The sequence below is a fragment of the Zunongwangia atlantica 22II14-10F7 genome, from assembly GCF_002094855.1.
Taxonomy (GTDB): domain Bacteria; phylum Bacteroidota; class Bacteroidia; order Flavobacteriales; family Flavobacteriaceae; genus Zunongwangia; species Zunongwangia atlantica.
The window spans coordinates 173015-230685 of the sequence record NZ_ARYN01000007.1 but is presented as its reverse complement, the minus strand read 5'-3'; the positions used below and the strand labels follow the sequence as shown (position 1 = coordinate 230685).

Below are 57671 nucleotides of genomic sequence, written 5' to 3'. Positions count from 1 at the left end.
TATCGATTCTTATCTTTAAGTTGAATCATAAAAACACAGAATTATGGGAGGTCCTATTAAAGATAATCACAAATCGAGAAAAACAGAACAATCTAATCCCACGCAACCAAGTGGAAATAGAAACGAAACTACCAATAAAGTAGATATCGACGAGAAAACGATCAAAGATCAACAAAATAAAAAGTAAATAGATTTATGGGAAGAGGCGATAAAAAAACTAAACGAGGGAAAATAGCAATCGGAACCACCGGTAAACTACGACCTAAGCGTAAAAAGTTTAAAGTAAAGCCAACCACTCTTGCAGAGCAAGACAAAAAAGATTTACAATGATATTTATTTAGAACACCATAAAACCCTCAGATTTTCTGAGGGTTTTGTTTTTATTGCTATCTAAAAGAATTCCTTATACTGAAGCACTCGAAAATCCAACGTATTAAATTTGGGATTTTTAGCCTTCAATTCTTTATAAAGCTGCATACTTCCAACCGCCATATTCGCTGCTCCAGACGGTGCAATTAATGAAACGGTTTTTATTAATCGTCCATCCAAAACAAATTGATGAATTCTTGGCGGCTCGTTATTTACGATCTTCAGTTTTATATTTTCTTCGGAATCTTTTAAATGTCTTCTGAAAAAATATTCCGGTCCGTTTTTACTATTTCCACCGGTAAATAATAACGTATCGATCTTTGGATGCTTTCGTAGAATCTGAAGCATATTTCTAAGCTTCACCTTTTGCATTCCCAGATCTGAAGCATCGATTTTTTCCCTAAAACTACTTTCAACCACGTCACAAATACCTATTCCTCGTTTCTGAAGAAAACTCTTTCGCTGTAAAACGGCTGCTTCTGAATTATCGTAGATCAGTTCTAATTCAAAAATTCGGTCTAAAATTGGCCAAAGTAAACCATCCTGACTTCCGTAGCAAAAATCAACATCCCGCTCTTTTAGTCTACGCTGCGTAAAACGCGGTGGCGGCAACGTACCAACAATAAGTTTGGTAGCACCTTCAGGAATAAATAGCGGAAATGGATGTTTATGATGAAAAATATCGATATTGTTTAAATTCTGCCTTCTTTTTCTAAGTACTGTGTTGCCTGCTGAAGATCATCAAAAATCTTATCTGCAGCCTCTACATTTTCCTTTAAATTAGGATTCCCCTGAATTGCCAGACATTCTAATCCGGCTCCCTTTGCTGAAGCTACTCCGGTTCTGGTATCTTCAAAAACGATCATATTTTCCTTTGGCAGTTTGATCTTTTCGATCGCGGTAAGGTAACTTTCAGGATCTGGTTTGCTATTTTCCACATCGGTTCTGGTAATCTCAAATTCAAAATATTTTGCGATACCGGTTTTCTCCAAAAGAAACTCAACATTATTCCGTGGACTACCGGTAACCAAATAAATAGGAATTCCCTTTGCCTTGAAGAAATCTAAGGTTTCTATAGCGAACGGCATAAATTCAACTTCAGATTCTTTTACCAGTTTTTCAGCCATTCGCTCGCGCTTGTAGGTTAGCTCTTCTTCCGAAATTGGCAGATCAAATTGGACTACGATCGCCTTTGCATTAATTGGCGAAGGCGTACCTGCATAAGTTTTTATATAATAATCGTAGTCTAGCTGAGCGTCGTAATCTTTTAAAACTTCAACCCAGGAATTGTAATGATAATGCTCTGAATCTACTAATGTACCGTCGAAATCGAAAATTGCTGCTTTAATTTCAGCCATGCTTATTGGTTTTTTGGATTTTTCTACGAAATTACTTCCAAAGAAATAAAGCTAGTTTTAGCTAATATTAAGTTTTGGTTAGGTGTTTAAATTGAAATATTACACTAGAATTTCAGTTAAAATACTATTTAAAAAGTCAATTTTTGTCAAGCTAATCCTGTTCGTCCGGCAGGCGGGCTCGTTTCAGGTTCGCATAAAAGAGAAATAATCTGCATGATGAGATTCTGAAATAAATTCAGAATGACTTTTTATATAGTTTTATCGAATAAAAACTGGTTCGTTTTCTTTCTCGGTATGCTCTGCACTGAATTTATAGTCGTCGTAATCGAAGCCTTTAATATCTTCTAAAGATTTCGCTGAAGAATCGATAATATATCGCACCATAGAACCACGAGCTTTCTTTGCATAAAAACTGATAATCTTTAATTTTCCGTTTTTGTAATCTTTAAAAACAGGAGAAATTACCGGAACTTTTAAAGCTTTAGTATCCACTGCTTTAAAATATTCGTTGCTCGCAAGATTCACAAACAACTCATCTTCTTCTAATTCTGAATTCAAATAATCGGTCACTTTTTCTTTCCAAACCTCATAAAGCGTGTCCTTACTTTCGATCCCGATTTTAGTTCCCATCTCCAAACGATATGGCTGAATTAGATCGAGGGGTTTTAAAATTCCGTACAAACCAGAAAGAATTCTAAGTGTATTTTGAATATCATCCAACTTTTCTTCTGGAAGTGTATACGCATCTAAACCATTATAAACATCGCCATTAAACGCATACATTGCCGGGCGAGAATTCTTTTTGGTATGATCTTCTTCAAATTCCTGGTAACGGGTATAATTTAGATCAGCAAGCTTATCGCTAATACTCATTAATTCTGAAATCTCTTTTTTGGTCATTCTGGCCAATTTTCGATTCAGTTTTCCCGTGGTTTCTAAAAAAGCAGGTTGCGTTCCTCGAGTAGTAGGTAATTTTGATTCGTAATCCAGACTCTTCGCTGGTGAAACAACTATTTTCATTTTTCTTTTCTGTTTTTTCGTTTCTCCCTAAACTTGCCATCCAGAGAGGCTGCCTTGTTTCGGGACTCATTAAAAAATAATGAGATGCTGAATAAATTCCGATAATTATCGGCAGAGCTTGAACTCCTAAATTTAAACTTTCACGAAGATAAGACTTCGATTCCCGAAAATAAAAAAGACCTTCAATTACTTATTTATACAGCAATAAAAAGGTCTTATATTTTATCGAATTTCGCTAAACTACTCTAGCATTTCTTTCTGGTTCTTGGCATAGTTACGCCACTTCTCTATCGCGCCCACCATATCTTCTGGCAATTCTGAATTAAAGCTCATCCACTCCCCTGTTTTTGGATGTGTAAAGCCTAAAGTTTTTGCGTGAAGTGCCTGCCTTGGTAATACTTTAAAACAATTCTCTACAAATTGCTTGTATTTGGTAAAGGTTGTCCCTTTTAGAATCTTCTCGCCACCATAGCGTTCATCGTTAAAAAGGGTATGCCCAATATACTTCATGTGCACACGAATCTGGTGCGTTCTACCTGTTTCTAATTTACAAGCCACCAAAGTAACATAACCAAAACGCTCTAAAACTTTAAAATGAGTTACGGCGGGTTTCCCTTTTTCAGCATCATCACCTTCGTAAACGGTATTCTGGAGTCTGTTTTTTGGATGTCTTCCAATATTTCCTTCAACCGTTCCTTCATCTTCTTCAACATTTCCCCAAACCATGGCTACATACTCGCGCTCACTCGTTTTATCGAAAAACTGCTTCGATAAATGCGCCATAGCATGTTCGGTCTTAGCGATCACTAAAAGTCCGCTGGTATCTTTATCGATTCGATGCACCAAACCAGGACGATCACTGCTGTTATTTGGCAAGTTTTCGAAATGATACACCAGTGCATTAATCAAGGTTCCGCTATAATTTCCATGCCCTGGATGCACCACCATTCCTGCCGGTTTATTCACTACAAGAACAGTATCATCTTCATAAACGATATCCAACGGAATATTCTCTGGAGTAAGTAAAAACTCATACGGCGGATGCTCGAACATTACCTGCACCACATCACCGGCTTTTACTTTATAATTTTGTTTTACAGGAACATCATTAACATAAATATTCCCATCTTTTGCTGCCTTTTGAATTTTATTACGAGTTGCTTTCTCGATATAATTCATCAAATATTTATCTACTCGTAGGGGATTTTGGCCCTTTTCAGCAATAAATTTATGATGCTCGTAAAGCGTTTCGTCATTCTGGTCGTCCAGCTGCTCTTCAAGCTCGTTATTTTCTTCAGGATGCTCCTTCATTAAAAATCAAATTGATCGTCGTTCGTTTCCTCGGTCTCTAAACTATCCTCTTCTACAGGTTGACCATAGCTTCCAGAGCCATCTCCTAAAACAAGGTCGATCTTAGAGGTTTTCATTAATTCGTCTCCTGCTTCTATTAGTTCTCCGTTATGACGAAGCTCTAAAACGGCATCTTCAGCAATATCTGGCTTGTAAGTAATCTCACCAATCTCGAAACCCAGAGACTTTAAAGTCGGCTCGGCCTGTCTGCGCGTACGACGAATAAGATCTGGGATCACTATTTTACGATAACCAGATGGATTTAAAGTCAGATATATTTTTCTATTTTCTTTTACAAATTTCCCAGCTTTTGGGACTTGCTCTATTACAGAAAATCTTGGATAATCCGGATTAAAATTAGCCGAATCCAAAATCTCATATCTCAGATCCTTTTCCTTTAACATTGTTTCCACATCGCTTAAAGATAGCTCGGCCAGGTTAGGCACTTCTATACGATCTCCCTGGTTTGTAGTGTAATCTAGCCACTGCATAGTTGCATAGCCCAACACTACTACTAAAATAATTGCCAGCACCAGCTGAATTAAAAATGTTTTACTGAAAATGAATCTGAACAATCCCATATATTTACAAAATAAAAAGCAAAGATATAAAAACACCTTGGTTTTGGTGACACCCTTTTTTCGTGATATTTTTGTTTTAAACGCTACATAACCCGATATATTGAATATGAAGAAGAAAATTGCCATCGCAATGGGCGGTTTTTCAAGTGAATACCGCATTTCTATAAATAGTGGAAACATGGTTTACGAAAACCTGGATCTTGATAAATACGAGCCTTACCGCGTGCATATTTTACAAAATGAGTGGTTTGTAGTAGCTGCAGATGATACTCCGTATCCCATAAATAGAAGTGATTTCACGGTAAAAATTAATGGTGAAATCATCAAATTTGACTGTGTTTTTAATACCATTCACGGCACACCAGGTGAAAACGGATTATTGCAAGCCTATTTGGAATTGCTGAATATTCCGCAAACGGCAGCAGATCATTATCAATCGGCGTTAACTTTTAACAAGCGTGATCTTATTAGCGTTTTACAGCCCTACGGAATTAAAACCGCTAAAAACTATTTTCTAAATAAAGGTGATATTGTAGATACTGAAGCCATTATTGATAAAGTGGGACTTCCCTGTTTTGTAAAGGCGAATCGTGCCGGAAGTAGCTTTGGCATTACAAAGGTGAAGCAAAAAGACGAATTATATCGAGCGGCACAAAATGCATTTCAGGAAGATGATGAAGCAATTATCGAATCTTTCCTTGATGGCACTGAAGTTTCAGTGGGTGTAATTACTTATAATGGTGAATTACTTGCACTTCCGGTAACCGAAATTGTTTCAGAAAATGAATTCTTCGATTATGAAGCGAAATATCTGGGCAAATCTCAGGAGATCACTCCTGCAAGAATTTCAGAAGAAGACACAAAAAAGGTTCAGGAAATCGCTAAACTGATCTATCAGAAATTAAAGATGAAAGGTTTTACACGCTCTGAATTTATATTCCATAACGGCGAACCACATTTTATTGAAATGAACACCACACCGGGATTAAGCCAGGCCAGTATTTTACCTCAGCAGGCAGCGAAAGCAGGTATTAGCTTACAAGATTTATATGGTAGCGCAATAGAAGCGGCTTTAAGCTAAGATTGTTAAAAATTATAGCCGATTTTTAAATCGAATGTACCTGTGTAACCGTGATTGCTAGTTTCATCCAGATTTATGCCATAACCAATTGGCCCAATAGCAATTTCAAACCCAAAGTGTTGGCCAATATTCCGCTTAATTCCCCATTTCGGAATAAAATCCAGAGTATTGGCAGTACTATGATTACGATCATTCGAAATTACAAACAAATCTGAATGTAAAGTCGTTTCTAAACTTAAATAATTAGCGCCATTATTCCACGTATTCCTTTCTTTTCTTCCTCTCTTTTTAATATTATAATACCAACGAGGTTCAATTTTAATTAACGGAATCAAAGCATAGTTAACGCTATTCTCATAATGTGTTCCTCCCCATAATCCGGCATCAAATCCAATTTCTGTTCTTAGTGCAAACTGATCTGCTAATCTCGACTCATTATATCCCCAAATCCCTAAAACACCAGTTTGAATCCCAAATAAGGATTTTTCTACGGAAGCGTTTTGTGCTTTTAAAGCTGAACTTGAAAAAATAAAAATTACTAATACTGTGATGATTCTGTTCATTTTTTGATCGATGCGTTTCCGAAAAGACGAATATATAAAAATAACGCTTACCTCTATAATATCAATTGAAATTTTGTTTCCTTCTTTTTTTATAAGACCTTAGTATTGATAATCGATTTTCTATGAAAAGAGCAGTATTTCCGGGATCTTTTGATCCTATTACTTTAGGGCATGTAGATATTATTGAAAGAGGACTTCCTCTTTTTGATGAAATCGTTCTGGCAATTGGAACCAACAGCAGTAAAAAGTATATGTTTTCTTTAGAAAAACGACTTGAATTCCTTGAAAAAACCTTCCAAAACGAGTCTAAAATTAAGGTAACCACCTACAGCGGACTAACAGTTGATTTTTGCAAAGAAATTGACGCTAAATTCTTACTTCGCGGACTTAGAAACGGGATCGATTTGGAATTTGAAAAAGCTATTGGCCAAACCAACTACAAAATGGAAAATATCGAAACTGTTTTTCTAATCGCTTCTTCTGGCTTTGAACATATTTCTTCTACCATTGTAAGAGATGTGATGCAACACGGCGGAAAATATGAGTTTATGGTGCCGGATTCGGTGAGTAGTGAGTAGTGAGTAGTGAGTAGTGAGTAGTGAGTAGTGAGTAGTGAGTAGTGAGTAGTGAGTAGTGAGTAAGTTTCACTTTTAATTTTTCATATTGCATTGCAAAATGAAAAATTTTAAAAATGCCTTCTAAAAACCTACAATATCACTTCCCAAACATCTATTTTTTATTATCTCTATTCTAAAATCTAGTATCTAACAGCTCTAGCGATCTAAAATTTAATACTCCGTCACGTGTCCCCAGTTTTCTCCGGTTTTGATTCGGTGTAACTGCATTTCTGAAATCCCAAATTGTTTAGCGATCATTTTTAAACGTGTTCTTCTGTTAGGATCAAAGATCTTACGCTTAATAAACTTCACTTTAGTTTCAGTTAGTTTTGCGTGGCTAGGAAGCTTTCTTTTAATATTCTTATTATCAGGATTACTAAACTGATGGATCTCTTTTTCTCGCTTTGTGGCCCATTGCAAATTCTCTAAGCGATTATCGGTCTTATCGTAATTTAAATGAATTACGTAGCGTTGCCCCTCTTTTGGTTCCAAGAAATTTTCAGCTAAAATTTTATGAGTATATCGGCTGGACCAAACACCATTTTTAAGTTTTATACGAATCATTTCGTAACCATTGCCCAGTCGCTTTTCCTGAAGTTCTTCACCTTCTTCAGTAATTTTAATTACTCGGCCTAAATTGGAAATTTTATAGCGAATTTCATCTGAAACATTATCGCCAAACTCGACTTCTTTCCACTGTTCATTAAAATAACTTCGTATCATAGGGATTGTATTTACTTCAATTTAGAAAAAATAATTAACTGCTACGCCTGTAAAATAATTACGCGGATAGCCAGGATAATAATATCGTGGTGCGGCGCCACCAAAACCAACCGCATTTGGTAAAACACTGGCGGCATAATGTTCATCAAAAACATTATTTATTCCGCCGTAAATATTTAGCTGAAGATCCTTTATAATATCAAAAGCATACGCTGCTTTTAGATTTACCAGATCATAAGAATTTGTATACAGCGCATTTGCATCGTTTAGCGGAATTTCACCTACATTTCTATAAAGTGCATTGAAACTGAAACCAAAATCTGTACTAAAATCAAATCCTGCATTTAAAGTATGTTTTGGAACTCCTGGTAGTTCATTCCCCGAATAATCTACTTCTTCATTCACAAAACGATCGAACTCAAAAAAGTTGAAGGCAGCGTTTATAAACGGACTCACCTGCCAGTTTTCAGTAAGATCTAAGCTATATTTTCCGAAGAATTCAATTCCGTTATGATCGGTTTTACCCGCGTTGATTCCAACATATTGATCTTCAGCAACTCTTTGCGCCACCAATAAATTTCTCACCTGGATGCTGTACAAAGAAACTTCAGTATATAATCGATTATTTAACCAGTTTCCTTTAAAACCTATTTCGTAATTAAATCCTGTTTCAGCTTTTAGATCGGTGTTTATTTGCCCTTCCGGAGTCAAAGTTTCAGCAACGGTTGGTGTAGAAAACCCATGGCTTACAGATGCGTAAATATTCTTCCGTTTAGCAACTTCATAAGACAAACCCAATCTTGGAGAAAAAACGGCATCAAAAGTATAACTGCCGGTTTGATCGATATTATCTTCAGCATAAAAATCATCTAAACTATAAGCGGTTGTGTTAAAATTTAAGCCGGCTTCTAACAACAAACGTTCGCTCAAATCTATATTTAATTGCGCAAAGAAATTCGCATAATGGCGATCCTGCTCATTATTACTTAAGCGTTCTCCACGCACACTACCAAGATTATCGAAATCTTCGTATAAATTTTCAAAAGTTCCGGTTTCGTACCATTCATTATAATATTGCGCGCCAAAACTAAATTCTGAAGGCAATTCAAAAAGTTTTGTAGAAAGGCTAAAATTGGTTCTTGCTCCGGCAGATAATCGCTCTTCTTTTAAAATATCGAATGGTCTTGGCTCGTAGCCATTTCTAAAACTTAAGAATACACTGGTTTGATTGGTGAAATTTTCAGAAAAATGATGATTATAACTCACACCTAACAAACCACGATCATAACTTTCGTAACCTCTGGAAGCTCCCCAGGTGTATGCGGCACTTTCTGGATCGTTTAAAAAATCGTCCTCATTTATCGAACTTGGGATATAAGCTTTTAGTTTGACGAAATTGGCCAAAAACGACAGACTATTTTTTCCTGAAGTCAGCACTTTTGCATTCACAAGTCCAGATTTTCTATCGTAAGAACCATTCTCGCGCCAGCCGTCACTTTGCACATGATTATAGGTCGCAAAAACTGAAGAATTTGCTCCATTTATAGAAATTACATCAGATTTTTTCCAGGTATTGTAACTTCCTCCCTGCACTTTTACACCAACCCGACTTTCATTTGCTCCGGGATCTGCGGAATACAGGTTTATCGACCCACCAAGTCCGGCGCCGTAAATACTACTTGTTGGACCTTTTATCACCTCAACACGTTCTAAAGATTCCTGGCCGATATCATCTAAAGTGAGGGAGCCTTCTGCGGTTGCCAGCGGAATTCCGTCGAAATACGCCTGAATTCTATTCGTAGTATATTGCGCTCTACCTCCAATTCCGCGAATATTGATCTTATTGGTATTTAAAGCTCCCTGATTGACATAAACCCCGGGCACATAATTAAGGTTATCGACAAAATTTGTAGCATCTGTTCTTTCCAGATCGTTTTTGGAAAGCAAACTTACCGCTGCGGGTGTTTTTTGGAGTTCGGTTGGGATTAACGTACTTCTTAATTTTACTTCGGAAAGTGACTCGTTCGAGGGTGCCAGGTAAACTTTAAAATTAGTGTCATTTTTATCGAATCTTAGCTTTTGTGTTTCAAATCCTATGGCGCTGAATTTTAAAACTACCGGAAAGTCTATATTCTGAATATTAAAAAAACCATCTTTACCTGAAACAGCAACAACTTCTGAGGCTGCAATGATATTTACATTTGCGATCGCTTCAGAAGTTGTTTCATTTAAAATTTGTCCCTTCAGATTCTGACAAAAAGATTGTTGTGCGCAAATCACCAATATTAGCGCGATAATTATTTTCTTCAATTGTTCTTTTTTAAGAAACGAAATTACTTATTATTCCGCAGAAACTCTCCACACTACTCCGCCGTTATCATCGTTCACCAATAGATCTCCGTTTGGTAAAGTAGTAACTCCAACCGGGCGACCATAAACTTTGCTGCCATCTTCACTGGCAATAAAACCGGTTAAGAAATCTTCTGGTTGCTGTGGCTTTCCGTTGGCATCAAAAGGAATAAAAAGCACTTTATATCCTGCAAAATTTGAACGATTCCATGAACCATGTTGTCCTACAAAAGCTCCGTTTTTATATTTTTCAGGAAATTGATCTTTATCGTAGAAAGTGATTCCTAAAGATGCGGTATGTGATCCCACCGGAACATCTGGAATAATCGCTTTTTCCACCATATCATTATGCGGTTCTTTATGCCATCTTGGATCTTTAATATCTCCATAATATGAATAAGGCCAACCATACCAGCCACCTTGTTTAACGCTAGTTACATAATCTGGCACTAAATTATCACCAATTTTATCACGTTCGTTAACGGCAGCCCAAAGTTCTCCCGTTATTGGATTATAATCTACGCCAACTGGATTTCTTAAACCAGCCGCATAAACGATCTCATTACTACCATCTGGATCCATCATAAGCACATTTGCTCTGCGCTTTTCTTTTTCCATACCGTGTTCACCGGCGTTACTGGAAGATCCAACGGTAACCACCAATTTGTTTCCGTCTTTGCTTGCGATTAAATTACGCGTCCAGTGGTGGTTATAACCTCCGGCAGGTAATTCCTTAACCAATTCGCCTTCTCCTTCTAAGGAAGTCATTCCTTCTTTATAAGACCATCTTTTTATGGCATCCACATTAGCGACATAAAAATAACCATCTAAAATTAGCATTCCGTAAGGCTGATTTAGATCTTCAGCAAAAACAAAACGTTGTTCTGGCTTCCCATCCTTATTGGCATCTCTAAAAAGTGTAATTCTGTTTGCACTTTTCTTAGCATCATCACTTTCTACTACAAAAATATCTTTTCCGTTAGGTGATACATAAGATCTTCTAGGATGATCTAAATCTTCAGCAAATTTAGAAACTTTAAAACCTGCAGGTGCTGTTGGCATTTGTCCTTCTGGCCATGGCACGATCTCGCTTCGCTTCTCTACAGATTTTGTTGAAAATGGCGAAGGCAACTCTAGAGGTCCAACGGTAGTTTGAACAGTTATTGGTGGCTGTTTCGCTAATTTCTCTTTCATCTTTTTAGGTAAGTCCTCCTGCATTTGCGCAATTCCTGAAAAACCTATGAGTGTTGACAAACCAATACTTAATATTGTCTTCTTTTTCATTTCTTAGCTTTTTCCCGAAAATAATCTGAAATAAGACTTCAGAAAAATCATTACTAAGGATTAAGTATAGTTTAACAGCAAAATGCAAGAAGATAAAATGTTATGTGAAAAAACATAGTCTAAAACCTACAATTTTAAATCACGTATTCTCTTACAAGAATCTATTATTAGCACTCTAAATTAGCGGCTTTAGCATATTTTAAGTATGTTTACAACCTATATTTGTTGTTAGTTAGTATTTATGAAAAGAATTCTTTTCTTAGGCATTATAATTATAGCTTTTGGTTCCTGCGATTTTTCGAAATATCAGCTTCAGGACGATTATGATTTTACGACTCGTTTTGAAATTTCAAATGGAACTGAAACCGATACTTATCCCAACGTAATCAGTTTTTACGAAGATCTGGCTAAAGCTTACCCTTCTGTACAACTAAAAGCATTTGATACTACCGATAGCGGAGAACCTTTACATCTAGCCATCTTTAATCCAGATGCGCAGTTCGACATTGCAAAAATCAAAGAAAACAAGAGTATTTTATTGGTCTTAAACGGAATTCATCCCGGTGAAAGTGATGGTATCGATGCTACGATGATGATGTTTAGGGATATGGCGCAGGATTCGATCAAAGTTCCAGAAAATGTTGTGCTCGCAACTATTCCTGTTTACAATATTGGCGGTGCTTTAAATAGAAACTCATTTTCCAGAACCAATCAAAATGGGCCAAAAGCTTACGGATTTAGAGGAAACGCTCGTAACTACGATCTAAATCGTGATTTTGCGAAAGCAGATTCTAAAAATGCCCGTGCTTTTTATAAAATTTACCATTATTTGGATCCAGAAGTTTTTATAGATAATCACGTAAGCAACGGTGCAGATTATCAATATGTATTAACACATCTTTTTACTCAGCACAACAGGTTGGGAGGCGATATTGGTAAATATCTTGATGAAAAAATGATGCCGGCTTTAGAAGATTCCTTAAAAATAAAGAATCTTGATATTACACCTTATGTGAATGTTTTTAATGAAGTTCCTGAAAACGGATTTTCTCAATTTGTAGATTATCCTCGCTATTCTACGGGCTATACGACAATGTGGAATACTTTAGGAATGATGGTAGAAACACATATGCTGAAGCCTTACGATAAACGTGTTTGGGGAACTTACGAGCTTATGCGATCTATGGTTGCCATTACCGACAATCAATCTGAAAAAATAAAAGGCTTAAGAGCTGCTGAAAATAAAAAATATCTTACCAAACGCTGGTATCCTGTACACTATAAACCAGATATGGAAGATCCAAGTATCCGCGAATTTAAAGCATATGAGGGCAAAATGATACCGAGTGAGGTTACCGGTGGCGAACGTTTAAAGTACGACCGCAGCAAAGCTTTTACAAAAGACATCGAATATTTCAACAATTTTGTTGCTGAAGACCGTATCGATATTCCTAGAGCTTACGTTATTCCGCAAGGTTGGTGGAATGTAATTGATCTTTTAAAGTTGAATAACATTAAGATGAAAGCTTTTGAAAAAGATACCACAATGTACGTTCAGCAATATAAAATTGAAAACTATCAAACGGGAAACTCTCCTTACGAAGGGCATTATATGCATCGTAATACTGAAGTTTCCGCTAGTATGGATTCTATTAAATTCAGAAAGGGTGATTACTATGTAAGCACTTTTCAGGACGGCGTTCGCTATTTATTGGAAATGTTAGAACCAGCCGCAGAAGATTCTTTCTTCAACTGGAATTATTTTGATACCGTACTTCAGCAAAAAGAACATTTCTCTCCTTATGTATTCGAGGATATTGCTAAAGATCTGCTAGATAAAAATCCAGATTTAAAAGATACTTTTGAGGATAAGAAAACAAACGATCCAGATTTTGCCCAAAATTGGTATGCGCAACTAGAATGGATTCACAAACACTCTAAATATTACGAAACCGCACATTTACGCTATCCTATTTTCAGGATTCCACGCTAGAGGTTTTAGGAACGGTAATTTCGTCTTCTTCAAACAATAATTTTATGTTGGCATAAGAGTTTTTAAGGGCTTTTTCGGCTTTTTCAGGATTTTTCCACTTTACTTTTTCGATGCCTTCTTTTTCCTGCGGAATCAATTCACCTTCATAATCACTAGTCATATTGTACCAATGGGTTTCCTTTAGACGATATTTCCCCTTGCGCTTAAAAATATGGAAAGTAGTTCTTAAAAAACTAGTGATTTCTAATCCTGTAATTGCAGTTTCTTCAGCAACTTCACGAATCGCACATTCTTTTATGGTTTCACCTTTTTCAATCTTTCCTTTAGGTAAATCCCATTTTTTATTTCTGTAGATAAAAAGAATTTCTCCGTTTTTATTATAAACCTTGCCACCGCCGGCCACAACAACTCTTATTCGCTTCCGTAGAAACTTTAAAAGCTTTTCCTCTTTTCTATGATAAAGATTTACATGTGTAATTTTACCCTTATTAATTTTTCTAATTAAACGTTTTAATCGTACGGTTTTGATAGAATAGGTTTTATATTCGCCTCCCAAATCTTTTTTTGTGGAAAGAATTATCGGGGTATCATTCACAAAAACTTTATACATTTGCAGTATGATTTTAAATAAAGAAACAGCAATAAAAACTGCTGAAGTGTTATTGCAAATTAAAGCAATAAAATTAGAACCACAAGAGCCTTTTACATGGGCCAGCGGATGGAAGTCTCCTATTTACTGTGACAATCGAATCGTTTTATCTTATCCTTTGATTAGAAACTTTATACGTGAGAATTTCGCTAAACAGGTTGAAGAAATTTACGGAAAACCAGATGTAATTGCTGCGGTAGCAACCGGTGCCATTGGTATTGGAATGCTTGTAGCAGAGTATCTAAGTCTGCCATTTGTTTATGTAAGACCTGAAGCTAAATCTCACGGAAGAAAAAACCAGATCGAAGGAAATCTTGAAGCAGGGCAAACTGTAGTGGTGATCGAAGATCTAATAAGCACTGGCGGTAGCAGCTTAAATGCGGTTAAAGCTTTAAGAGATAGTGGTGCTAACGTAAAGGGTATGCTCGCTATTTTTTCTTATGGTTTTGATATTGCTGAAGAAAATATTAAAAACGCAGATCTTGATGTACATACATTAAGCAACTACGATTATTTAATCGATACAGCGCAACGCACAAGTTATATTAAAGAATCTGAAGTAGAAATATTAAAAAGCTGGAGAAAAGATCCTGCAAATTGGAGCCCACAATAATATGAATTTAGAAAGCCCAAAAGTAACTGCCAGTAAAAGCCAGCAGGAAATGTACAATTTCCTGACGAACGTAGAGAATTACGATCAAATAATGCCAAGCAGCAAAGAGAAATTTGAGGTTTTATCTTCAGAGAAATTTCTTTTTCAGTTGAAGGGAATGCCCGAGATCGTTCTTAAAATCGTAAACACAGATGAACCAAACCTTGTGGTTTTAGGGTCTGGATCTGATAAGTTTCCTTTCACGCTAAGCATTCATATTAATGAAGCTGGTACAGGAAGTGAAGTTCAGTTTTTATTTAATGGTGAATTTAATGCCATGATGGCGATGATGGTAAAAAGTCCGTTACAAAAATTCATCAATAATCTAAGTGAAAATATTTCGAAATTATAGATTTCGAAATTCGATAAAATTAGAAGCTGTTTTAAAATTCGATATTTTAGAACAGCTTTTTTAATACATTAATTTCACCTCTTTTAGATCGAAAGTTTTAAAAACAGCATCTTCAATTTCTACATTTAAAAGTCCGTTTGTGGTCACTCCGCGAATAATTCCGTTAAAAAAATCTCCGTTTGGATACTGAAAAGCAGCCACAACATCTTTTTTAAACATCAAAGCGGCATATTCTTCTAAAATTTGTGTTTCATTTTCCTCGGAAAGTCCTTCTAAATGATTTGAAAGTTCTTCCAGGATTGCATTTAAAATTTCATCCAGATTAAAAGTATTACCGGTTTGAAGTTTTAATGAAGAAGCCTGCTTTAAATCACCAAAATCGTCCTGATTTATATTTAAACCAATTCCAATAATACTGGCCGCGATGTCAGTATGCTTCAGGATATTTTCGATTAAAATTCCGCCAATCTTAAAGTTTCCTGACATTATGTCGTTGGGCCATTTTACGCTTAATTTTGGAGTGTTAAACTTCCGCAGTACATTTATCACCGAAAGGGAAACAACGGCACTTAGCAAAAAATGATGATTAACAGTTAGCTTAATTTTAGGATAAAGTAAGCTGAATGTTAGATTTTTGCCTGCAGTTACATTCCAAACAGTACCTCTTTGCCCCTTTCCTTTAGTTTGAAATCTTGCAGAAACACATACCGGTTCGAAGCTAGAATTACCCGTATAATACTGCTTTACGAAGTCGTTAGTAGAGGGGATGGCATCAACTTTGATTATACGCATAATAGAATATAGAAAAGATTGTCGCTAAATGTTGTGTTAAGTAGGTCTATAAAAAGCCAAAAAAACATAACTTTGCGTAAATAAATAAATTTAATGACGAAAAAAGAAACAAACAGCGATCAACTTATAGCACATATCATTAAGGGAATTGAAGACGTAAAAGGAAATGATATAGATATCCTCGATTTAAGAGAGATTGATAATACAGTTTGTGATTATTTTGTTATCTGCAACGGTACTTCTAACACACAGGTTAACGCCATCGTTAATTCCGTTCAAAAATCCGTTAGTAAAGCTTTAAAAGATAAGCCCTGGCATATCGAAGGTAGCGAGAATGCTGAGTGGGTTTTAATGGATTATGTGAACGTAGTTGTTCATGTATTCCAAAAGCATATTAGAGAGTTTTACGACATCGAAAGTCTTTGGGGTGACGCTAAAATTACCTCTATAGAGACAAAGTATTAATTATTTAGAAGAAAGAAAGACCAATAATGGCGAAACAGCAATCAAATAAAAAATTAGATCCTAAAAAGCCTAAGTTTAGTGCATACTGGATTTATGCGATCATCATATTAATCTTTTTAGGAATCAACTTTTTTGGCGGAAGTGGATTTGGCGAGCCAGCTAAAATTACTCCTTCAGATTATATGAAATACCTTTCTGAAGGTGATGTTCAGAAAACAGAAGTAATTAACGAGAGAGTTGCCCGCGTTTATTTAACAAGCGAGGCTAAAGAAAAGCCAGTACATAAAAAATCTGGCGAAAGTGATTTCTTAAGCACAGGTACTTCCCCAGACTATAGTTTTAACATAGGTAGTTTAGAAAAATTTCAAACTGATATTCAGGAAATTGAAGAAGAAAACAATGTTGAAGCTAATTTAACTTTTGAAAACGAACCAAATTACATAGGTGATATTTTAATTACCCTTTTACCTTTTGTACTTATAATTGGTATCTGGATTTTTATTATGCGAAAAATGAGTTCTGGCGGCGCTGGAGGTGCTGGAGGACAAATTTTCAATATTGGTAAATCCAAGGCTAAATTATTTGATCAAAATACAGATGTAAAAACTTCTTTTAAAAATGTTGCCGGTCTTGAAGGTGCTAAAGAAGAAGTTCAGGAAATCGTAGACTTTTTAAAACAACCTGAAAAATACACCAGCCTTGGTGGTAAAATACCTAAAGGAGCTTTACTTGTAGGACCTCCGGGAACAGGTAAAACTTTATTAGCGAAGGCTGTTGCCGGTGAGGCTAAAGTACCTTTCTTCTCTCTTTCTGGATCAGATTTCGTAGAAATGTTCGTAGGAGTTGGTGCATCTAGAGTTCGAGATCTATTTAAACAAGCGAAAGAAAAATCGCCATCGATCATCTTTATTGATGAGATTGACGCTATAGGTCGTGCTCGTGGAAAAAGTAACTTCTCTGGTTCTAACGACGAAAGGGAAAACACTTTAAACCAGTTATTGACAGAAATGGATGGTTTTGGTACTAATACTAACGTGATTGTTATTGCGGCTACCAACCGTGCAGATGTACTAGACAAAGCATTAATGCGTGCCGGGCGTTTTGATAGACAGATTTACGTAGACCTTCCAGATCTGAACGAAAGACGTGAGATTTTTGAAGTTCACTTAAAGCCACTTAAAAAAGTTGCGGACGAACTTGATACAGAATTCCTTGCAAAGCAAACTCCGGGATTCTCTGGAGCAGATATCGCTAATGTTTGTAATGAAGCAGCGCTTATCGCCGCAAGAAAAGGAAACAAGGCTGTTGGGAAACAAGATTTCTTAGATGCAGTAGATCGTATCGTAGGAGGACTTGAAAAGAAAAATAAAATTATTACTCCTGAAGAGAAAAAAGCCATCGCTTTTCATGAAGCAGGACACGCAACGGTTAGCTGGATGTTAGAGCATGCGGCTCCGCTTGTAAAAGTAACTATTGTACCCCGTGGACAGTCTCTTGGTGCTGCCTGGTATTTACCAGAAGAGCGCTTAATTGTGAGGCCAGAACAAATGCTGGATGAAATGTGTGCTGCTCTTGGTGGTCGTGCTGCAGAAAAAGTTATTTTCGATAAAATTTCTACTGGTGCTTTAAGTGACCTTGAAAAAGTAACTAAACAGGCTAAAGCTATGGTTACGATCTATGGTCTTAACGATAAAGTAGGAAACCTTACGTACTACGATTCCTCAGGACAAAGTGAATATAACTTCACAAAGCCATATAGTGAAAAAACTTCAGAGCTTATAGATAAAGAGATTTCAAATTTAATTGAAAGCCAATATCAAAGAGCTATAGATCTTCTTACTGAAAATAAAGATAAGCTTAGCCAGCTAGCCGAGATACTACTGGACAAAGAAGTTATCTTTAAAGACGATCTTCAAAATATTTTTGGTGAGCGACCATTTGCAAAAAAAGAAGGCCATGAAGTTAGAGAGAGCGAAGAATCTGCTCCATCTACTTCTAACCCAAGTAGTACGCCAAAAGAATCTGATAGCGAAGATTTAAAAGGAAGCACTTCGCTAGACAAATAAAATTTGGACTAATGCTAAAAAATCTTAATTTAAGTAAGCGTTAAATTAAGATTTTTTACCTTTGGTTAAAATGATATTTAGAACCACACCCAAAATTATATGAATCTATTTAGGAGATTCTTAAACCCTAAAAAAAATAAGTCAGACAAAGATCAGGAAACTCCTGAGAATGCTGACCGTGGGAAGTATATGCCTGAAGTAAAACTTCCTACAGACGAGCGTTTTATGCTCAATTTTAAAAATAACGGGGGAAAATTCTTGTACTGCGAAGATGAAGAAGAGGTGCAAGAAGCTTTTGATAATATTTTATTAGAAAATGACTGGTACGAGAAACAATGTTGTTGTTTTGATGAAAATCTTAAAAGTAAGTTCGATAATTTCAATCTAGATTTTAATTTATCTGCCGGCGCTTCATTTTTTCTTTCTACATGCGAATATCTGGTTGCCAACGATGGCTCGATCCTTATTTCAAGTAATCAAATTAAAGAAAGAAAGCTAAGAGAATTACCGTCAGACTTTATTATACTATCATCAACAAGCCAGCTTATAGACAGTATTGGGGAAGGCTTAAGAGGTATCAAGTTTAAAAATAAACAACGTATTCCCTCAAACATTACGACCATTAAAAACTTTGAACCACAGAAGGAAAGTGATTTTATGAGCTACGGTAGCAGTAGTAAAAATCTTTATTTACTTCTTCTGGAAGATCTTTAATATTTTATGAGGGAAGCGATTATAAGAACCGTATCAGGGCTACTTTATATTTCTATTTTAGTAGCATCTATCCTTTCTTCAGAGTTAATATTTATTGGCCTGTTTTACATTTTAGGCTTAATTTGCCTTATAGAAATGCAAAAGCTTTTACACTTAAAAAGCTATGCACTATACATTGTACAAGCCTTACTTTTTTATCTTTTTAGTATTTTAAAATTCGACCAAAATGCGACGCTGCTCTTATTAGCCGTGACCATTTTTGTAAATCTATTCTTAGTAAAAGATCTTCTGGTAATTCGTAAAATACCGGTTTTCGAAAAGAAGAAATATATCATTATCATATTTTATCTAATTTCTTCTGTAATCTTTTTAACCCTAATACCAACGATCGAGGGTGAGTTTAAGCCTAAGCTGGTAGTAGGTATCTTCGGATTAATTTGGACAAACGATACTTTTGCTTATATTATTGGTAAGAACTTTGGAAAACGTAAATTATTTGAAAGAATTTCACCCAATAAAACGATAGAAGGTTTTATTGGCGGAATAATTTTCACAGCCATTGTGAGTTATTTTATTTCAATCTATACCGATTTCTTAAGTTATCAAGACTGGATAGGATTAGCCATTTTCATTAGTATTTTCGGAACTTTAGGTGATCTTATTCAATCCAAATTTAAAAGACAGGCCGGCGTAAAAGACAGCGGAAAATTAATGCCGGGACATGGAGGCTTGTTTGATAGGCTAGATAGTATTATTTTTGCCGCCCCATTTATATATGCTTACTTATACCTTTTAAATTATGTTTCATAAAGAAGGATACAAAATCATGGCAATTACAGCAGTTTCCCTGCTAGTAATAAATATTGGTTCTTATTCGTTAATAAACCAATATTGGATAAAATTTGCCATCCTTTTAGCTTCAATAGTCTTTTTTATCCTTATTGTGCAATTTTTTAGAAACCCAACCAGAAGAACTGCGCTAAACGACGATCATGTGGTTGCCCCTGTAGATGGAAAGGTTGTAGCTATAGAAGAAGTATTTGAAAAAGAATATTTTCAGGAAAAAAGATTACAGGTTAGCATTTTTATGTCGCCATTAAACGTACATGTCACCAGACATCCTGTAGGCGGAATCGTAAAGTACAGTAAATATCACCCGGGAAAGTTTTTAGTTGCCTGGCATCCAAAATCGAGTGAAGAAAACGAAAGAACCACCGTTGTAGTAGAAAATGCTGTAACAGGACCAGTACTTTATCGTCAAATAGCAGGAGCACTAGCTAAGCGTATAGTTAATTATGCGCAAGAAGGTAATGAAGTGATACAAGGAAGTGATAGCGGATTTATAAAATTTGGATCGCGCGTAGATGTGTTCTTACCAATAGGCACTCCGATTAAAGTTTCATTAAATGAAAAAGTAAAAGGCGGAATAACCGTTATTGCTGAAGTTTAATTTTATTTTTTAGTTATGCCTGAAAAGACCAGGGAACGCTTTTTAAAAGCCTATGAAATGGCCAGCAATACTGATAAGAAATTCCCTCCAGATGTATTGCTTCATTTTTACTCATACTATAAAAGAGCTACAGAGCAAAACGGATTTTATATTCCTCCTTCTGAAACCGGAGATCTTCGCAGCGCGTTTAAAATTAATGCTCTTGTACAGGTTAAAAACTTAAGCCAAAAGGAAGCTGAAGAAAAATATATCGAGCTTGTTGAAGAACACATTGGCAAAGTCCCTGAATAGGTTTAAAGTTTAGGGAAATTAGAATTCTTAAGATTTTAAATCTTAAGCCAGGAAAAATTCTCTCTACAATTTTAGATTTTATTTAAACTGTATTCTTTACTGGTTTTTAGTTTCTTTATTTCAGTAGTTAAATTATCACCTCTATTCTCTAATCCATCTTCTTAATTCTAGACCTACCCGCAATCTATATTCTCAAAAAAATCAAGTAAAAAACGTCGGGGCAAGCCCATAAAGCATTCTCTGGAATAAATTTTTAGCTTCGAGGTATTACACCATTTGGCGGTGCCAATAAAAAAGCCCCACTTAATCGTGAGGCTCAATTTTTTATTTGATCTATAATTCTATTTCAAACTCGCTAAACTTGCCTTTAAAGCTTCAATTTTAGCTTCAGCATCTGCTTGTTTGGCTTTTTCAACCGCTACAACTTTCTCTGGGGCATTGTTCACAAAACGCTCGTTAGAAAGCTTTTTATTCACTGAATTCAAGAAACCTTCAGTATATTTTAATTCTTCTTCCAGTTTAGCAATTTCAGCTTCTACATCTATTGCCCCACCAACCGGAATAAAATAATCATTAGATTTAACACGGAAAGAAAGAGCGCCTTCAACCTGTTCATTCACATATTCCAGATTGGCGATATTCCCCATTTTGGCGATCACTTTATCAAACGAGTCTGAAACATTATCGTTATTCTGAACTTTAAGATCGATCTCGTTCTTAAATGCAATATTCTTGTCTTTTCTAATCTTTCTTACTCCGGAAATTACTTCGGAAGCAAAAACAAATTCATTAATAATATTTTCATCATAAGAAACCTGCTCTGGCCATTTTGCTACGATCAAAGCTTCCTCTGGCGTTCTATCACTAATGGTTTGCCAAATTTCTTCAGTAACAAAAGGCATAAACGGATGAAGAATCCTTAAATTATCTTCTAAAATTGCGATTACCGCATCAAATGTTTTCTTATCGATTGGTTGCTCATAACCAGGCTTCACCATCTCTAAGAACCAGCTACAGTAATCGTCCCAAATTAACTTGTATGTTCCCATCAATGCATCACTAATTCTGTATTTAGAATAATGATCTTCGATTTCAGCCAAACTCTTCTGGAATTTCGCCTTATACCAATCGATCGCAATTTTCGATGTTTCTGGCTGCTCAATTTCTTCTGAAACTTCCCATCCCATCACTAAACGGAAGGCATTCCAAATCTTATTCGCAAAAGCACTACCCTGCTTACAAAGATCCTCCTCAAACATAAGATCGTTCCCAGCAGGAGAACTTAGCAACATCCCAACACGAACACCATCTGCACCGTATTGATCGATTAATCCAAGCGGATCTGGTGAATTCCCTAAAGATTTCGACATCTTACGACGTTGCTTATCACGAACAATCCCGGTTAAATACACATTTTTGAATGGTCGCTCACCTCGATATTCGTAACCTGCAATAATCATTCTTGCAACCCAGAAGAATAAAATCTCTGGTGCTGTTACCAAATCGTTAGTTGGGTAATAATATTTTATTTCTTCATTTTCTGGCTCTAAAACTCCGTTGAAAACGCTCATTGGCCATAACCAGGAAGAGAACCAGGTATCTAAAGCATCTTTATCCTGTGTAAGATCTTCAGCAGTTAAAGCCGAATTTCCTGTTTTTTCCTGTGCTTTTTTAACTGCATCTTCTAGTGATTCAGCAACTACAAAATCATTAGCTCCATCGCCATAGTAATACGCCGGAATTTGATGTCCCCACCAAAGCTGACGAGAAATGTTCCAATCACGCACATTTTCCATCCAGTGGCGGTACGTACTTAAAAACTTCTCTGGCACTAAATTAATATCGTCTCCAATAACAGCATCGATCGCCGGCTGCGCCAGATCTTTCATTTTTAAGAACCACTGGTCGCTTAGTTTTGGCTCGATAACCGCACCAGTACGTTCACTGGTTCCTACTTTATTGGTATGCTCTTCAGTTTTAACTAAAACTCCAGATTCTTTTAATTCTGCAACAATTTCTTTTCTTACGGTAAAACGATCTTTGCCGGCATAATGCATTCCGAAATCATTAAGCGTTGCATCGTCATTAAAAATGTCGATAATTTCAAGATTGTGCTTATCTCCCAACATTTTATCATTCTCGTCGTGCGCCGGAGTAACTTTTAAGCAACCAGTACCAAATTCCAGATCCACATATTCATCTTCAATAATAGGGATTACTCGACCACAAATTGGCACGATCGCCTTTTTCCCTTTAAGATGCGTAAAACGCTCGTCGTTAGGATTAATACAAATGGCAGTATCTCCAAGAATCGTTTCAGGACGTGTTGTAGCGATAGTTACGACCTCATCACTTCCTTCGATCTTATAATTAAGATAATATAAATGACCTTGTTTTTCTTGGTAGATCACCTCTTCGTCAGAAAGTGTGGTCTTAGCTTCAGGATCCCAGTTTACCATTCTAAATCCACGATAAACCAAACCTTTTTCATACAGATCTACAAAAACTTTGATCACAGATGCAGACATATTGTCGTCCATCGTAAACTTTGTACGATCCCAGTCACATGAAGCACCTAATTTTTTAAGCTGATCCAGGATAATCCCGCCATGTTTATGCGTCCATTCCCAGGCATGCTCTAAAAACTCTTCTCGAGAAAGATCATTTTTACTAATTCCTTCACTTTTAAGTTTTGCCACAACCTTTGCTTCAGTAGCGATAGAAGCATGATCTGTACCCGGTACCCAGCACGCATTAAATCCTTTTAAACGAGCTCTTCTCACCAAAACATCCTGAATAGTATTATTCAGCATGTGCCCCATATGCAGGACTCCTGTTACGTTTGGTGGCGGGATAACAATGGTATAAGGTTCTCTTTCGTCTACCTCAGAATGGAAGTATTTATTATCCATCCAGTATTTGTACCATTTATCTTCTACTTTATTTGCGCTGTATTGTGAAGCGATTGCCATAATTGGTCTAGTTTTTGAAAATAAAGGCAAAAGTAATTATAAGTGAAGGAATTTAAAAGAAGTTGAATTGAATATAATTTTTGAATCTGTTGCAATTCAGTGTATCTTTACTCTTCCGAAAATTATTGAATTATGAAAAAACTAGTATTAATCGCCATTTTAGCCTTTGTAGGATTCAATTCTGCAATGGCACAAAAAACTGCTAAAATGCAGTTTAAGTCTGAAACTCTAGACTATGGCGAAATTAAAAAAGGAAGCGACGGCGTTCGTGTTTTCGAATTTACAAATACTGGAGACATCGATTTGGTGATCACCAATGTAACTTCCAGTTGTGGCTGTACAATCCCTAAAAAACCAGACGGCCCGGTAAAACCAGGGGAATCTGGAAAAATTGAAGTAAAATATGACACAAGACGTGTTGGCCCAATTAGAAAAACAGTTACGGTATATTCTAATGCAGAAGAGCCTACCAAAGCTTTAAAAATAAAAGGTAGGGTTTTAGATGATGAAGCTGCTAAGACCGATGATGGTGATACAGACACCAAGTAATTTACGATAACAATAGATTAAAAACTCCCGAAAAATCGGGAGTTTTTTTTATTATATAAAGTCTTAATTTAAAAAGTAAACTCACTGCTAGTAAGCTTATCTATTTTATTCAGAAAATTTACTATTTAAAAGTATCCTGGCAATTATCAGTTGCTGAGCATTTAATCTAGAATACCGAGTTAAATTTCAATAAAAGCTTCCCAATATTCTTAGTTTAATTTTGCATTTTTGCACCAAACATAAAACGCAAAAGAATGCCTTCAATTTCTAAAAAAGGGCTTAGCATGCCCGAATCTCCGATAAGGAAATTAGTTCCGTTTGCAGAAGCAGCGGCAAAACAAGGTAAAAATATATACCAGTTAAATATTGGTCAGCCAGATATTAAAACTCCAGATGTTGCCATGCAGGCCGTTAAGGATAATAGTATCGAAGTTTTATCTTATAGCCACTCTGCAGGATTTGCAAGCTATCGCGAAAAACTGGCTAAATATTACGAGAGAAATGATATTCATGTTTCTTCAGAAGATATTATCGTAACCACTGGTGGTTCTGAAGCTCTTTTATTCGCCATGGGAACAATTACCGATCCCGGAGACGAGGTAATTATTCCTGAACCGTTTTATGCCAATTATAATGGTTTTGCAACTTCTAGCGGAGTAACAATTGTGCCAATAGAATCTTCAATAGAAAACAATTTTGCATTACCTCCAATTTCAGAATTCGAGAAATTGATCACAGAAAACACAAAAGCGATCCTTCTTTGTAATCCTGGAAATCCAACAGGATATCTTTACACCAAAGAAGAAGTACAACAAATCGCCGATCTTGCTTTAAAGCATGATCTTTTTGTTGTGGCCGATGAAGTTTATCGTGAATTCACTTACGACGGAGTAAAACATAATAGTATTATGAGTATTCCAGAATTAGCGAATAACGCTATTATGGTAGATTCGGTTTCCAAGCGTTTTAGTATGTGCGGTGCTCGTATTGGATGTTTGGTTTCTAAAAACAAGGAAGTGATCACTACCGCAATGAAGTTTGCACAGGCAAGACTTAGCCCGCCAACTTTAGCACAAATTGCCAGTGAAGCCGCTTTAGATACTCCGCAGGAATATTTTGAAGAAGTAAACGAAGAATATACCTTAAGAAGAAATATACTTGTTGAAGGTCTAGAAAAGATCGAAGGCGTTAATGTAGCAAAACCAAAAGGTGCTTTTTATTGTATTGCTGAATTACCTATAGAAAATGCAGATGCTTTTGCACAATGGTTACTAGAAGATTTTGAATACGAAGGTGAAACCGTAATGGTAGCTCCTGCCGCTGGTTTTTATTCTACACCTAACACAGGTTTAAACCAGGTTCGGATTGCATACGTTCTTAAAAGAGAAGACCTGGAGCGTGCAATAAAAATCCTGGAAGTAGCGATTAAAGAATATACCAGCAAATAATAATCATGAAGGTAATCCATAATGTTTCTTTAAAGCCCTACAACACCTTTGGTATTGATGTAAGAGCAAGTAAATTCATCAAAATCCAATCGATTGAAGATTTAAAGAAGATTTTAAGGAAAACCTATGCTGAAGAACTTTTTATCCTTGGCGGTGGCAGCAATATGCTCTTAACCGGAGATATTCATAAAACAGTACTCCAAATTGACCTTAAAGGAAAAGAAGTTGTAGAAGAAAAAAACGATTATGTAATTATAAAAGCTCATGCCGGCGAAAACTGGCATGAGTTTGTTTTATGGACGCTAGAGCAAAATTTTGGCGGCCTGGAAAATCTTTCCCTAATCCCAGGAAATGTAGGCACTTCCCCAATTCAGAATATTGGCGCTTATGGCGTAGAACTTAAAGACAATTTTGTGTCCTGCGAAGCCATAAATATTCAAACACTAGAAAGCCGCACTTTTACGCTAGAAGATTGTGATTTTGGTTATCGAAATTCGGTTTTTAAAAACAAGCTGAAAGGCCAGTACATCATCACCAGTGTAAACTTTAAACTGAGTTCTAAAAACCACCAACTCAAGATGGATTATGGTGCCATTAGAACTGAACTGGAAGCTCTAGAAAGCCCAACAATCAAAGATATTTCGAATGCGGTGATTAAAATCAGGGAAAGTAAATTACCAAATCCTGCCGAAATTGGTAATTCTGGAAGCTTTTTTAAAAACCCTGTTATTTCTGCGGAAGCTTTTAATAATTTACAAAAACAGTTTCCTGAAATACCTAGTTATCCAATTAGTGCTACTGAAGTTAAAGTTCCTGCCGGTTGGCTTATCGACCAGTCGGGATTAAAAGGATATCGCGATGGTGATGCAGGAGTACACAAAAAACAGGCGTTAGTTTTAGTGAATTATGGCAATGCCAGCGGAAGCGACATTTTAATGCTCTCCATAAAAGTTAGAGAAGTTGTAAAAGAGAAATTTGGGATCGACTTGGAACCTGAAGTGAATATCATCTAATTTTGCGCCACAATTTCGTTTATTTTATATAGAAATCCGTTTGAAGCTTTGGCGGGTTTAGCCAATTTCAACAATTCTCCAGAAGCCGATTTTATATAAATTTCACCATCTTTTTCTTCAAACTCTAACCTGGAGCCTTCCATGTTTTCCAACAATAATTGATGCCGATTTTCGATAATTTCAGCCTTCAATTTTTCGTAAGGCAAAGCGCGATTCAGCATAAATAATTTAGAGAAGCCTGCCGACTCATTTTCGTTGAATTCAGCATAATTTATTTTTTCAAAAGCTTCATCTTCCGGAGCAAATACAGTGTACGGCCCACGGCCTTTCAATAAAGTCGCCGCCAGATCTCCATTTTGAAGCACTTGATTAAAATTAGAAAGCTCCATATCTTCTGCTACGAGAATAGCAATACTTTGTGATTTAGCCGCTGCTTCCATTCGCTTTGCATTTTGAACACTTAGCAGGCTATCTTCTATTTTTAACTCATTAAGTACATTTTGCTGCTGCTTTTGCTTAAGTTTATCGCAACTTATTAGAGAAAACAATATCGCTAAAATTAAAATTATAGACTTCATACTTCTAAACTACAGACACTTAAAAACTCATTACGGTAAAACTTCGTTAAAGAATGTAAATCAAATACTAAACCTGCGACTTATTTTAAAAACGAGCGAATAATTCGTATTTTTGCATCACAAGATTTAATTATGGAACTATTTATCATAACAGCGGTTTTATTAGGATTGGCCTTTGCGGGTATAGCAATTAAAATATGGGGAAAGAAAGATGGGGAGTTTGCAGGAACCTGCGCTAGCCAGAGTCCATTTTTAAACAAAGAAGGCGAACCTTGCAGTTTCTGCGGAAAAGCGCCAGACGAAAAGTGTAAAAATCCAGAGCAACAGACCAATTAATGCTGAATGGCAACAGTTCTATTTGCCCTTTTTCTTCTATTCGCGGCAATTAACATTGGTTATTTTCTAGCTTTTTTTAGCTTTTCTGGCTCCAGATCTTCTGAAGCTAAACCGGTAACATTTCCTGTTTCGGTAATAGTTTGTGCTAAAAATGAAGCTGAAAATCTACAAAATTTCCTGCCTTCGATCTTAGAGCAGGATTATCCAGATTTCGAGGTAATCGTAATTAACGATGCTTCTGCAGATAATACTTTAGATATAATTGAAGAATTTCAGCTACAGGATCCAAGAATTAAAATCGTAAACGTTGTAAATAACGAAGCTTTTTGGGCGAATAAAAAATACGCACTTACATTGGGAATCAAAAAAGCGCAAAATGAACATCTTATTTTCACAGATGCAGATTGCGCCCCTCAATCGATTCATTGGTTACGCCACATGGCTTCAGGGTTTTCAGAAGAAAAAACTATCGTGTTGGGTTATGGCGGATACTTTCAGTATAGAAAATCATTTATTAATAAGTTAATTCGTTTTGAAACGCTTTTAACGGCTATTCAATATTTTTCGTACGCTAAACTTGGTAATCCTTATATGGGTGTAGGCAGAAATCTAGCTTACACTTCTGGCCAATTTTATAAATTGAATGGTTTTGCATCTCACCTACAAATTAGATCTGGCGACGACGACCTGTTTGTAAACGAAGCAGCTACAAATAAAAATGTAGTCCTTTGCGATCATAAAGAAAGTATTACCAGAAGTGTCCCAAAAACTAGTCTTCCTGTATGGTTTAGACAAAAAAGACGACATGCCACTGTGGCGAAATTCTATAAATCCAAGCATAAATTTTTATTAGGATTATTTTATTCCAGTAGATTACTGTTTTGGATCCTATTAATTATTCTATTGGTTTTTAAAATGTACTGGCCATTCACTTTAGGTGTTCTAGGACTAACCCTAATTATCGAAGGAATTGTATATTTTCAATCGGCCAAAAAACTAGATGAAAAGGATATTATTTGGTTATTTCCTATTCTGGAACCTTTCCTAATCATATCGCAATTAGGTATATTTATAGCCAACATTATTTCAAAACCCTCACATTGGAAATAAATCAGGAGTTATTATTGCAAAAAATCCAGGAAGCAAAAAAGGGAAGTCAGTCGGCTTTTAACTATTTGCTGGATAAGTTTTGGAACGATGTTTATGGCTTTCAGCTTAAAAAAACACAAAACGAGTATGAAGCTGAAGATATTACCATCCAAACCTTCTCGAAAGCTTTTAAACGATTAGATACTTTTGATGAAAATTACTCGTTTAGCACCTGGTTAATTGCTATTTCTAAAAATCTTCATGTAGATATTCTTCGGAAGAAAAATAGCCAGTTACGCATGAATACTATTTCTGAAGCTACCGAAAAAGTAAATACGATCGTAGACGAAACACCTTCAATAGAAGATAAGCTAATTACTGAGCAAAATTTGGCGCAACTACTTCAGGACATTAAGAAATTAAAACCACATTATCAGGAAGTTTTAAATCTTCGGTTTTTTCAGGAGAAATCCTATAAAGAAATTTCAGAATCGCTGGGAGAGCCTATGAATAATGTAAAAGTTAAATTACTACGGGCCAAAAAATTACTTTCAGAAATTATCGAAGATCGTAAATAATAGTTCCTGAAAATTCCCTATATCTAAAAATACCATTTAGCTTTGCAAACTAGCTACGTCTAATTATGCAATTAGATAGAATATTGTATCTTTGAACAAGAGATTTTTGCTATGAGTACAGAAACACTTGCACCCCAGAAAACAGCACCTAAAGGAAAACCAAAATGGCTTAGAGTTAAGCTTCCTACAGGTAAAAAATATACAGAATTACGTAGTCTTGTAGATAAATACGATCTACATACAATTTGTACTTCAGGTAGTTGCCCAAACATGGGTGAATGCTGGAGCGAAGGAACCGCAACTTTTATGATTTTGGGTAATATTTGTACTCGTTCCTGCGGATTTTGTGGCGTTAAAACCGGTAGACCAGAAACGGTAGATTGGGACGAGCCAGAGAAAGTTGCACGCTCTATTAAATTAATGAAAATTAAACACGCGGTGGTTACAAGTGTAGACCGTGATGATTTAAAAGATATGGGATCTATCATTTGGGCAGAAACGGTAAAAGCCATTCGCCGAATGAATCCTGAAACCACTTTAGAAACACTTATCCCAGATTTTCAGGGAAATACCAGAAATATTGATCGTATCGTAGAGGTAGCTCCAGAAGTTGTTTCTCATAACATGGAAACCGTTCGCAGATTAACTCGCGAAGTTAGAATCCAGGCTAAATACGATCGCTCTTTAGAAGTTTTACGTTATTTAAAAGAACAAGGCATAAATCGTACAAAATCGGGAATTATGCTTGGTCTTGGTGAAACTGAAGAAGAAGTAATTCAAACACTTCACGATCTTAAAGACGCTAACGTAGATGTGGTGACTATTGGGCAGTATTTACAGCCAAGTAAACGCCATTTACCCGTTAAGCAATTTATCACACCAGATCAATTTAAAAAATACGAAGCTATTGGTTTAGATCTTGGATTTAGACATGTAGAGAGTAGTGCACTGGTAAGATCTTCTTACAAAGCGCAAAAGCACATTAACTAAGAAAATGCCCAAAAACATTAATCTTGGAATAAACGGTTTTGGCCGCATTGGTCGAAATTTGTTCAGGTTACTTATTGACCATCCTCAAATAAATGTGGTTGCCATAAACGATCTGGCCGATGCAAAAACGCTGGCACATTTATTAAAATACGATAGCATCCACGGAATTTTTAATGCTGAAATTTCTACGGAAGAAAACAAGCTGTTGGTAAATGGAAAAACAACCACTGTTTTTAACCAAAATCACCCTTCAAAAATAGATTGGACTTCTACTGAAGTAGATGTTGTAGTTGAAGCCACCGGGAAATTTAAAACTCGACCAGAGCTGGAAAATCATTTAGGCGAGACTGTAAAAAAAGTGATTTTATCTGTTCCGCCGCAAGGCGAGAGCATTAAAATGGTAGTTCTTGGGGTTAATGATCATATTTTAGATGGTAGTGAAGACATTATTTCTAATGCCTCATGCACTACAAATAATGCAGCACCAATGCTAAAATTGATTCATGAAAACTTTGAGGTAGAGCAAGCTTATATTACTACGGTTCATTCATTCACATCAGATCAAAGTTTACACGACCAACCACATCGCGATTTACGCCGAAGCAGAGCAGCAACACAATCGATAATTCCCACAACTACCGGGGCAGCAAAAGCTTTAACCAGTATTTTTCCAGATTTACATGATGTTATTGGCGGCTGCGGAATTAGAGTACCTGTCCCTAACGGCTCTTTAACCGATATGACGATTAATGTCGCAAAACCAACTTCCATAAATGAGGTTAACGCCATTTTTAAATCAGCTTCTAAAACTAACTTAAAAGGAATTTTAAGCTACACTGAAGATCCAATTGTATCGAAAGATATTTCTGGCAATACCCATTCTTGTGTTTTTGATGCTGAAATGACATCGGTTATAGACGGCAAACTTATAAAGCTAATTGGCTGGTATGATAACGAAGTTGGATATTCAAGCAGGTTGATAGATTTAATTTCAACTTTCTATTAATTTAAGTATCTTTAACAGCAATTTTAAGCCGTTCAGCTGCAAAATGAATAAGTTAAAGCTTACGTATTTCCTGCTTTTTTCGTGCTTTATAATTTTTTCCTCTAGTGCCCAAGAACAAAATAGAGAAGAAATTACTCGTCAAATTGACAGCCTGTTAAAAACTGCAGAGTTATCTGTGAACAGGTATGAATTCGACAAAGCAACAAATGAACTTAACCGATCATTAAAATTAGCAAAGGATAATAATCACAAGAGGTACATTGCATTGGCCAGCAGTATAACCTCTAAGCTAGATTATATAAAACACGATTACAGTGAAGCTATTACTTCGCTTAACAGAGCTATTGCTATACAACGAGAACTTTTAGATGAAACAGGACTTGCTTACAGCTATCTTAGTTTCTCTAAAATACTGGTTTCCCAAAAAGAGCGTCAACGGGCAATAGATTATTTAAATCTTTCTGAACGACATTATAAAAAATCTAACGAAAAAAAATTAGATCAATATCTTTCGCTTCTTAACCTTCAACGAGGTATTATCTTTTTAAACCTAGACAGCTTACCAGATAAAGCATTTCAGTACTTTGAAAAAGCTAAAGAAAACCTGGATTCACTTTCTAATCCTTACGAATATTCCAGGCTCAACTATTATTTAGCCAGAACCGAACTTAGCAGAGGACATCTAGATGAAGCTATTAATTATGCCAATATCGCATTAGCGATTGCACAACAAAATAAGTTTAACGGAATGGTGATGAGTTGCTACGGAATTCTTAGTCAGATTTTCGAAGCTAAAGATGATTCAGCACAGGCTTTAAGTTATCTAAAACTATCAAATTCTGAAAGAGACCGACTTTTTAATATAAACAAGAAGGCTCTAGCTCAAGATGTCTATTCAAAATATGGCAATGATGCGCTTAGAAGTGAAATAAAAGAACTCGCAGCACAGCGAAAAGAAAACGAACATTCTTTAAAAGTTAATAAGCTAACCACAATTTTAAGTGTTGCGCTAATTACAATTTTATCGCTACTAACTTTATCGCTTTATAAAAACAACAATCTTAGAGCAAGAGCAAACGGATTATTACAAAAGAAAAATAGAGAATTAACACTGGCAAAAGAAAACGCTGAAAGAGCAACTACAGCTAAAGCTCAGTTTTTAAGCACCATTACTCACGAACTTAGGACCCCGCTTTATGCCGTTACAGGTTTAACACATTTATTACTGGAAGAAAACCCAACGCCAAACCAAAAAGAACATCTTAATTCTTTAAAATTTTCAGGGGAATATTTACTGAGTTTAATTAACAACATCCTGGATTTAAACAAACTTGAAGCAAATAAAGTTGAAATTGTAAATTCTTCTTTCGATTTAAAGAAGCGAATTTCAGATGTTTTAGTTGCACTTAAAAATTCTGCCGACGATAAGAATATTCAAATTCATTTCGATTTTGAAAAATCTGTTCCGAAGAAATTAAAAGGAGATCCTTTAAAATTATCGCAAATTTTAATCAATCTTATCGGGAACTCTATCAAATTTACTGAAGATGGCGACATTTGGATAAGGGTAGGATTGGTAAAGCAGGTAAAAGACGAAGTTCTTCTTCATTTTGAAATTGAAGATAATGGCGAAGGAATTTCGAAAGAAAAACAGAAAGCAATTTTTGAGAATTTCACCCAGGGCTCTACACAAATTAATCGCAAATTTGGCGGTACTGGTTTAGGGCTTTCTATCGTTAAGAATTTACTTAGCTTGATGGATAGTGAAATTACGCTGGAAAGTGATTTGGGAGACGGCTCTAAATTTTCGTTCGATTTAAAATTTGTAGTTATAGAACCTGCAGCAACTACTGAAGAAGCAACGGAAGAATTACCAGCTAAAAAGGAAGATTATTTGGCAGGCAAAGAAATACTGGTTGTAGAAGACAACAAGATTAACCAAATGATCACCAAAAAGATTATTGAAAAGAATAATGCGATTTGTAAAGTTGCAGACAATGGTACTACCGCAATTGAAATGGTGAAGGAAGGAAACTTCAACTTAATCTTGATGGATATCCATATGCCAGGTATTAGCGGTATTGAGGCAACAAAAGAAATTCGAAAATTTGATAAAGAAATACCCATTATCGCTTTAACAGCGGTAACTTTAGATGAAAATCTGGATGAATTTTACCTAAACGGGTTTAATGATATTATCCCTAAACCCTACAAAACCGAGGAATTCTTTACAAAGATTAATAAGTATTTAGCAAGACAGGAAGCCAAAGCTTAAGCCATTGGCATGTTGCTTGCAACTTTTTTGGTTAGTAAAATTATATAAAATACGCGAAGATTATATAGTTTGAATTAGCCAAAAAAAATGATGCCAATAATACTGGTCTCATTTTTTATTTATCCTAGTAAATACTTATTCCCTATTTTTTAAATTCAGTTATAAAACTATTTAACCTATCTAAAAAATGTGCTTCATTTTCTACAAAAGCGGTTTCAATAGGCAAATAATAAAGCGGAACACTAATCTTATCCTTTAAACGCATAAAATCTTTCTCGGTTGTAAGAATACATGGTTTCGTATTCAAAACATCAATTTCTGCTGCAGTAAAATTATGATGATCTGGAAAATTTTGATGCTCAAAATCTACATTTTCAGCTTTTAAATATTGGATAAACGGTTCTGGCTTTGCAATTCCCGTTACCACCGTGTAATTATTACCCAATTGAGTAAGAGAAAATTCTTCTTTCCCGTTTGAAATAACATCGGCATATTTAATTGTAGAAAAATATAAATCCTGATATTGTTTAATTTGAAGCTTAAATCTTATGTGCTCACGTTCTTTTAATGTAATATTCGCAGGGCATTTTGTAACAATAATCACCTGTGCCCTATCGGCACCAGAATATGTTTCGCGAAGATTTCCGGTAGGCAATAAAAAATCGTTAGAATAGAGATCTCCATAAGCAGTGAGTAAAATATTAAAACCTGCTTTTACTTTTCGGTGCTGAAAAGCATCATCTAAAAGTACAATTTCAGCGTTTTGTTTACGTAATTCGGCAATTCCGTTTCTACGATCGGCATCTACAGCAATCATGGCTTTAGGGAATTTGGTTTTAAACTGCAAAGGTTCGTCGCCGGTTTCAATGGCTTCCTCGGTTCCTTTCAGTAACAAAAAACCTTCCGTAGATCTTTTATAACCTCTACTTAAAACAGCTATATTTTCATAACTTAACTTCCGCAGTAAATATTCAATCATTGGTGATTTCCCGGTTCCACCAGCACTAAGATTCCCTACACAGACTACCGGAAAATCATAGCTGGTACTTTTTAAAATTCCGGCATCAAAAAATTTATTTCTAAACCATACAATTATACCATAGAGAAAGGCAAAAGGGAAAAGGAATTTTCGTAGTAAATTCATATAAGGCAGGCTATAATATTTATCTTTGAAATCTATTTTTATAGGTTTTTCGATTAAAAACAGATGTTTAAATCCAGAAAACCTATCGATAACCAAAGCTAATTCTGCTATTAATATATTGTTTTTAAAACAACGCGATATTTAGAGAATTAGCAAAAGACCTTTATAAAGGCATTTAAAATTTAAAAGTATGATTATTCAGGATATCATAAAAGAAATTGAGGAATTTGCTCCATTAAATTATGCTGAAGATTTTGATAATGTGGGACTTTTAGTTGGCGATAAAAGCGCTGAAGTTACCGGGGCTTTAATTACCTTGGATACGCTTGAAGCTACGATAGACGAAGCGATTACCAAAAATTGTAATCTTATTGTTAGCTTTCATCCTATTATATTCTCTGGGCTTAAAAAAATTACGGGCAAAAATTATGTAGAGCGCGTGGTTCTTAAAGCGATAAAAAATGATATTGCCATTTATGCAATTCATACCGCACTAGACAATCAGCATAAAGGCGTAAATGATATGATTTGTGAGAAAATAGGACTCGTAAATCGTCGAATCTTAATTCCGAAGAAAAACAGCATTAAAAAACTACTTACGTATGTACCAAAAAAAGATGCTGAAAAAGTTCGAAAAGCGATCTTCGATGCAGGCGGTGGCAGTATTGGAAACTATGATAATTGCAGCTTTAATGTAAACGGAGAAGGAAGTTTTAAGGGAAATGAAGCATCTAATCCTGTAGTTGGAGAACGAGGAAATATCCATTTTGAAGAAGAAACTCAGATTGGCATTACATTCCCAGCTCATGTAGAGGGAAAAGTTTTAAATGCACTATTCACTTCACACCCATACGAAGAAGTTGCATACGAAATTACGAGCCTGGAAAACACCAATCAGCATCTTGGGATGGGAATGATTGGTGAGCTGGAAGAACCACAGAATGAAAAAACTTTCCTAAAATATATAAAATCGACCTTTAAAACCGGTTGTGTACGGCATTCAGAATTGCTGGAAAAACCAATAAAAAAGGTTGCCGTTTTAGGTGGAAGTGGCGCTTTTGCGATCGAAAATGCTAAAAAAGCGGGCGCAGATATTTATATCACGGCAGATTTAAAATACCACGACTTCTATAAAGCCGAGAAAAATATAGTGTTAGCCGATATTGGACACTATGAAAGCGAACAGTTTACAAAAAATTTACTATATTCTTTTTTAACGAAAAAATTTAGTAATTTTGCACTTATTTTAGCAGAGACAAATAGCAATCCTATCAAGTATATTTAAGTATGGCAAAGAAAAATGATCTTACTGTAGAAGAGAAGTTAAGAGCTTTATACGATCTTCAGTTGGTAGATTCCAGAATTGATGAAATTCGAAACGTGAGAGGCGAACTTCCTTTAGAGGTACAGGATTTAGAAGATGAAGTAGCCGGATTGAATAAACGTTTACAAAAATTAGATGGTGATATCGAAGTGATTAACAACGATATTAAGAATAAGAAAAATCTTATCGACGAGTCTAAGACCACCATCAAAAAATATTCTGAGCAGCAAAAAAATGTTCGTAATAACCGTGAATTTAACGCTTTAACTAAAGAAGTTGAATACCAGGAGTTAGAAATCGAGCTTGCAGAAAAGCACATTAAAGAATATAAAGCTCAAATCGAGCAAAAGAAACAAGTGATCGAGCAAACTAAAGATCGCTTAAAAGATCGCCAGGCACACTTAGATCACAAAAAAGGAGAACTAGATGCGATCCTTGCTGAAACTGAGAAAGAAGAGCAGGCACTTATCGATAGATCTGAGCAGTACGAAACTGAAATCGATGCACGTTTAGTAAAAGCTTACAAACGTATTCGTAGCAATGTTAAAAATGGTTTAGCAATCGTACCAGTAGAGCGTGGTGCTTCAGGTGGTTCTTATTTCACTATTCCTCCACAGGTAATCATGGAAATTGCCGGAAGAAAGAAAATCATTACAGACGAGCACAGTGGTCGTATTCTTGTTGATGAAGATTTAGCAAAAGAAGAAAAAGAAAAAATGGATCAACTTTTCCAAAGCATGTAATTGCAAAAAGTAGATTAAATTCTTATAAAACTGCTTAAAGATATTCGATATTTTTAAGCAGTTTTTTTATGCCCTAAAATCTCTAAAATTATTGATTAACAAGGATTTCACAATAATACGTGCTTAAAAAGTTAACTTTACTTGATAACTAGCACGCAAATTATGATAAAGAAATCTTTTATAATCCTCTTCGCTTTACTGGCTTTTGCCTGTAAAAACAACACTAAAGATCAGTCTAAAAATTCTTCTGGCAAAGAAGTTAATGTAGAACAAAATGAAACTAATGTCGACGAAGAAAATGACATTAATAAATACGATAACATCGATAATCTTGAAGAATCTGTAGATACTTCTAAAACCAACAGTGCTGCCGGAGAAATCTCAGGCAGATATACCAAAGAAGGAGAAGCAGACGAGGCTTGCAATTGCTATTGTGTAGAAGTTAGTCTAACGGGTAATTCAGAGTTTTGCCTTCAGCCAGATCGTATGTATATTAATGTTAGATTCGAGAAAACCGCCAATGGTTACAACGCCTTTTATGTGAGCCCGTCTTCAAAAAATACTAATAAAGATCTTCCCTGGGACGATTTTGATAAAGACGAAGCAATTGCTACTCTTCAGCCTACAAAAACTGGTCTAAAACTTGATTGGTTAGGATTCAAAATCGAAGGACAACTAGCTACAGATTATGCTATCTTCGGAAAGAAAACATTAGAAGGAAATTTCACAAAAAGCTAATTAAAAAATGAGATCATTTATTTTAACTGCCGTATGCCTTGTTCTTTTTGCCTGCGGAAATAACGCACAAAACAACCCAGCTACAAAGCCTGAAATCGCAAATGCAAAACCTGTTGAAGTTCCTGCAAAAGATGGCTTAGAAAGAGCGTATTTTGCCAGCGGCTGTTTTTGGTGTGTTGAAGCTGTTTACGAAAGTGTAAAAGGAGTAGACGAAGCAATCTCTGGCTACTCTGGAGGACATACAAAAAATCCTACTTACGAACAAAGTAATACCGGAAGGACGGGTCACGCCGAAAGTGTAGAAGTTATTTATGATCCAAAAGTGGTAAGTTTTGAAACTTTAGTAAAAGTTTATTTTGGTTCGCAAAACCCTACACAGGTAAATGGCCAGGGTCCAGATCGTGGTTCACAGTATCGTTCTATTATTTTCTATCAGAATGAAGAACAAAAGCAAATTATAGAAAAAGTAAAAGCTGAAGTCGGAAAAAACTATGAGAAGCCAATTGCTGCTGAAGTTTTACCATTTCAAAAATTTTGGATAGCCGAAGATTATCACCAGGATTACGAAAAGTATCATCCTGAAAATCCTTATATCCAAAAAGTATCTATCCCAAGAATAAATAGTTTCAAGAAAAAATTTCCTGAGCTACTAAAATCCAATGCTCATTAGAAATTAGGTAATTAAAAAAAGCAACCCGAAATTCGATAATTTCGGGTTGCTTTTTTTTAAGTTTTCGCACTAAGCCAAAGATCATTTCAATATCGATTATCGAGTAAAAGTGTATTTTAGCAATAAAATTGAAGACACCGAATGAGCATCACTATCGAGAACATTCTTTTAGTAGGTTCTCTCCTACTCTTTATTAGTATTCTTGCTGGTAAAACCTCTTATAGATTTGGTGTACCAACACTGGTTTTATTCCTTTCTGTTGGGATATTGGCCGGTAGTGAGGGGATTGGCGGTATTTATTTTAACGATCCAGAGATCGCCCAGTTTATCGGAATTGCATCTTTGAACTTCATTTTATTTTCTGGGGGATTAGACACAAACTGGAAAAGCATAAAACCGGTTGTTTGGCAGGGAATTTCACTTTCTACATTCGGAGTTTTATTTACAGCTCTTGGTGTAGGAACTTTTGTTTGGGCAATAACCGATTTTACTATTTACGAAGGTTTATTACTTGGTGCTATTGTTTCTTCTACAGATGCCGCCGCGGTATTTTCTATTTTAAGATCTAAAAACCTGGCGCTTAAATCACATTTACGACCAACCTTAGAGTTAGAAAGTGGTAGTAACGACCCAATGGCCTACTTTCTTACCATTGCTTTTCTTGGACTGGTTTTAAACCCAGAGCAAAGTATTTGGAGTATTATCCCGCTTTTTATTCAGCAAATATTGATTGGTGGACTATTAGGTTTCATTTTCGGAAAACTCTGCAAGGTGGTTATCAATAAAATTAAATTAGATTTCGACGGATTATATCCTGTACTTGCAATCGCTCTGATGTTCATTGTATTTTCAGCCACAAACTTTATGGGTGGTAACGGCTTTTTAGCGGTGTACTTAAGCGGAGTTTATTTAGGAAATCAAAACCTTATACGGAAGAAAACCATCATGCAAATGTTTGATGGTCTTGCCTGGTTAATGCAAATCGTGCTCTTCCTAACTCTGGGATTACTGGTTTATCCAAGCCAAATCGTACCTGTTGTAGGTATAGGACTAGTAATTTCTATTTTTTTAATTTTTATCGCAAGACCGCTTGGAGTTCTAGTAAGTCTGTCATTTTTTAAAATGAAAATGCGCCGTCGCTGGTATGTTAGTTGGGTTGGATTACGTGGTGCCGTTCCTATTGTTTTCGCTACTTATCCACTGCTAGCCGGTGTAGATAAAGCAAACTTTATATTTAATATTGTCTTTTTTGTATCATTAAGCTCTGTGATTATACAGGGCACAACTTTATCTGTAGTAGCAAAATGGTTACATGTTGCTTTACCAGAACGCGTAAAACCAAAAAGCCAGGTAGAAACTTTTTTATCTGATGGAGCAAAATCTATAATTCGGGAAATTCTTATTCCTGAAAATAATAATGCAGTAGGAAAACGAATTGTAGAACTCGGCTTTCCTAAAAAAGCAATTATTGCCATGATCTCCAGAAACGAGCAATTTATAACTCCAAAAGGAACTACAGAGATCGAAGCTAATGATATTTTGATCGTTCTTAGTGAAGACGAACGAACAATGACGCAGGTTTACGATGCTTTAGAAGTTAAAGAAGAACTGGAAGAAATCGAGTAATAAAATTAAACTGTTACCTTTTCACCTAACAATTCTAAAATGCGCTCTTCAACTTCAGGGCTATCCCAATTAGATTCTATATCTGGCATTTGTAAAACTTCAGCCATAATTCTCTCCTGCTTGTCCCCTATTTTTAACGCTTCAGCATAGGAATGATCTGAAAAAGTTACTCTGGAATATAACGGCACCCAGGCTTCAGGATGATTTTCAGCAAATTTCTTTTCTATTTTTTTCTGAAGTAAAAACATAGGATTCGCTGTCTTACTACTCATTTCTATAAAGTTCCTGTAACTTAATTCAGCAATAGCATCTCCGTTAGGTTTTCTGGCAATTTGATATTCAGAAAATATCTTATCCCAATCGTCGCCATGTGCTTCCATCTTATCAAAAAGCACCGAAATATCTTCGAAACCTGCATTCATTCCCTGTCCATAAAACGGTACAATTGCATGAGCAGAATCCCCAATTAAGGCCACTTTATCGTCGTAACGCCAAGGGAAACATTTAATCGTTACCATGGCACTTGTAGGATTTTTAAAGAAGTCTTTCTTTAAATTAGCAATATCTTCTTTAATATCTGGGAAATACTTTTCGAAAAAAGATTCAGCTTTTACTTCAGTATCGATACTTTCAAAAGAAACTTCACCTTCAAAAGGCATAAACAAAGTACAGGTAAAACTTCCGTCTAAATTAGGCATGGCGATAAGCATAAACTTACCACGTGGCCAAATATGAAAAGAAGCATTATCAAGTTTATGAGAGCCGTCTGGATTTGCAGGGATTGTAAGTTCTTTATAGGCTACATCGATAAAGTGCTGCGAATAATTAAACCTGCTTTGTCGTTGCATCTTATGTCTTACCCGAGAAAATGCGCCATCTGCGCCAAAAATAAGATCGAATTTATATTCGGTCCAAGGTGTAGTTTCTGAATCACCGGTATAAATTGTGGCTTGCTTTAGATCGATATCCCAAACCTTCTCTTCGAATTTAAAAACAGCACCAGCTTCTTCAGCAAGATCGATCATTTTTCGGTTAAGAATTCCACGTGAAATCGAATAGATCGCTTCGCCTTCTTTTCCGTATTTCTGAAAATATAATGGCTTATCGTTTACGTGCATAGCACGCTTATCTAAAGGCAGTGCCAATTTTCTAATTTCTTCTTCTAAACCTATTCTTCGTAATGCACTCCAACCTCTATTAGACATTGCCAAGTTAATTGACCTACCGGAAAACTCTACTTTTCTAACATCTGGTCTACGATCAAAAATAGTTACCTGATGTCCAGCTTTTCTTAAATAAACGGCTAGTAAAGATCCTACCAGGCCAGAGCCTACGATTGCAATATTCTTAGATTGTTGCATGAATTAATTTGAAGTACGCGATCTGCTTTGTAAGGAAAACAAATTCAATTTAGAATACAAAAATACAGATATTTTATGAAAGACCTTATTCTTTAGCATTTATGCAACATTTCACTATGCTTCATCAAAAAAAATTGATTTATTCTGAATTCCATTTTCTACACAACAATTCATAATCTTTCATTAAAAGCCTACTAAAATTGGTTAATTGATTGATTTTAAAGAATTCAAAGTCCTACTTTTAAATTCAATTCAAAATGCAACGATTATGGATCAAGAGAAAATTGATAATATGCGTTCTACCTTAAATAAGTTAGAAGACATTAAAAACAGTCAGGAAAGTATTATCGATAAGATAAATCATGTGATTACAGATTTATTTGAGCATCCTGATAAAGAATTAGAAAAGGCTATGGAAGATGCGCACCAGCGATCTTCAGACAATATCGAGGCTGTAAATGAAGCTATTGAAGATTTCGAAATGAAAATCAATCAATTAGAGCTACAGGATTAATTTAAAAATCCATTAACAGCACGTCTAAAAACAGAGTTGTAAATTGAGGTTAGTTTAAAAAACTAGCCTCTTTTTTATTGAATATTAAGTCTCACTTCAAAATATAATTTCTCATGAAACATGTTAGCGCCAGTGATATTGAAGGCATGGAAAAAATCTTTAGGTTAAACCTGGTAAATAGCCTGTCTGGTTATAAAAGTGCTAATCTTATTGCCACAAAATCTGAAGAAAAAGGAGCCAATGTTGCTGTTTTTAGTTCGGTTACCCATTTAGGCAGCGATCCTGCATTGCTAGGTTTTGTTACCCGGCCAGAAACGGTACCACGAAATACCTATAAAAATATAAAAGACACGAAGTTTTTTACCGTAAATCATATTCACCAGGATATGATCGCGAAAGCACATCAAACCGCTGCAAAATACGAAGAGGAAGTATCTGAATTCAAAAAAACCGGACTAGAAGAAGAATATCTAGATGAATTCTATGCGCCTTATGTAAAACAATGCGCCATCAAGATTGGTTGCGAATATGTAAACGAATATCAGATCAAAGAAAATGGGACCGCTTTGGTGATCGGAGCAATAAAGCATGTTTATTTTGATGAAAGCATCCAGACGCCAGATGGCTGGTTGCGACTAGAAGATGCCGGTACCGTGGCGATAAATGGTTTAGATGCTTATGCCCTACCAGCACTTTTAGACCGATTTCATTATGCGAGACCCGGACAGGAGATCAAAAGCTTTTTTGATAATAATGAGCCTAAAGATTGAAAAACGTAAAGAAGGAAAACTTACCACAAAAGATTTGCCCGGTTTGCAACAGGCCTTTTACCTGGCGAAAGAAATGGGCTAAAAACTGGGAAAATGTAATTTATTGCAGCGAAAAATGTCGCCGAACAAAATCGAAAAATAATTGAAGAATAATTAATGAGTACAGGATTAATCTGGTTTGAAAATAATTTAAGAGTAAAGGATAACGAAGCTCTTTTTAAAGCCTGTGAAAACCATGAAAAGCTAATCGCTATTTATTGTTTTGATCCCAGGAAATTTGAAGAAACTACATACGGATTTCCAAAAACAGGGAAATTTAGAGCTCAATTTTTGATTGAAAGTGTTACTCAACTTCAGCAGAATTTAGCTGACTTAAATATTAGTTTGTTTACTTTCCATAAAAAGCCAGAAGAAATTATTCCTGAAATTATCGAAGATCACCAAATTGAAGCCATTTATTTTCAGGAAGAATGGACTTCAGAAGAAAAACTGATCATCGATGCTCTAAAAAACAAGCTTCAAAATATCGATTTTCGATCTTTCCACACTCAATTTTTATTTCATCCTGAAGATATTCCTTATGATGACTTTAGTAAGATCCCGAAGGTTTATACTGAATTCAGAAAAAAGTGCGAAAAATACGTTGATGTTCGCGTTGAGATTGAAATTCCGCAGCAAAAACCAGAAAGTAATCTTCTAAAAAACACTTCAAAACTGCCCAATCTTAAAGATCTGGGATTAGAAAGTTTTCAGCAGGATACAAGAACCGCTTTTCCGTTTAAAGGAGGTGAAGATGAGGCTTGGAAAAGAATAGAGCACTACTTCTGGAAAACCAAAAATCTTGCTGAATATAAACAAACTCGTAACGGATTATTAGGTAAAGACTATAGTTCTAAACTTTCGGCATGGCTGGCAAACGGAAGTATTTCCGCAGTAAGCATTTATCACGAAGTCAAAAAATTTGAGCAGGGAATCACCAAAAATCAGGATACTTATTGGTTGATATTCGAACTTATTTGGCGAGATTTTTTCAAATATATTTCCTTAAAACATGGAAACTCGATCTTCTTTTTAAGCGGAATTTTAAATAAAGAACTCGATTGGAACTTCAGCAAAGAAAAGCTACAAAATTGGATCGATGGCGAAACCAATGAATATTTTGTAAACGCCAATATGAAAGAAATTGCGGCAACTGGTTTTATGAGCAATCGTGGCCGGCAAAACGTGAATAGCTTTTGGGCGAAAGAATTAAAACAAGACTGGCGAGCGGGCGCTGCCTATTTCGAAAGTGTTTTGATCGATTACGACGTACACAGCAACTGGGGAAACTGGATGTACAATAGCGGTGTAGGTAACGATCCTCGCGACAGAAAATTCAATATTAAAAAGCAGGCAGAGCGTTACGATCCTAATAACGAATATGTAGATACATGGCTGAAAAACTAAAGAAATTAAGGCTAATCTTAGGCGATCAATTAAACCATCAGCATAGTTGGTTTAAAGAAGAGCAGGACGAGATCATTTATGTTTTGATGGAAATGCGCCAGGAGACAGATTATACCTTGCACCATATTCAAAAAGTGGTGGGTTTCTTTTTAGCTATGCGGAATTTCGCTAAATATCTTAAAGAAAGAGAGCACGAGGTCATTTACTACCATATCAACGATAAAGAAAATCAACAGGATCTGGCTGAAAATTTAAAGCAGCTCATTAAAAAAAATGATATTGAAAAGTTCGAATATCAGCTCCCCGATGAATATCGCCTGGATGAACAACTCAATGAAATTTGCGATTCACTTTCAATCGAATCTGAATCTTACGATACGGAGCATTTTTTAACCCAGCGAGACGACCTTGAAAAATTCTATAAAGGCAAAAAGCAAATGACAATGGAATATTTTTACCGCGATATGCGGAAGAAATATGACATTATGATGGCTACAAAAAACGATCCTGAAGGTGGTAAATGGAACTTCGACAAATCGAATCGTAAAAAATGGACAGGTAAACCTGAAATTCCGCATGAGCGTGGTTTTAGAAAAGATGTTTCAGCCTTCCTAAAAGTAATCGAAGAAGCTGGCATCAAAACCATGGGTAATATTGATGAGAAAAGTTTCAACTGGCCGACTTCTCGCGAAGACGGACTTTCGGTTTTAAATTATTTCTGTAAAAATTTATTGGTTCATTTTGGGGATTTCCAGGATGCTTTGCACACCGAACAGGCTTATCTTTTTCATTCACGACTATCTTTCTGCATGAATACAAAAATGCTGAATCCAAAGGAAGTGATCGAATCTGTAGTTGGATATTATTACGAGCATAAAGATGAAATCGATATTTCTCAGGTTGAAGGTTTTGTTCGGCAAATTTTAGGCTGGAGAGAATATATGCGTGGCATTTATTGGTTAAAAATGCCAGGTTATCGCAGAAGCAACAAACTGGATAATCAAAATGAATTACCTCCATTTTACTGGGATGGAAAAACAAAAATGAATTGTTTACATCATTCGATCACACAAAGTTTAGATAATGCTTACGCACATCATATTCAGCGTTTAATGATCACTGGGAATTATGCTCTACTTACCCAATGCCATCCCGACAAAGTTGATGCCTGGTATCTTGGAATTTATATCGATGCGATCGAATGGGTAGAAATTACTAATACCCGCGGAATGAGCCAGTTTGCAGATGGTGGCATTGTAGCTACAAAACCTTATGTATCCAGCGGTAGTTACATAAACAAAATGAGTAACTATTGTAAAAGCTGCCATTATAAAGTGAGTAAAAAGACAGAGGATGACGCCTGCCCATTTAATAGCCTATACTGGAATTTCCTTGATGATAAAAAAGAATTCTTCAATAACAACCAGCGAATGAATATGATGATGAGTTTGTTGGAAAAAAAAGATGCTAAAGAAATAGCCAAAATTAAAGAGCGAGCAACCCAAATTATTAAAAACCCATCAGATTTTTAACATACGAGTTAATTACGAGTTAAATAGCTTTTAGCCAGACCACCTATTCTATAAATTAGATGTAACTAACTGGTTAATAAAGGCCTTTAAAGCCTTGCTAACTAACCAAAAAATCAAAATAGGAATTAACTAACGTGACCAAAAAGTCACTAAAAACCAACTAAAATGAGAGATATAATTTGGCTAATTATTGTACTATTAATTATTGGATGGCTTGTAGGTTACTTCGCCTTTCCAGATTTAGGAAGCATTATACACATTCTTATAGTTCTGGCAGTAATCTTATTACTTTATAGATTACTTACAGGACGCAGGTTATAATTTTTATTGAATCGAATCTACCGAAAACCTCCCAAATTGGGAGGTTTTCTTTTTTATATATTTACTCAAAAAACAGGATCAATTACTTAAGACAAACTTAGTCTACTATAAACTTTACCCTACAAAATTTGAATGCTATGTGGAATCTAAATAATAAAACCGCCTTAATTACCGGAGGCTCTAAAGGTATCGGAAGAGCTTGCGTAGAAGAGTTTGCGCGGTTAGGCGCCAACGTCATTTTTATAGCCAGAAATAAAGAAGATATTTTGAAACTGGAAGAAGAATTACGGGCGAAAAATTACGATGTAACAGGCTTAGTTGCAGATGCGATTATCAAGGAAGATCAGGATAAGATCGTGGCAGCTATAAAAGAAAAATGGGGAAAACTTGATATTCTCGTAAATAATGCCGGTATCAATATTAGAAAGAAGGCGCTGCAATACACTGAAGATGAATATAGAAAAGTGATCGAGATCAACCAATTTTCGGTTTTTGAACTCAGTTTAAAATTGCATCCGTATTTAAAAATTTCAGGAAATTCAAAAATCGTAAATATTGCCTCTTCCGCAGCAATGCAAGATGTAGGTACCGGTGTGCCTTATGCAATGTCTAAAGCGGCAATGCTTCAGCAAACAAGAAGTTTAGCGGTAGAATGGGCAGCAGACGGAATTCGAGTTAATGCAGTTTCTCCCTGGTTTACAGTAACACCGCTTACCAGAGGATTACTAGCTGAAGAAGATCGAATGAACCCAATCCTAAGAAGGACTCCGCTTAAACGAGTTGCAGAAGCTTCAGAAATGGCAAATATCGCGGCATTTCTTGCGATGGATCAGTCTAGTTATATCACAGGTCAAAATATTGTTGCCGATGGTGGCATGAGTATTAATGCTATTTAATTGTTTTGTACCTTTAGAACTTACGGCTAAACACTTTATTATGAAAAAAACATTTTTACCACTCTTACTTGCACTCAGCATTATTTCCTGTAAAAATTCTGAAGGCGGTAATAGCGATGCTGAAATGACTTCTGAAACTACTGAAGTTGCTTCTTCTGAAGCAAAAGATGGCATTGGTAATACTATCGCAATGGCAAACGGACTTGATAAGTTTAAAGATGCTACGGAAGTTGAATTTACTTTTAACGTAAAAGTAAACGATACTGTTCGTTCTTCACGCCACTGGAAATGGAACACCAAAACCAATGAAATTAGTTTAACGGAAGGAGATATTACACAATCGTACACCAAAAATGATTCGATTCCTGAAGATAAAGTGAGTATCGACCAAAAATTTATTAATGATTCTTACTGGCTACTTTTCCCGTATCAATTAGTATGGAGCGACGCCAAACTTACAGAAGAAAAAGAAGTCGCTGCACCGATTAGTGGCGATACACTTACAAAATTAGAAGTTGCTTATAGCGCTGATGGTGGTTATACCCCAGGCGACACTTATGATATTTACTACGGAGAAGATCACATGATCGAAGAATGGGTTTATAAAGCTGCAGGCGGCGATCGCCAAATGGCAACAACTTGGGAAGATTATGAAGAGTTTATGGGAATCCCTATTGCGAAAATGCACAAATCTGAAGATGGAAGCTTTCAACTTTACTTTACCGATATTGTAATAAAATAGGCATCATTTTTATCGAATATCAAATCCGGCGTTTTATACTTTTCATATAAATCGCTGGATTTTTTTATTGAAATTGATCTTATTTCAATTTTCGGACTGATTGTTGTTTTCATCTTCTTATCAATCAGTTTCCTATGAAAAAACTTTACTTCATCACGCTATCACTACTTTTCATTTTCAATTCCTGTTCTGAATTTGAGCATGAAAATCTTCAAAATCTCGAGCCCACTGAAAAATTGTATTCTAAGCGATTTTTAAAAATGCAGGATCAAAACTTACCGATTATCGATCTGGATGCTTTAGAGAATTATTGCGATCTACGATCAATTCTTGATGCAAATAGTTGTGATGGTCACCTTTCTACCATAAAATTTAAGCTTGAAAACAAACAATATCATCTTGTAGCTTTTCACGCCTGTCCTGATTCTCGAGAGATTCGCTGTTATTTTAGATCTAATTTTATTAGCATCTATAATGACTCCATTTTTGAAGATTATAAAACCAAGTTCTCTATCGATCACTTAGATAAAAAAATTGATAAGCTTGTTGAAGACTCTCAACTTTCGTATAATATAGACCGTCCAAGAAATAATCTATTCTTTATCGACTATCCAGATTCAACTAGAATTTCTGAAGTAAAAATCACATTAAAGAAATTATTTGAAGCTAATGAAGAATTAGAATCTAAAATTCAAAAACCACTATTAAATTGGATGATATTTGATAAAGATATTCCTGGTCCACCACCGCCTCCGCCACCACCTCCAATGTTACCGGAGTTGGAATAAGCTTTTTAGATCACTTCTCTAAAATCCCTCTCTTTAAGATTTGCCCAAATTCGTACATATCTTCATAAGAGCAGTAAAAGGGTGCTGGTGCTAAACGTATTACATTTGGTTCTCGCCAATCTGGAATTACGCCGTTCCGCATTAAGTAATTAAAGAGTTCTTTTCCTTCCCCATGTAAAAACACCGATAATTGTGTACCTCGTTCCTCCTGATTAGCTGGAGTGATCACTTCAAAGGTGCTATCAACTTCCTTATCGATTTCATGCAAAATGAACTCCAAATAAGCGACGATCTTATTTCTTTTTTCGATTAAAGCGTCCATCCCAACCTCATCAAACATTTGTAAAGAGGCTAAATACGGCGCCAAAGCTAATACAGGCGCATTACTTATTTGCCAGGCATTTGCGCCATTTTCTGGCTGAAATTCGGGTTCCATTAAAAACCTTCTCTCTTTATTATGTCCCCACCAACCTTCAAAACGTGGAATGTCTTTTTGGTTATGATATTTTTCATTCACAAAACAACCAGAAGCACTTCCCGGGCCACTGTTCATATACTTATAACTACACCAAGCTGCAAAATCTACATCCCAATCGTGCAATTCTAATTTTATATTTCCGGCAGCATGCGCTAAATCCCAACCTACAAATGCTCCTACTTTATGCCCGGCTTTAGTAATGGTTTTCATATCAAAAACCTGCCCGGTGTAATAATTCACACCACCAATTAAAACCAAAGCACATTCCTCACCTACTTCTTCAATCTTAGCAAGAATATCTTCTATTCTAAAATTATGTTCGCCATCGCGCTTTTTTAGCTCAACAATAGCATCTTTAGGATTAAAACCATGAAAACGAACCTGGCTGGAGATCATATATTGATCGCTGGGAAAAGCTTTTTCCTCACAGATAATCTTATATCGCTTTTTAGTAGGACGATAAAAAGACACCATCATAAGATGCAAATTCACCGTAAGCGTATTCATTACCGTGACCTCTTTTGGCTTTGCTCCTACTACTTTTGATAGTTGATCTGCAAAACGCTCGTGATAATCCCACCAGGGTTTTTCAGCTTGAAAATGTCCTTCGACCGCCAAATTCCCCCAATCACTCATGATTTCATTTACATAGTTCTTAGCCAATTTTGGTTGTAATCCTAAAGAATTACCGGTGAAATAAATGGCATCTTTATCATTTATCTTCGGAAAAATAAACTCATTGCGATATTTAGCTAATGGATCTTTGGCATCTAATTGCTGTGCAAAAGTGCGGGAATTTTCAAATTGCATGTGGATTGTAATTTTTGCTAAAATACAACTTAGGCTTTAGAATAACAGTATTTGAATATTGAAGCTTTTGTGAAGATTTTGGATTGAAATTAGATAAAAAACGGAGCCGTTTATTTTAGTATTTTTGCCGAAAAGAATTTTATGGATTTTTTATCTGAAAGTATTATTGAATATTGCGAAAATCATTCTGAAAAAGAACCTGAATATTTAGCAAAACTGAATAGAGAAACTCACCAAAAGGTTTTACAACCACGTATGCTTAGCGGGCATTACCAGGGACGCCTACTCAGTTTAATTTCTAAACTGGTAAATCCACAAAACATTCTTGAAATTGGAACATATACTGGATATTCGGCGCTTTGTCTTGCTGAAGGTCTTCAAACTAACGGAAAACTTCATACGATAGATATTAATGAAGAGCTTTTTGACTTTCAGCAGAAATACTTTCAAGAATCTGAATATAAAGATCAGATCATTCAGCATTTAGGCGACGCAACAAAAATAATTCCGCAGCTAAACCTCAAATTTGACCTTGTTTTTATCGATGCAGATAAACCAAATTACCCAAATTACTTTGAAACTATTATCGATAAAATGAATCCCGGCGGTTTAATTTTATCTGACAATGTTTTATGGAGTGGTAAAGTTTTAGAAGAAGTAAAAAGAAATGATTTTTCTACGGAAGCGCTTTTAAAATATAACAAAATGCTAGCTGAAGATGATCGTATTGAAACAGTGATCTTACCACTTCGAGACGGGCTAACTTTAAGTAGAGTTAAAAATTAATAAAATCGATCTTCATATTTTAAATAGATTTTATAGAATATCCACGCCATAAACACACCTACCAATGCACCAACAAACAGGTCACTTGGGTAATGCACTCCAACAAAAATTCGGCTTAAAGAAAGCATAAAAGCCCAAATGTAGAGTAACCAGATCCATTTATAGGTATGTCTTAGTACTAAAACAACAAAGGTTACCAGCACAAAAGCTGAAGAGGTATGACCTGAGAAAAAGCTAAAATTTGTTGGTTCCTGAAGAATCCTAATAATCTCGTTAATCTCTGGATTGTTATTAGGTCGCAGTCTAAGAACAACATTTTTGGTCCAAAAAGTTACTCCAAAAGTTACTGCCCAGGAAACTAAAAGAAAGATTGAAGAATAGATTGCCTTCTTTTTATGGAAAGCAATAAAGAATAGCACAAAAAAAAGAATATAAAGCGGTATCCAATGTCTTATTTGGGTAAACCAGATCCAGAAATTATCGTAATCCTCGATACCTAAACCATTGAGATATACAAAAAGTTCTCTATCCCATTGCTTAAGCTGTTCGAACATTCAAAAAAAAGATTTAGAATTTACGTTTTATAGAACCGGTAATTTCGTCGATATCATCTTTTACCTTATCAATCTCACCTTTTACATCACTGGTAAGACTTTTGGTATCGATACCCTGTTTATCTGCGCTTTTGGTAATCTCGCTTTTAATATCATCTGAGGCATTTCTCAACATCCTCATCCCTTTTCCCATACCTCGTGCGATCTCTGGAATTTTATCTGCTCCAAAAACCATCACCAAGATAAAGATGATAAAACCAATCTCTGCGCCACTAATAAAAAATGGAAGTGTAGTCACCATAATAATAACAAATATAGATACAAATATCTGCATAAAAAAAGCCGACTCGTTAAAGTCGGCTTAAAAATTTATCAACTTTTTTAGACTATCCGTCTGTATTGTTTTTAAATTGTTCAAACTCGTTAGGAGTTTCTTCTTTTGGCCAGCTATTATTGCTTAGATCGATATCTGCAGTTTCCAGATCTGGATCTACAACAACTTTGGTAATTTCTTTATCTGAAGCGATAGTTTTAGTTACCTGGCTATCATTTTTCATCCAAACCTGCACAGGATATCTTTTCATTTCAGTAGAACCATCTTCGTAAGTTAATTCAACGATTAATGGCATTACCAAACCTCCTGGTTTATTGAATGTAATTTGATAAAAATACTTAGGCACTTTTAAACTATTACGCTCTTCAGTAGAAAAATTATCCATTACATATTCGTTCAGCTTTTTAGAGTTTTCGAAGATTGTTTTTCCTTTCATGGTCTTTTCAAAATCCTCACTACCTTCTTCAACTACATAAATTGCATCAATCTCGTCTGGATTAGCACCGTAACGCTCTAAAAGTTCACGCCCTTGTTTAGTTTGTTTATCTGTAACGTAATATTTTTTCACGTCTTCTACACCCATATCTGTATAATCTGTGGTATAGAACCAACCTCTCCAAAACCAATCTAAATCTACCGCTGAAGCATCTTCCATTGTTCTAAAGAAATCTTCTGGAGTTGGGTGTTTAAACATCCATCTTTTAGAATAGGTATGGAATGCATGATCAAAAAGATCACGTCCCATTACTGTTTCTCTTAGAATATTTAAAGCTGTTGCCGGCTTACCATAAGCATTGTTTCCTAATTGATACACTTCTTCTGGATTTGCCATAATTGGCGCAATAAAATCTTGATTTCCTCTCATGTAAGGAACAATATTCGCAGGGATTCCACGACGAGAAGGATACGTATCGTAACCTTCAATTGCTTCTGGATAACGCTCTCCAAATTCCTGCTCTGCCATATACTGCACAAAAGTATTAATACCTTCGTCCATCCATCCCCACTGGCGCTCATCACTATTAACGATCATTGGGAAAAAGTTGTGACCAACCTCATGGATAATAACTCCCATCATTCCAAATTTCACGCGGTCGCTATATTCTCCATTTTCATCTGGACGACCATAGTTCCAACAAATCATTGGATATTCCATCCCCTGATTTTTAGCATGAACAGAAACTGCTTTATGATAAGGATAAATAAATGTATGATCTGAATAACTTTGAAGGGTTGAAGCCACCACTCTTGTAGACCATTTTTCCCAAAGTGGGTTTCCTTCTTTTGGATAAATAGATACTGCCATTACATCGCTGTCGTCGTTCATCTTAACAGCCATCATATCCAAAATAAATCTTCTTGAAGTTGCAAAAGCGAAATCACGAACCATCTCTGCTTTATACTCCCAGGTTTTTGTCTTTTTCTCGAAACCTTTTGATGCTTCTACCGCTTCTTCCTGAGTTCTTATAACTACAGGCTCATCATAAGATTTTTGCGCTTTTTTGTAGCGCTTCATCATTTCTTTAGTGTACACATCATCACGGTTTTGAAGCATTCCGGTAGCTTCCATCACGTGATCTGCGGGTACCGTAATACTCACCTCGTAATCTCCAAAAGGAAGAGCAAACTCACCACTTCCCCAAAACTGCATATTTTGCCATCCTTCTACATCATTATAAACGGCCATTCTAGGGAAGAACTGAGCAATCTCGTAAGCTCTGTGCCCATCTTCGAACTCCTCGTAACCAGAACGTGCTCTATCAACAATGTGATTATTTACATTATACCACCATTTTACAGAAAATGTATAGCTCTCTCCTCCTTCTAAAGGTTCTGGAAGATCGATACGCATCATGGTATTATTGATTGTATAAGAAAGCTTATCACCACCAGCCTTAACTTCTTCTATATTGAAACCTCCATCGAAAGGTTCTTTAAGAAATTGATCTGCAAAACGACCAGGCTGAGAAACAGGTGCCATTCCGCTTGATCCTTTTTCTAAAGCAGGAGCATCTTTTTTACGGATGTTTTGATCTAGCTGCAACCATAAATACTCTAGTTTATTTTTAGAATTATTATGGTAAGTAATCGTTTCTTCACCGCTTAATTTTGTATTCTCATCATCCAAAACGATCTCCATTTTATAATCGGCTTCGTTTTGATAATAAGCTTCTCCAGGTGCTCCAGAGGCCGTACGATACATACTTGGATCTCTAAATTCCTGATATAATTGTCTAAATTTGTTTTGATTAGTATGCCCCTGCGGTTTTTGAGGTTCTTGTTGCTCTTGGGCGTTCACTCCCGTAATTGCAAACATTAAAAACGCAGAACATAATAGTTTGATTGTCTTCATTTATGTTGGGTTTGTTAAATATTGCTAAAATATAATTATTTTCTTAACTGATTTAGAATTAAATACCAAAATTTAACACATCTGTTTCGGCATCTTTACGAAGCATCAAACTTTTAATTTCGTTATTCACTTTTACGTTAACCACATTTTTCTGGTCTTCAAACAAATCTATAAGTATAGCATTCGTAATACTTATTTCTTTAAACGGCTCTAAATTCTCTCCTTCTATAAACAGCACCAACTGATCCTTATCGTACTTTTTCCCAAGGTACTTTAGCGCTACCTCTTTACCATCTGCATAAATATGAAGTTTCGACTTTAAATATTTCTGAATTAATTCTTTTACCGGGCCGGTCTCTGTCTCTTTGGATAAGGTAATCGATTCGCCATAGCGTTGTTCTAAAACATTTTGAAAATCGTCTATAAACACCTTTGATATAATCTGAAGGTCCTTTTTATCTTTTTTATATTCAATTTCAGTAACACTTAAGTAGAATTTATGCGGAATCGCTTTAAAAGAAATACATGCAAAAACAACGAATATTAGCAATACGGCTTTTTTCATTTTAAAAAATTTATTTCAGAAATAACAAATTTTAATCCAAAGCACGAAGTTCACTAATTTAAGTGACTTTTTAAGATTTATGCAGGGAATTATCGATTTTCGGAAGTATTTTCAAGCTCTAAAACATCACCTTCACGGCTTATTCTTTTAAAATCTTCAGCTTTAGACATAAAATAGTCGATAAGTTTCAAGGTTTCGTCTTTGGCCACCAATTGCTCAAGTTCATTATCATTTTTACGGGCGCAGTAGAACATAAAATTGATAATTTCCCATTCTTCCAGCCCAAAATCTTCAGTAAATATTGATTTTGGTATTGTTTCTAGTAATTGCTGAGCTTCAGCTTGTAATTCGTAATTTTCCTGTGCTTTTTTCAGGTATTTTAAATCGCCGTTTAGCATCCCAATAAGCATCCCTAATCCACCACCATACGTTCCTATTCTTCTTTGTGCCATAGTTAGTTTTTTCCGTGCTGGCGGAATAAACATGAGCGGTTTTACCTTCATATGTTTAATATCGCTTTCTAAATCACCAATTAGTTTTACATCACTTAAATAAACGTTTTCTAATTGATTAATTTCTTCGGTTAAAGTGACTTCCAGGAAACCTTCGTTTAAAATTTCTTTTGTAATAAGAATGTATTCTTTTTGAAATTGCACTGAAGAAAATAAAATACTGTCGTTTTCTCGAACTAAAATGCCAAATCGCCCATTGGGTTCATTTACCGTACCCGTTTCCGCAGTTAAATTCACGATATTGATGAATGCCTCTCCTAAAGAATCGTTAGTAATCTTCCCTAATAATTCCTCGCGTTCCTGAGAAAAGCCCAAAGATATATTGAAAAAAACAAACCCGAAAAATAGCCAATATCGCATTACTGATTTTTTCTTTTTTCCCAGGAATTTACTTTAAGCTTTAAAAAATCGAAAAGCGGCCCAACACTTTCCTGATCTACGTAGGTTCCAAATTTTTCGTCTTCTGCACAATAATAGATAAACAACATTAGCTCATCTTTATCGATTCCCATTTTAATAATATTATCGGCTCCTATTAATCTTAAGGCTTTTTCTACACGTTCATCGTAAACCATATTCGCCTTTATCTTTTTTACTTTTTGCCGTTCTCCTGAAATCGTATTTAATAACAAATTAGAAGGATCACCGCCGGTGGCCGCTAATCTTCTATCGATTAAGGAAGGAATATCCTGTTTTAATTGTGGGGCATTTAATTGGTATTTATCAAAAAACTCGATTTTTGTAAAGTCTTTCTCTAAGTTGCCAATTAGTTTAGAATCGAAAAGAAAAACCTCATCTAATTGATTCACGCCGGGCAATAAAATAACTTCTAAAAACTTAGCTTCTAAGATGCTTTTATTAATCACAATTTCTTTCTTTTGATATTGAACCGACGAAAACTCTAACGTATCATTTTCGCTTACTCGCACTATAAAACTACCATCTGGATCGTTTGTGGTTCCTCGATGGGAAGTTTTATTGATAATGTTTATAAAAGTATATTCTAAACTATCGGCCAGGATTTTCCCTTCCAGTTCTACCGGTTGTTGAGCGCTTAAAACCGAAGTTAAAAGCATAAAAAGAAAAAAATGAAAACTCTTTTGAAAACTCTTTCGCACTAAAATTAGTTTAATTTAATACTATCTTTTTTGATATTTCTTTGCTGCTGGTCTAACAATTTTAAAAACTTAACCGCCTCTCTTTTGTAAAATTCCAACAGTTTTAATTGATCTGGATCATTCAGTAATTCCCGGTATCCTGCCTGGGCAAAACAGTAATTTAGGAAAAGATGCAATTGAGCTTGGGTTAAATTACATCTTTCGATTAGAAAACTTTTCCGCAGATCTAATTCTGTCTCTAATACATTTTCTTCCCTAACATTTTTGTTCAGCTTTTTAAGCATTTTTGTTCTGCCATTTATCGCATTAAAAACAGGATCTAACGGAACACTTCCCAATAAAGCCGAATACCATTTAAAGCGTGTACCACCCGGCCCGGTAGTAGCCGTATACAACATTTTTTCTTCGTGACTAAGCGGTGTTTTTAAAGACATTGGCGCATTTAAAGCATACTTATCATTAATAGGCATCGCTTGAATATCTGAAGATAAATTTCCCGTAAGATTAGGCAATCTAACTTCATCTAATTGATTTATTGTAGCCTGAAGTTCTACAATTAAAAATTTACGCTCGTATAATAAAGAATCAACTATAATTTCTTTCTTTTTATACTGAACTGAAGAAAAAAGTAAGGTATCGTTTAAAGAAGCTGAAATAGAAAAATTACCAGACGCATTACTTGTTGTCCCTCTACCCGAAGAAAGATTCACAATATTAATTAAACTGCCGTCTAGAGAGTCTGCTACGATTTTTCCATCAATCACTATAGATTGTGAAAAAGTTACAGCAGGCATAACTAAAACAAATGCAAATAAAATTTGATTTCGCAAAAGATAATTGATTGATGAAAACTAACTATGAAAATTTACGCTATCAACAAATCTCCTCTCAACTCAACATCCTGTAAATTCTCTAAGTATATAACTTTATTATTTCTAAAAAATTATAACCAAAATCAACAATTATTAATCTAAGGTTTCAACCTCTGCATCTAAATGTGCCTGATAAGCTTTACGTTGCTCTACTAAAAATTGAATAATATCCAATTCGTTTTCTTCTTCAAGCATACGCCCATTCAATCCATTGTCTGCTGCAAAGAAAATAAAGTCGTTTACCTGATTTGCCTCTAAATCCAGTGTTTCTTTAAAGAAATCGTTACTGTACATTTCTTTAATTTCATTATCTAATTGAGCAAAAGGAATGCTTCTATAATCGTTTTTTTCTTTCCCATATTTACCGGTAACCAGTTTAAATACATTAATAAGATTTAAACCATTTACCATATACGTTTGACTGGAAAGTTGTGCCTGGTTTCTAACGGGATGGGATTCTGGTGTATTTATTTTGGGCACCTCTTGCATATTCACGTTCATATTAGGCAATTGTGCCGGGGTAACTTTAATTCGGTTTACATCTACCGTAATAGAACCCGATAATGTACCTGCTGAAACTACAACTTCTGGCAATTCGTTTAAAGCAATGTTTATAGAGACATTCAGCATTTTAGACTCTAAAATATCTTCGGTAATTCTAACAGAAAATTGCTCGAACTGAAGAGAAGAGAATACAATCCTGTCGTTTAGACTGGCCATAATTTTAAATTCTCCATTTTCATTAGAAATTGTTCCTTTACTACTGGCTTCATTAAAAATGGTAATTCCGCCAGAATCATCACCTTCAGGAACGGTAATATTACCACTTAATTGGACTTTGGAATTTTGAGCAAATCCAACTACAGAAACAAAGAAAAACAAACAAAAGAGTGTACGGTGCATAGCAATAAATTATACCTTTAAAATAACGATTCTTAACCTAATTTTAGATATAAGCCTTGCGTAAACTTTTGTTAAAAGTCAGTTTTCTAGCTACTTTTGTCAAAAATCTGACAATGAAGAAAGCTATACTAGCCAGCACTTCTACTTTGCATGGCCAGGATTATCTGGAATATTTAATTCCGCATCTTAATAATCTTTACGGAGAACAAAAAGAAATT

Annotated in this window: 62 protein-coding genes (1 of these 62 cut by a window edge); 38 read left to right on the top strand and 24 right to left on the bottom strand. The window is 35.5% G+C overall.

Features of this window, described 5'->3' with window-relative positions; genetic code table 11:
* Nucleotides 1-43: 43 nt before the first annotated feature.
* A complete protein-coding gene (locus IIF7_RS20825) occupies nt 44-187 on the top strand; it encodes a hypothetical protein (RefSeq protein ID WP_175487032.1) in 144 nt (47 codons plus the stop codon).
* Between the two features lie 8 nt (nt 188-195).
* Complete coding sequence (locus tag IIF7_RS09550) at nt 196-330, top strand: 30S ribosomal protein THX (RefSeq protein ID WP_084841451.1); 135 nt, start codon at nt 196-198, stop codon at nt 328-330.
* Nucleotides 331-390: 60 nt separating this feature from the next.
* Here the strand turns inward: IIF7_RS09550 and IIF7_RS09545 are convergent, their stop codons facing one another.
* The 5 genes from IIF7_RS09545 to IIF7_RS09525 all read right to left on the bottom strand — a co-directional run bounded on the left by IIF7_RS09545 (nt 391) and on the right by IIF7_RS09525 (nt 4678).
* Nucleotides 391-1050, bottom strand: a complete 660-nt coding sequence (locus IIF7_RS09545; protein ID WP_084841450.1) for a uracil-DNA glycosylase family protein — start codon at nt 1048-1050, stop codon at nt 391-393.
* An 11-nt stretch (nt 1051-1061) separates the two neighbouring features.
* Nucleotides 1062-1727: an HAD family hydrolase gene (locus IIF7_RS09540; RefSeq protein WP_084841449.1), complete on the bottom strand. Its 666-nt coding sequence runs from the start codon at nt 1725-1727 to the stop codon at nt 1062-1064.
* A 258-nt stretch (nt 1728-1985) separates the two neighbouring features.
* Nucleotides 1986-2747, bottom strand: coding sequence for a peroxide stress protein YaaA (gene yaaA, locus IIF7_RS09535; protein WP_084841448.1), 762 nt, complete (start codon nt 2745-2747; stop codon nt 1986-1988).
* 240 nt (nt 2748-2987) lie between these two features.
* Nucleotides 2988-4058, bottom strand: coding sequence for an RluA family pseudouridine synthase (locus IIF7_RS09530; protein WP_084841447.1), 1071 nt, complete (start codon nt 4056-4058; stop codon nt 2988-2990).
* The gene (locus tag IIF7_RS09525; RefSeq protein ID WP_084841446.1) at nt 4058-4678 is read right to left on the bottom strand and encodes a PASTA domain-containing protein; all 621 of its coding nucleotides are present in this window, start codon (nt 4676-4678) and stop codon (nt 4058-4060) included. Before IIF7_RS09525 ends, IIF7_RS09530 begins: the two co-directional genes overlap by 1 nt.
* 106 nt (nt 4679-4784) lie before the next feature.
* On the opposite strand from IIF7_RS09525, the gene IIF7_RS09520 reads away from it, so the two are divergent.
* The gene (locus IIF7_RS09520; RefSeq protein ID WP_084841445.1) at nt 4785-5759 is read left to right on the top strand and encodes a D-alanine--D-alanine ligase; all 975 of its coding nucleotides are present in this window, start codon (nt 4785-4787) and stop codon (nt 5757-5759) included.
* Nucleotides 5760-5764: 5 nt separating this feature from the next.
* On the opposite strand, the gene IIF7_RS09515 is transcribed toward IIF7_RS09520, so the two are convergent.
* Nucleotides 5765-6322 carry a hypothetical protein gene (locus IIF7_RS09515; RefSeq protein ID WP_084841444.1) on the bottom strand — a complete coding sequence of 186 codons (558 nt, stop codon included), beginning with the start codon at nt 6320-6322 and terminating at the stop codon, nt 5765-5767.
* Between the two features lie 122 nt (nt 6323-6444).
* Here IIF7_RS09515 and coaD point away from each other — a divergent pair, with 122 nt between their 5' ends.
* Nucleotides 6445-6900, top strand: a complete 456-nt coding sequence (coaD, locus tag IIF7_RS09510) for a pantetheine-phosphate adenylyltransferase (RefSeq protein WP_084841443.1) — start codon at nt 6445-6447, stop codon at nt 6898-6900.
* A gap of 210 nt (nt 6901-7110) precedes the next feature.
* Here the strand turns inward: coaD and IIF7_RS09505 are convergent, their stop codons facing one another.
* From IIF7_RS09505 to IIF7_RS09495, 3 genes are read right to left on the bottom strand one after another with little or no spacing between them, the layout of a single operon-like run.
* Nucleotides 7111-7662, bottom strand: coding sequence for an HNH endonuclease (locus IIF7_RS09505; protein WP_084841442.1), 552 nt, complete (start codon nt 7660-7662; stop codon nt 7111-7113).
* Nucleotides 7663-7683: 21 nt separating this feature from the next.
* Nucleotides 7684-9972, bottom strand: a complete 2289-nt coding sequence (locus IIF7_RS09500; protein WP_245801601.1) for a TonB-dependent receptor — start codon at nt 9970-9972, stop codon at nt 7684-7686.
* Nucleotides 9973-10002: 30 nt separating this feature from the next.
* A complete protein-coding gene (locus IIF7_RS09495; protein WP_084841441.1) occupies nt 10003-11295 on the bottom strand; it encodes a PQQ-dependent sugar dehydrogenase in 1293 nt (430 codons plus the stop codon).
* A gap of 241 nt (nt 11296-11536) precedes the next feature.
* Between IIF7_RS09495 and IIF7_RS09490 the strand changes: the two genes are divergently transcribed.
* Nucleotides 11537-13288, top strand: a complete 1752-nt coding sequence (locus IIF7_RS09490; protein ID WP_084841440.1) for a M14 family metallopeptidase — start codon at nt 11537-11539, stop codon at nt 13286-13288.
* On the opposite strand, the gene IIF7_RS09485 is transcribed toward IIF7_RS09490, so the two are convergent.
* A complete protein-coding gene (locus IIF7_RS09485; RefSeq protein ID WP_084841439.1) occupies nt 13272-13898 on the bottom strand; it encodes an NUDIX hydrolase in 627 nt (208 codons plus the stop codon). The two genes, IIF7_RS09490 and IIF7_RS09485, sit on opposite strands and share 17 nt — an antisense overlap.
* A 7-nt stretch (nt 13899-13905) precedes the next feature.
* On the opposite strand from IIF7_RS09485, the gene pyrE reads away from it, so the two are divergent.
* Nucleotides 13906-14550 carry an orotate phosphoribosyltransferase gene (gene pyrE / locus IIF7_RS09480; RefSeq protein WP_084841438.1) on the top strand — a complete coding sequence of 215 codons (645 nt, stop codon included), beginning with the start codon at nt 13906-13908 and terminating at the stop codon, nt 14548-14550.
* Nucleotide 14551: 1 nt separating this feature from the next.
* The gene (locus tag IIF7_RS09475; protein ID WP_084841437.1) at nt 14552-14941 is read left to right on the top strand and encodes an orotate phosphoribosyltransferase; all 390 of its coding nucleotides are present in this window, start codon (nt 14552-14554) and stop codon (nt 14939-14941) included.
* A gap of 60 nt (nt 14942-15001) precedes the next feature.
* Here IIF7_RS09475 and IIF7_RS09470 read toward each other — a convergent pair whose 3' ends face one another.
* Entirely contained in the window at nt 15002-15733 is a 732-nt protein-coding gene (locus IIF7_RS09470; RefSeq protein ID WP_084841436.1) for a biotin--[acetyl-CoA-carboxylase] ligase, read from the bottom strand.
* Between the two features lie 93 nt (nt 15734-15826).
* On the opposite strand from IIF7_RS09470, the gene rsfS reads away from it, so the two are divergent.
* The 6 genes from rsfS (at nt 15827) to IIF7_RS09440 (ending at nt 20719) form a co-directional block, all read left to right on the top strand.
* Complete coding sequence (gene rsfS / locus IIF7_RS09465) at nt 15827-16198, top strand: ribosome silencing factor (RefSeq protein ID WP_084841435.1); 372 nt, start codon at nt 15827-15829, stop codon at nt 16196-16198.
* 26 nt (nt 16199-16224) lie between these two features.
* Nucleotides 16225-18264: an ATP-dependent zinc metalloprotease FtsH gene (gene ftsH, locus IIF7_RS09460; protein ID WP_084841434.1), complete on the top strand. Its 2040-nt coding sequence runs from the start codon at nt 16225-16227 to the stop codon at nt 18262-18264.
* 99 nt (nt 18265-18363) lie between these two features.
* A complete protein-coding gene (locus tag IIF7_RS09455) occupies nt 18364-18978 on the top strand; it encodes an LUD domain-containing protein (protein WP_084841433.1) in 615 nt (204 codons plus the stop codon).
* 6 nt (nt 18979-18984) lie between these two features.
* Entirely contained in the window at nt 18985-19788 is an 804-nt protein-coding gene (locus IIF7_RS09450; protein WP_084841432.1) for a phosphatidate cytidylyltransferase, read from the top strand.
* A complete protein-coding gene (locus tag IIF7_RS09445) occupies nt 19778-20428 on the top strand; it encodes a phosphatidylserine decarboxylase family protein (protein ID WP_084841431.1) in 651 nt (216 codons plus the stop codon). The genes IIF7_RS09450 and IIF7_RS09445 overlap by 11 nt, the downstream gene beginning before the upstream one ends.
* A 15-nt stretch (nt 20429-20443) precedes the next feature.
* Nucleotides 20444-20719: an acyl-CoA-binding protein gene (locus IIF7_RS09440; protein ID WP_084841430.1), complete on the top strand. Its 276-nt coding sequence runs from the start codon at nt 20444-20446 to the stop codon at nt 20717-20719.
* Between the two features lie 341 nt (nt 20720-21060).
* Here IIF7_RS09440 and IIF7_RS09435 read toward each other — a convergent pair whose 3' ends face one another.
* Complete coding sequence (locus IIF7_RS09435) at nt 21061-23691, bottom strand: valine--tRNA ligase (RefSeq protein WP_084841429.1); 2631 nt, start codon at nt 23689-23691, stop codon at nt 21061-21063.
* A gap of 132 nt (nt 23692-23823) precedes the next feature.
* Here IIF7_RS09435 and IIF7_RS09430 point away from each other — a divergent pair, with 132 nt between their 5' ends.
* The 3 genes from IIF7_RS09430 (at nt 23824) to murB (ending at nt 26701) form a co-directional block, all read left to right on the top strand.
* Nucleotides 23824-24240 carry a DUF1573 domain-containing protein gene (locus IIF7_RS09430; protein ID WP_084841428.1) on the top strand — a complete coding sequence of 139 codons (417 nt, stop codon included), beginning with the start codon at nt 23824-23826 and terminating at the stop codon, nt 24238-24240.
* Between the two features lie 254 nt (nt 24241-24494).
* Complete coding sequence (locus IIF7_RS09425; RefSeq protein ID WP_084841427.1) at nt 24495-25688, top strand: pyridoxal phosphate-dependent aminotransferase; 1194 nt, start codon at nt 24495-24497, stop codon at nt 25686-25688.
* Nucleotides 25689-25693: 5 nt separating this feature from the next.
* Complete coding sequence (murB, locus tag IIF7_RS09420; RefSeq protein WP_084841426.1) at nt 25694-26701, top strand: UDP-N-acetylmuramate dehydrogenase; 1008 nt, start codon at nt 25694-25696, stop codon at nt 26699-26701.
* On the opposite strand, the gene IIF7_RS09415 is transcribed toward murB, so the two are convergent.
* A complete protein-coding gene (locus IIF7_RS09415; RefSeq protein WP_084841425.1) occupies nt 26698-27279 on the bottom strand; it encodes a fasciclin domain-containing protein in 582 nt (193 codons plus the stop codon). The genes murB and IIF7_RS09415 overlap by 4 nt on opposite strands.
* A gap of 132 nt (nt 27280-27411) precedes the next feature.
* Between IIF7_RS09415 and IIF7_RS09410 the strand changes: the two genes are divergently transcribed.
* From IIF7_RS09410 to IIF7_RS09385, 6 genes are all read left to right on the top strand, one after another.
* Nucleotides 27412-27615 (top strand): membrane or secreted protein, encoded by a 204-nt coding sequence (locus IIF7_RS09410; protein WP_084841424.1) that lies wholly within the window; start codon nt 27412-27414, stop codon nt 27613-27615.
* Between the two features lie 6 nt (nt 27616-27621).
* Nucleotides 27622-28725 (top strand): glycosyltransferase, encoded by a 1104-nt coding sequence (locus tag IIF7_RS09405; RefSeq protein ID WP_084841423.1) that lies wholly within the window; start codon nt 27622-27624, stop codon nt 28723-28725.
* Complete coding sequence (locus IIF7_RS09400) at nt 28716-29282, top strand: RNA polymerase sigma factor (RefSeq protein WP_084841422.1); 567 nt, start codon at nt 28716-28718, stop codon at nt 29280-29282. Before IIF7_RS09405 ends, IIF7_RS09400 begins: the two co-directional genes overlap by 10 nt.
* 111 nt (nt 29283-29393) lie before the next feature.
* On the top strand, nt 29394-30272 hold the full coding sequence (gene lipA / locus IIF7_RS09395) for a lipoyl synthase (RefSeq protein ID WP_084841421.1): 879 nt from the start codon (nt 29394-29396) through the stop codon (nt 30270-30272).
* Nucleotides 30273-30276: 4 nt separating this feature from the next.
* Nucleotides 30277-31278: a type I glyceraldehyde-3-phosphate dehydrogenase gene (gap, locus tag IIF7_RS09390; protein WP_084841420.1), complete on the top strand. Its 1002-nt coding sequence runs from the start codon at nt 30277-30279 to the stop codon at nt 31276-31278.
* Between the two features lie 43 nt (nt 31279-31321).
* A complete protein-coding gene (locus IIF7_RS09385; RefSeq protein ID WP_084841419.1) occupies nt 31322-33553 on the top strand; it encodes a hybrid sensor histidine kinase/response regulator in 2232 nt (743 codons plus the stop codon).
* A gap of 142 nt (nt 33554-33695) precedes the next feature.
* On the opposite strand, the gene lpxK is transcribed toward IIF7_RS09385, so the two are convergent.
* On the bottom strand, nt 33696-34697 hold the full coding sequence (gene lpxK, locus IIF7_RS09380; protein WP_084841481.1) for a tetraacyldisaccharide 4'-kinase: 1002 nt from the start codon (nt 34695-34697) through the stop codon (nt 33696-33698).
* Nucleotides 34698-34887: 190 nt separating this feature from the next.
* Here lpxK and IIF7_RS09375 point away from each other — a divergent pair, with 190 nt between their 5' ends.
* From IIF7_RS09375 to IIF7_RS09355, 5 genes are all read left to right on the top strand, one after another.
* Nucleotides 34888-35982: a Nif3-like dinuclear metal center hexameric protein gene (locus tag IIF7_RS09375; protein WP_084841418.1), complete on the top strand. Its 1095-nt coding sequence runs from the start codon at nt 34888-34890 to the stop codon at nt 35980-35982.
* Nucleotides 35983-35984: 2 nt separating this feature from the next.
* Nucleotides 35985-36764 (top strand): zinc ribbon domain-containing protein, encoded by a 780-nt coding sequence (locus IIF7_RS09370; RefSeq protein WP_084841417.1) that lies wholly within the window; start codon nt 35985-35987, stop codon nt 36762-36764.
* Between the two features lie 162 nt (nt 36765-36926).
* Nucleotides 36927-37502 (top strand): hypothetical protein, encoded by a 576-nt coding sequence (locus tag IIF7_RS09365; protein WP_084841416.1) that lies wholly within the window; start codon nt 36927-36929, stop codon nt 37500-37502.
* 7 nt (nt 37503-37509) lie between these two features.
* Nucleotides 37510-38172 (top strand): peptide-methionine (S)-S-oxide reductase MsrA, encoded by a 663-nt coding sequence (msrA, locus tag IIF7_RS09360; protein WP_084841415.1) that lies wholly within the window; start codon nt 37510-37512, stop codon nt 38170-38172.
* A gap of 141 nt (nt 38173-38313) precedes the next feature.
* Nucleotides 38314-39798, top strand: coding sequence for a potassium/proton antiporter (locus IIF7_RS09355; RefSeq protein ID WP_084841414.1), 1485 nt, complete (start codon nt 38314-38316; stop codon nt 39796-39798).
* Between the two features lie 5 nt (nt 39799-39803).
* Here the strand turns inward: IIF7_RS09355 and IIF7_RS09350 are convergent, their stop codons facing one another.
* Nucleotides 39804-41159, bottom strand: coding sequence for an FAD-dependent oxidoreductase (locus IIF7_RS09350; protein WP_084841413.1), 1356 nt, complete (start codon nt 41157-41159; stop codon nt 39804-39806).
* 268 nt (nt 41160-41427) lie between these two features.
* Here IIF7_RS09350 and IIF7_RS09345 point away from each other — a divergent pair, with 268 nt between their 5' ends.
* The 9 genes from IIF7_RS09345 to IIF7_RS09310 all read left to right on the top strand — a co-directional run bounded on the left by IIF7_RS09345 (nt 41428) and on the right by IIF7_RS09310 (nt 48168).
* On the top strand, nt 41428-41673 hold the full coding sequence (locus tag IIF7_RS09345; RefSeq protein ID WP_084841480.1) for a hypothetical protein: 246 nt from the start codon (nt 41428-41430) through the stop codon (nt 41671-41673).
* A gap of 113 nt (nt 41674-41786) precedes the next feature.
* Nucleotides 41787-42443 carry a flavin reductase family protein gene (locus IIF7_RS09340; RefSeq protein WP_084841412.1) on the top strand — a complete coding sequence of 219 codons (657 nt, stop codon included), beginning with the start codon at nt 41787-41789 and terminating at the stop codon, nt 42441-42443.
* Nucleotides 42440-42589, top strand: coding sequence for a DUF2256 domain-containing protein (locus IIF7_RS09335; RefSeq protein WP_084841411.1), 150 nt, complete (start codon nt 42440-42442; stop codon nt 42587-42589). Before IIF7_RS09340 ends, IIF7_RS09335 begins: the two co-directional genes overlap by 4 nt.
* Nucleotides 42590-42599: 10 nt before the next feature.
* Nucleotides 42600-43889, top strand: a complete 1290-nt coding sequence (locus tag IIF7_RS09330) for a DASH family cryptochrome (protein WP_084841410.1) — start codon at nt 42600-42602, stop codon at nt 43887-43889.
* Entirely contained in the window at nt 43874-45421 is a 1548-nt protein-coding gene (locus IIF7_RS09325; RefSeq protein ID WP_084841409.1) for a cryptochrome/photolyase family protein, read from the top strand. The genes IIF7_RS09330 and IIF7_RS09325 overlap by 16 nt, the downstream gene beginning before the upstream one ends.
* 165 nt (nt 45422-45586) lie before the next feature.
* Nucleotides 45587-45742 carry a lmo0937 family membrane protein gene (locus tag IIF7_RS20715; protein WP_139219220.1) on the top strand — a complete coding sequence of 52 codons (156 nt, stop codon included), beginning with the start codon at nt 45587-45589 and terminating at the stop codon, nt 45740-45742.
* A 137-nt stretch (nt 45743-45879) separates the two neighbouring features.
* A complete protein-coding gene (locus tag IIF7_RS09320) occupies nt 45880-46638 on the top strand; it encodes an SDR family oxidoreductase (RefSeq protein WP_084841408.1) in 759 nt (252 codons plus the stop codon).
* Nucleotides 46639-46678: 40 nt separating this feature from the next.
* Complete coding sequence (locus IIF7_RS09315; RefSeq protein ID WP_084841479.1) at nt 46679-47380, top strand: hypothetical protein; 702 nt, start codon at nt 46679-46681, stop codon at nt 47378-47380.
* Nucleotides 47381-47514: 134 nt separating this feature from the next.
* Nucleotides 47515-48168 (top strand): hypothetical protein, encoded by a 654-nt coding sequence (locus IIF7_RS09310; RefSeq protein ID WP_084841407.1) that lies wholly within the window; start codon nt 47515-47517, stop codon nt 48166-48168.
* A 10-nt stretch (nt 48169-48178) separates the two neighbouring features.
* On the opposite strand, the gene kynU is transcribed toward IIF7_RS09310, so the two are convergent.
* Entirely contained in the window at nt 48179-49456 is a 1278-nt protein-coding gene (gene kynU / locus IIF7_RS09305) for a kynureninase (protein WP_084841406.1), read from the bottom strand.
* Between the two features lie 141 nt (nt 49457-49597).
* Here kynU and IIF7_RS09300 point away from each other — a divergent pair, with 141 nt between their 5' ends.
* A complete protein-coding gene (locus IIF7_RS09300) occupies nt 49598-50242 on the top strand; it encodes an O-methyltransferase (protein WP_084841405.1) in 645 nt (214 codons plus the stop codon).
* Here the strand turns inward: IIF7_RS09300 and IIF7_RS09295 are convergent.
* The 8 genes from IIF7_RS09295 to IIF7_RS09260 form a co-directional block, all read right to left on the bottom strand.
* The gene (locus IIF7_RS09295) at nt 50239-50796 is read right to left on the bottom strand and encodes a phosphatase PAP2 family protein (protein ID WP_084841404.1); all 558 of its coding nucleotides are present in this window, start codon (nt 50794-50796) and stop codon (nt 50239-50241) included. The genes IIF7_RS09300 and IIF7_RS09295 overlap by 4 nt on opposite strands.
* Nucleotides 50797-50809: 13 nt before the next feature.
* On the bottom strand, nt 50810-51130 hold the full coding sequence (locus tag IIF7_RS09290) for a Sec-independent protein translocase subunit TatA/TatB (protein WP_245801599.1): 321 nt from the start codon (nt 51128-51130) through the stop codon (nt 50810-50812).
* Between the two features lie 52 nt (nt 51131-51182).
* Nucleotides 51183-53483, bottom strand: coding sequence for a M1 family metallopeptidase (locus IIF7_RS09285; RefSeq protein WP_084841403.1), 2301 nt, complete (start codon nt 53481-53483; stop codon nt 51183-51185).
* A 58-nt stretch (nt 53484-53541) separates the two neighbouring features.
* The gene (locus IIF7_RS09280; protein WP_084841402.1) at nt 53542-54048 is read right to left on the bottom strand and encodes a DUF6702 family protein; all 507 of its coding nucleotides are present in this window, start codon (nt 54046-54048) and stop codon (nt 53542-53544) included.
* Between the two features lie 89 nt (nt 54049-54137).
* Entirely contained in the window at nt 54138-54920 is a 783-nt protein-coding gene (locus tag IIF7_RS09275; protein WP_084841401.1) for a hypothetical protein, read from the bottom strand.
* Nucleotides 54920-55678, bottom strand: coding sequence for a peptidase associated/transthyretin-like domain-containing protein (locus tag IIF7_RS09270; RefSeq protein WP_139801301.1), 759 nt, complete (start codon nt 55676-55678; stop codon nt 54920-54922). The genes IIF7_RS09275 and IIF7_RS09270 overlap by 1 nt, the downstream gene beginning before the upstream one ends.
* A 5-nt stretch (nt 55679-55683) precedes the next feature.
* Nucleotides 55684-56508 carry a peptidase associated/transthyretin-like domain-containing protein gene (locus IIF7_RS09265; RefSeq protein WP_139801300.1) on the bottom strand — a complete coding sequence of 275 codons (825 nt, stop codon included), beginning with the start codon at nt 56506-56508 and terminating at the stop codon, nt 55684-55686.
* Nucleotides 56509-56643: 135 nt separating this feature from the next.
* Entirely contained in the window at nt 56644-57453 is an 810-nt protein-coding gene (locus IIF7_RS09260; protein ID WP_084841398.1) for a peptidase associated/transthyretin-like domain-containing protein, read from the bottom strand.
* A 113-nt stretch (nt 57454-57566) separates the two neighbouring features.
* Between IIF7_RS09260 and pepE the strand changes: the two genes are divergently transcribed.
* Nucleotides 57567-57671, top strand: partial view of a dipeptidase PepE gene (gene pepE, locus IIF7_RS09255; RefSeq protein WP_084841397.1) — the 5' end (the start) only. The gene runs 603 nt beyond the window's last position; the window shows 105 of its 708 coding nt (coding positions 1-105); it begins with the start codon at nt 57567-57569; its stop codon lies off the right edge, out of view.

Excerpts from the sequence above, each read along its gene's own strand:
- IIF7_RS09435 (WP_084841429.1), bottom strand. The coding sequence starts at position 23,691 with ATGGCAATCGCTTCACAATACAGCGCAAATAAAGTAGAAGATAAATGG.
- IIF7_RS09300 (WP_084841405.1), top strand. The coding sequence starts at position 49,598 with ATGGATTTTTTATCTGAAAGTATTATTGAATATTGCGAAAATCATTCT.
- gap (WP_084841420.1), top strand. The coding sequence starts at position 30,277 with ATGCCCAAAAACATTAATCTTGGAATAAACGGTTTTGGCCGCATTGGT.
- IIF7_RS09275 (WP_084841401.1), bottom strand. The coding sequence starts at position 54,920 with ATGCGATATTGGCTATTTTTCGGGTTTGTTTTTTTCAATATATCTTTG.
- IIF7_RS09415 (WP_084841425.1), bottom strand. The coding sequence starts at position 27,279 with ATGAAGTCTATAATTTTAATTTTAGCGATATTGTTTTCTCTAATAAGT.
- IIF7_RS09385 (WP_084841419.1), top strand. The coding sequence starts at position 31,322 with ATGAATAAGTTAAAGCTTACGTATTTCCTGCTTTTTTCGTGCTTTATA.
- IIF7_RS09330 (WP_084841410.1), top strand. The coding sequence starts at position 42,600 with ATGAGTACAGGATTAATCTGGTTTGAAAATAATTTAAGAGTAAAGGAT.
- IIF7_RS09430 (WP_084841428.1), top strand. The coding sequence starts at position 23,824 with ATGAAAAAACTAGTATTAATCGCCATTTTAGCCTTTGTAGGATTCAAT.
- IIF7_RS09375 (WP_084841418.1), top strand. The coding sequence starts at position 34,888 with ATGATTATTCAGGATATCATAAAAGAAATTGAGGAATTTGCTCCATTA.
- IIF7_RS09455 (WP_084841433.1), top strand. The coding sequence starts at position 18,364 with ATGAATCTATTTAGGAGATTCTTAAACCCTAAAAAAAATAAGTCAGAC.
- murB (WP_084841426.1), top strand. The coding sequence starts at position 25,694 with ATGAAGGTAATCCATAATGTTTCTTTAAAGCCCTACAACACCTTTGGT.
- IIF7_RS09520 (WP_084841445.1), top strand. The coding sequence starts at position 4,785 with ATGAAGAAGAAAATTGCCATCGCAATGGGCGGTTTTTCAAGTGAATAC.
- coaD (WP_084841443.1), top strand. The coding sequence starts at position 6,445 with ATGAAAAGAGCAGTATTTCCGGGATCTTTTGATCCTATTACTTTAGGG.
- IIF7_RS09530 (WP_084841447.1), bottom strand. The coding sequence starts at position 4,058 with ATGAAGGAGCATCCTGAAGAAAATAACGAGCTTGAAGAGCAGCTGGAC.
- IIF7_RS09370 (WP_084841417.1), top strand. The coding sequence starts at position 35,985 with ATGGCAAAGAAAAATGATCTTACTGTAGAAGAGAAGTTAAGAGCTTTA.
- IIF7_RS09345 (WP_084841480.1), top strand. The coding sequence starts at position 41,428 with ATGGATCAAGAGAAAATTGATAATATGCGTTCTACCTTAAATAAGTTA.
- IIF7_RS09540 (WP_084841449.1), bottom strand. The coding sequence starts at position 1,727 with ATGGCTGAAATTAAAGCAGCAATTTTCGATTTCGACGGTACATTAGTA.
- IIF7_RS09260 (WP_084841398.1), bottom strand. The coding sequence starts at position 57,453 with ATGCACCGTACACTCTTTTGTTTGTTTTTCTTTGTTTCTGTAGTTGGA.
- rsfS (WP_084841435.1), top strand. The coding sequence starts at position 15,827 with ATGACGAAAAAAGAAACAAACAGCGATCAACTTATAGCACATATCATT.
- IIF7_RS09490 (WP_084841440.1), top strand. The coding sequence starts at position 11,537 with ATGAAAAGAATTCTTTTCTTAGGCATTATAATTATAGCTTTTGGTTCC.
- IIF7_RS09315 (WP_084841479.1), top strand. The coding sequence starts at position 46,679 with ATGAAAAAAACATTTTTACCACTCTTACTTGCACTCAGCATTATTTCC.
- IIF7_RS09410 (WP_084841424.1), top strand. The coding sequence starts at position 27,412 with ATGGAACTATTTATCATAACAGCGGTTTTATTAGGATTGGCCTTTGCG.
- IIF7_RS09450 (WP_084841432.1), top strand. The coding sequence starts at position 18,985 with ATGAGGGAAGCGATTATAAGAACCGTATCAGGGCTACTTTATATTTCT.
- IIF7_RS09310 (WP_084841407.1), top strand. The coding sequence starts at position 47,515 with ATGAAAAAACTTTACTTCATCACGCTATCACTACTTTTCATTTTCAAT.
- IIF7_RS09515 (WP_084841444.1), bottom strand. The coding sequence starts at position 6,322 with ATGAACAGAATCATCACAGTATTAGTAATTTTTATTTTTTCAAGTTCA.
- pyrE (WP_084841438.1), top strand. The coding sequence starts at position 13,906 with ATGATTTTAAATAAAGAAACAGCAATAAAAACTGCTGAAGTGTTATTG.
- IIF7_RS09505 (WP_084841442.1), bottom strand. The coding sequence starts at position 7,662 with ATGATACGAAGTTATTTTAATGAACAGTGGAAAGAAGTCGAGTTTGGC.
- IIF7_RS09320 (WP_084841408.1), top strand. The coding sequence starts at position 45,880 with ATGTGGAATCTAAATAATAAAACCGCCTTAATTACCGGAGGCTCTAAA.
- IIF7_RS09365 (WP_084841416.1), top strand. The coding sequence starts at position 36,927 with ATGATAAAGAAATCTTTTATAATCCTCTTCGCTTTACTGGCTTTTGCC.
- IIF7_RS09550 (WP_084841451.1), top strand. The coding sequence starts at position 196 with ATGGGAAGAGGCGATAAAAAAACTAAACGAGGGAAAATAGCAATCGGA.
- IIF7_RS09355 (WP_084841414.1), top strand. The coding sequence starts at position 38,314 with ATGAGCATCACTATCGAGAACATTCTTTTAGTAGGTTCTCTCCTACTC.
- kynU (WP_084841406.1), bottom strand. The coding sequence starts at position 49,456 with ATGCAATTTGAAAATTCCCGCACTTTTGCACAGCAATTAGATGCCAAA.
- yaaA (WP_084841448.1), bottom strand. The coding sequence starts at position 2,747 with ATGAAAATAGTTGTTTCACCAGCGAAGAGTCTGGATTACGAATCAAAA.
- IIF7_RS09295 (WP_084841404.1), bottom strand. The coding sequence starts at position 50,796 with ATGTTCGAACAGCTTAAGCAATGGGATAGAGAACTTTTTGTATATCTC.
- IIF7_RS09325 (WP_084841409.1), top strand. The coding sequence starts at position 43,874 with ATGGCTGAAAAACTAAAGAAATTAAGGCTAATCTTAGGCGATCAATTA.
- IIF7_RS09445 (WP_084841431.1), top strand. The coding sequence starts at position 19,778 with ATGTTTCATAAAGAAGGATACAAAATCATGGCAATTACAGCAGTTTCC.
- IIF7_RS09485 (WP_084841439.1), bottom strand. The coding sequence starts at position 13,898 with ATGTATAAAGTTTTTGTGAATGATACCCCGATAATTCTTTCCACAAAA.
- lpxK (WP_084841481.1), bottom strand. The coding sequence starts at position 34,697 with ATGAATTTACTACGAAAATTCCTTTTCCCTTTTGCCTTTCTCTATGGT.
- IIF7_RS20715 (WP_139219220.1), top strand. The coding sequence starts at position 45,587 with ATGAGAGATATAATTTGGCTAATTATTGTACTATTAATTATTGGATGG.
- IIF7_RS09495 (WP_084841441.1), bottom strand. The coding sequence starts at position 11,295 with ATGAAAAAGAAGACAATATTAAGTATTGGTTTGTCAACACTCATAGGT.
- IIF7_RS09290 (WP_245801599.1), bottom strand. The coding sequence starts at position 51,130 with ATGCAGATATTTGTATCTATATTTGTTATTATTATGGTGACTACACTT.
- IIF7_RS09475 (WP_084841437.1), top strand. The coding sequence starts at position 14,552 with ATGAATTTAGAAAGCCCAAAAGTAACTGCCAGTAAAAGCCAGCAGGAA.
- IIF7_RS09340 (WP_084841412.1), top strand. The coding sequence starts at position 41,787 with ATGAAACATGTTAGCGCCAGTGATATTGAAGGCATGGAAAAAATCTTT.
- IIF7_RS09405 (WP_084841423.1), top strand. The coding sequence starts at position 27,622 with ATGGCAACAGTTCTATTTGCCCTTTTTCTTCTATTCGCGGCAATTAAC.
- IIF7_RS09440 (WP_084841430.1), top strand. The coding sequence starts at position 20,444 with ATGCCTGAAAAGACCAGGGAACGCTTTTTAAAAGCCTATGAAATGGCC.
- ftsH (WP_084841434.1), top strand. The coding sequence starts at position 16,225 with ATGGCGAAACAGCAATCAAATAAAAAATTAGATCCTAAAAAGCCTAAG.
- IIF7_RS20825 (WP_175487032.1), top strand. The coding sequence starts at position 44 with ATGGGAGGTCCTATTAAAGATAATCACAAATCGAGAAAAACAGAACAA.
- IIF7_RS09350 (WP_084841413.1), bottom strand. The coding sequence starts at position 41,159 with ATGCAACAATCTAAGAATATTGCAATCGTAGGCTCTGGCCTGGTAGGA.
- IIF7_RS09470 (WP_084841436.1), bottom strand. The coding sequence starts at position 15,733 with ATGCGTATAATCAAAGTTGATGCCATCCCCTCTACTAACGACTTCGTA.
- IIF7_RS09280 (WP_084841402.1), bottom strand. The coding sequence starts at position 54,048 with ATGAAAAAAGCCGTATTGCTAATATTCGTTGTTTTTGCATGTATTTCT.
- msrA (WP_084841415.1), top strand. The coding sequence starts at position 37,510 with ATGAGATCATTTATTTTAACTGCCGTATGCCTTGTTCTTTTTGCCTGC.
- lipA (WP_084841421.1), top strand. The coding sequence starts at position 29,394 with ATGAGTACAGAAACACTTGCACCCCAGAAAACAGCACCTAAAGGAAAA.
- IIF7_RS09525 (WP_084841446.1), bottom strand. The coding sequence starts at position 4,678 with ATGGGATTGTTCAGATTCATTTTCAGTAAAACATTTTTAATTCAGCTG.
- IIF7_RS09425 (WP_084841427.1), top strand. The coding sequence starts at position 24,495 with ATGCCTTCAATTTCTAAAAAAGGGCTTAGCATGCCCGAATCTCCGATA.
- IIF7_RS09285 (WP_084841403.1), bottom strand. The coding sequence starts at position 53,483 with ATGAAGACAATCAAACTATTATGTTCTGCGTTTTTAATGTTTGCAATT.